This is a genomic window from Rhodospira trueperi, assembly GCF_900101965.1.
Lineage (GTDB): Bacteria > Pseudomonadota > Alphaproteobacteria > Rhodospirillales > Rhodospirillaceae > Rhodospira > Rhodospira trueperi.
This window is the reverse complement of the sequence record NZ_FNAP01000005.1, coordinates 113,175-169,027: the sequence shown is the minus strand read 5'-3', so window position 1 is coordinate 169,027 and position 55,853 is coordinate 113,175. Positions and strand designations below refer to the sequence as shown.

Annotated in this window: 56 protein-coding genes (2 of these 56 cut by a window edge); 22 read left to right on the top strand and 34 right to left on the bottom strand. The window is 68.7% G+C overall.

Annotation, left to right across the window (positions count from 1 at the left end):
- Window positions 1-277, top strand: partial view of an ROK family protein gene (locus tag BLS85_RS08515; protein ID WP_092785202.1) — the 3' portion only. The gene continues 686 nt to the left of window position 1, outside the view; the window shows 277 of its 963 coding nt (coding positions 687-963); its start codon lies off the left edge, out of view; it ends in the stop codon at window positions 275-277.
- Here BLS85_RS08515 and BLS85_RS08510 read toward each other — a convergent pair.
- From BLS85_RS08510 to BLS85_RS08495, 4 genes are read right to left on the bottom strand one after another with little or no spacing between them, the layout of a single operon-like run.
- Window positions 262-1,890, bottom strand: coding sequence for an Hpt domain-containing protein (locus BLS85_RS08510; protein WP_092785198.1), 1,629 nt, complete (start codon window positions 1,888-1,890; stop codon window positions 262-264). The two genes, BLS85_RS08515 and BLS85_RS08510, sit on opposite strands and share 16 nt — an antisense overlap.
- Window positions 1,887-2,312, bottom strand: coding sequence for a response regulator (locus tag BLS85_RS08505; RefSeq protein ID WP_092785195.1), 426 nt, complete (start codon window positions 2,310-2,312; stop codon window positions 1,887-1,889). The genes BLS85_RS08510 and BLS85_RS08505 overlap by 4 nt, the downstream gene beginning before the upstream one ends.
- A 57-nt stretch (window positions 2,313-2,369) precedes the next feature.
- Window positions 2,370-4,514, bottom strand: a complete 2,145-nt coding sequence (locus BLS85_RS08500; protein ID WP_092785192.1) for a glycosyltransferase family 4 protein — start codon at window positions 4,512-4,514, stop codon at window positions 2,370-2,372.
- Complete coding sequence (locus BLS85_RS08495) at window positions 4,511-5,587, bottom strand: glycosyltransferase family 2 protein (RefSeq protein ID WP_176793521.1); 1,077 nt, start codon at window positions 5,585-5,587, stop codon at window positions 4,511-4,513. The genes BLS85_RS08500 and BLS85_RS08495 overlap by 4 nt, the downstream gene beginning before the upstream one ends.
- Window positions 5,588-5,822: 235 nt before the next feature.
- Here BLS85_RS08495 and BLS85_RS08490 point away from each other — a divergent pair, with 235 nt between their 5' ends.
- Both BLS85_RS08490 and BLS85_RS08485 read left to right on the top strand, forming a co-directional pair.
- Window positions 5,823-7,031: a bacteriohemerythrin gene (locus tag BLS85_RS08490; RefSeq protein ID WP_092785189.1), complete on the top strand. Its 1,209-nt coding sequence runs from the start codon at window positions 5,823-5,825 to the stop codon at window positions 7,029-7,031.
- Between the two features lie 58 nt (window positions 7,032-7,089).
- Entirely contained in the window at window positions 7,090-7,875 is a 786-nt protein-coding gene (locus tag BLS85_RS08485; protein WP_092785186.1) for a response regulator, read from the top strand.
- A 27-nt stretch (window positions 7,876-7,902) separates the two neighbouring features.
- Here the strand turns inward: BLS85_RS08485 and BLS85_RS08480 are convergent, their stop codons facing one another.
- The 10 genes from BLS85_RS08480 to rplU form a co-directional block, all read right to left on the bottom strand.
- Window positions 7,903-8,151 (bottom strand): hypothetical protein, encoded by a 249-nt coding sequence (locus BLS85_RS08480; RefSeq protein ID WP_092785184.1) that lies wholly within the window; start codon window positions 8,149-8,151, stop codon window positions 7,903-7,905.
- A gap of 94 nt (window positions 8,152-8,245) precedes the next feature.
- Window positions 8,246-9,004, bottom strand: coding sequence for a competence/damage-inducible protein A (locus tag BLS85_RS08475; RefSeq protein ID WP_092785181.1), 759 nt, complete (start codon window positions 9,002-9,004; stop codon window positions 8,246-8,248).
- 364 nt (window positions 9,005-9,368) lie between these two features.
- A complete protein-coding gene (grpE, locus tag BLS85_RS08470; RefSeq protein WP_092785178.1) occupies window positions 9,369-10,067 on the bottom strand; it encodes a nucleotide exchange factor GrpE in 699 nt (232 codons plus the stop codon).
- Window positions 10,068-10,108: 41 nt separating this feature from the next.
- Entirely contained in the window at window positions 10,109-11,161 is a 1,053-nt protein-coding gene (gene hrcA, locus BLS85_RS08465) for a heat-inducible transcriptional repressor HrcA (protein ID WP_092785175.1), read from the bottom strand.
- A 118-nt stretch (window positions 11,162-11,279) separates the two neighbouring features.
- Window positions 11,280-11,855 (bottom strand): GNAT family N-acetyltransferase, encoded by a 576-nt coding sequence (locus BLS85_RS08460; RefSeq protein WP_092785173.1) that lies wholly within the window; start codon window positions 11,853-11,855, stop codon window positions 11,280-11,282.
- 16 nt (window positions 11,856-11,871) lie between these two features.
- Window positions 11,872-13,149: a glutamate-5-semialdehyde dehydrogenase gene (locus tag BLS85_RS08455; protein ID WP_092785170.1), complete on the bottom strand. Its 1,278-nt coding sequence runs from the start codon at window positions 13,147-13,149 to the stop codon at window positions 11,872-11,874.
- Between the two features lie 102 nt (window positions 13,150-13,251).
- On the bottom strand, window positions 13,252-14,439 hold the full coding sequence (gene proB, locus BLS85_RS08450) for a glutamate 5-kinase (RefSeq protein ID WP_092785168.1): 1,188 nt from the start codon (window positions 14,437-14,439) through the stop codon (window positions 13,252-13,254).
- Window positions 14,436-15,491, bottom strand: a complete 1,056-nt coding sequence (gene obgE / locus BLS85_RS08445) for a GTPase ObgE (protein ID WP_092785165.1) — start codon at window positions 15,489-15,491, stop codon at window positions 14,436-14,438. Before obgE ends, proB begins: the two co-directional genes overlap by 4 nt.
- Before the next feature lie 120 nt (window positions 15,492-15,611).
- Window positions 15,612-15,890: a 50S ribosomal protein L27 gene (rpmA, locus tag BLS85_RS08440; RefSeq protein WP_092785163.1), complete on the bottom strand. Its 279-nt coding sequence runs from the start codon at window positions 15,888-15,890 to the stop codon at window positions 15,612-15,614.
- A gap of 47 nt (window positions 15,891-15,937) precedes the next feature.
- Window positions 15,938-16,237 carry a 50S ribosomal protein L21 gene (gene rplU, locus BLS85_RS08435; protein ID WP_092785160.1) on the bottom strand — a complete coding sequence of 100 codons (300 nt, stop codon included), beginning with the start codon at window positions 16,235-16,237 and terminating at the stop codon, window positions 15,938-15,940.
- A 453-nt stretch (window positions 16,238-16,690) separates the two neighbouring features.
- Here rplU and BLS85_RS19705 point away from each other — a divergent pair, with 453 nt between their 5' ends.
- The 3 genes from BLS85_RS19705 (at window position 16,691) to katG (ending at window position 19,700) form a co-directional block, all read left to right on the top strand.
- The gene (locus BLS85_RS19705) at window positions 16,691-16,975 is read left to right on the top strand and encodes an ABC transporter permease subunit (RefSeq protein ID WP_342729371.1); all 285 of its coding nucleotides are present in this window, start codon (window positions 16,691-16,693) and stop codon (window positions 16,973-16,975) included.
- Window positions 16,976-17,042: 67 nt separating this feature from the next.
- Window positions 17,043-17,231: an ABC transporter permease family protein gene (locus BLS85_RS19700; RefSeq protein WP_342729369.1), complete on the top strand. Its 189-nt coding sequence runs from the start codon at window positions 17,043-17,045 to the stop codon at window positions 17,229-17,231.
- Between the two features lie 294 nt (window positions 17,232-17,525).
- Window positions 17,526-19,700: a catalase/peroxidase HPI gene (gene katG / locus BLS85_RS08425; protein WP_092785157.1), complete on the top strand. Its 2,175-nt coding sequence runs from the start codon at window positions 17,526-17,528 to the stop codon at window positions 19,698-19,700.
- Between the two features lie 166 nt (window positions 19,701-19,866).
- On the opposite strand, the gene BLS85_RS08420 is transcribed toward katG, so the two are convergent.
- From BLS85_RS08420 to BLS85_RS08395, 6 genes are all read right to left on the bottom strand, one after another.
- Complete coding sequence (locus BLS85_RS08420; RefSeq protein WP_092785426.1) at window positions 19,867-21,099, bottom strand: CaiB/BaiF CoA transferase family protein; 1,233 nt, start codon at window positions 21,097-21,099, stop codon at window positions 19,867-19,869.
- A gap of 56 nt (window positions 21,100-21,155) precedes the next feature.
- The gene (locus BLS85_RS08415; RefSeq protein ID WP_092785155.1) at window positions 21,156-21,962 is read right to left on the bottom strand and encodes an alpha/beta fold hydrolase; all 807 of its coding nucleotides are present in this window, start codon (window positions 21,960-21,962) and stop codon (window positions 21,156-21,158) included.
- On the bottom strand, window positions 21,959-22,303 hold the full coding sequence (locus BLS85_RS08410; protein ID WP_092785152.1) for an AzlD domain-containing protein: 345 nt from the start codon (window positions 22,301-22,303) through the stop codon (window positions 21,959-21,961). The genes BLS85_RS08415 and BLS85_RS08410 overlap by 4 nt, the downstream gene beginning before the upstream one ends.
- Entirely contained in the window at window positions 22,300-22,974 is a 675-nt protein-coding gene (locus tag BLS85_RS08405; RefSeq protein ID WP_092785424.1) for an AzlC family ABC transporter permease, read from the bottom strand. Before BLS85_RS08405 ends, BLS85_RS08410 begins: the two co-directional genes overlap by 4 nt.
- Window positions 22,975-23,268: 294 nt before the next feature.
- Window positions 23,269-23,580, bottom strand: coding sequence for a hypothetical protein (locus BLS85_RS08400; protein ID WP_092785149.1), 312 nt, complete (start codon window positions 23,578-23,580; stop codon window positions 23,269-23,271).
- 306 nt (window positions 23,581-23,886) lie between these two features.
- Window positions 23,887-24,570: a LolA family protein gene (locus BLS85_RS08395; RefSeq protein WP_245699145.1), complete on the bottom strand. Its 684-nt coding sequence runs from the start codon at window positions 24,568-24,570 to the stop codon at window positions 23,887-23,889.
- Between the two features lie 266 nt (window positions 24,571-24,836).
- On the opposite strand from BLS85_RS08395, the gene BLS85_RS08390 reads away from it, so the two are divergent.
- Both BLS85_RS08390 and BLS85_RS08385 read left to right on the top strand, forming a co-directional pair.
- Window positions 24,837-26,291 (top strand): hypothetical protein, encoded by a 1,455-nt coding sequence (locus tag BLS85_RS08390; protein WP_092785146.1) that lies wholly within the window; start codon window positions 24,837-24,839, stop codon window positions 26,289-26,291.
- Window positions 26,292-26,311: 20 nt separating this feature from the next.
- Window positions 26,312-26,869, top strand: a complete 558-nt coding sequence (locus tag BLS85_RS08385) for a L,D-transpeptidase family protein (RefSeq protein ID WP_425438474.1) — start codon at window positions 26,312-26,314, stop codon at window positions 26,867-26,869.
- Here the strand turns inward: BLS85_RS08385 and BLS85_RS08380 are convergent.
- A complete protein-coding gene (locus BLS85_RS08380) occupies window positions 26,861-27,403 on the bottom strand; it encodes a glycine cleavage system transcriptional repressor (RefSeq protein ID WP_092785143.1) in 543 nt (180 codons plus the stop codon). The genes BLS85_RS08385 and BLS85_RS08380 overlap by 9 nt on opposite strands.
- Window positions 27,404-27,674: 271 nt before the next feature.
- On the opposite strand from BLS85_RS08380, the gene BLS85_RS08375 reads away from it, so the two are divergent.
- Window positions 27,675-28,115, top strand: a complete 441-nt coding sequence (locus tag BLS85_RS08375; protein ID WP_143027136.1) for a hypothetical protein — start codon at window positions 27,675-27,677, stop codon at window positions 28,113-28,115.
- A gap of 44 nt (window positions 28,116-28,159) precedes the next feature.
- Window positions 28,160-28,534 carry a flagellar basal body rod C-terminal domain-containing protein gene (locus BLS85_RS08370; protein WP_092785137.1) on the top strand — a complete coding sequence of 125 codons (375 nt, stop codon included), beginning with the start codon at window positions 28,160-28,162 and terminating at the stop codon, window positions 28,532-28,534.
- 57 nt (window positions 28,535-28,591) lie between these two features.
- On the opposite strand, the gene BLS85_RS08365 is transcribed toward BLS85_RS08370, so the two are convergent.
- From BLS85_RS08365 to BLS85_RS08355, 3 genes are all read right to left on the bottom strand, one after another.
- Window positions 28,592-29,047, bottom strand: a complete 456-nt coding sequence (locus BLS85_RS08365; RefSeq protein ID WP_245699144.1) for a helix-turn-helix domain-containing protein — start codon at window positions 29,045-29,047, stop codon at window positions 28,592-28,594.
- A gap of 103 nt (window positions 29,048-29,150) precedes the next feature.
- Window positions 29,151-29,882, bottom strand: a complete 732-nt coding sequence (gene radC / locus BLS85_RS08360; RefSeq protein ID WP_425438473.1) for a RadC family protein — start codon at window positions 29,880-29,882, stop codon at window positions 29,151-29,153.
- A 161-nt stretch (window positions 29,883-30,043) separates the two neighbouring features.
- The gene (locus tag BLS85_RS08355) at window positions 30,044-30,688 is read right to left on the bottom strand and encodes a septation protein A (protein WP_092785129.1); all 645 of its coding nucleotides are present in this window, start codon (window positions 30,686-30,688) and stop codon (window positions 30,044-30,046) included.
- A gap of 151 nt (window positions 30,689-30,839) precedes the next feature.
- Here BLS85_RS08355 and BLS85_RS08350 point away from each other — a divergent pair, with 151 nt between their 5' ends.
- Together BLS85_RS08350 and BLS85_RS08345 are read left to right on the top strand one after the other, a co-directional pair.
- Entirely contained in the window at window positions 30,840-31,115 is a 276-nt protein-coding gene (locus BLS85_RS08350; protein ID WP_176793536.1) for an acylphosphatase, read from the top strand.
- Window positions 31,112-31,771, top strand: coding sequence for a LysE family transporter (locus BLS85_RS08345; RefSeq protein WP_092785123.1), 660 nt, complete (start codon window positions 31,112-31,114; stop codon window positions 31,769-31,771). The genes BLS85_RS08350 and BLS85_RS08345 overlap by 4 nt, the downstream gene beginning before the upstream one ends.
- Before the next feature lie 174 nt (window positions 31,772-31,945).
- Here BLS85_RS08345 and BLS85_RS08340 read toward each other — a convergent pair whose 3' ends face one another.
- Complete coding sequence (locus BLS85_RS08340) at window positions 31,946-32,476, bottom strand: REP-associated tyrosine transposase (RefSeq protein ID WP_092785120.1); 531 nt, start codon at window positions 32,474-32,476, stop codon at window positions 31,946-31,948.
- 183 nt (window positions 32,477-32,659) lie between these two features.
- Complete coding sequence (addA, locus tag BLS85_RS08335) at window positions 32,660-36,202, bottom strand: double-strand break repair helicase AddA (protein WP_092785118.1); 3,543 nt, start codon at window positions 36,200-36,202, stop codon at window positions 32,660-32,662.
- 569 nt (window positions 36,203-36,771) lie between these two features.
- Between addA and BLS85_RS08330 the strand changes: the two genes are divergently transcribed.
- The 5 genes from BLS85_RS08330 to rpmG all read left to right on the top strand — a co-directional run bounded on the left by BLS85_RS08330 (window position 36,772) and on the right by rpmG (window position 43,266).
- Entirely contained in the window at window positions 36,772-37,875 is a 1,104-nt protein-coding gene (locus tag BLS85_RS08330; RefSeq protein ID WP_092785115.1) for a hypothetical protein, read from the top strand.
- Between the two features lie 300 nt (window positions 37,876-38,175).
- The gene (locus BLS85_RS08325; protein ID WP_092785113.1) at window positions 38,176-38,814 is read left to right on the top strand and encodes an MBL fold metallo-hydrolase; all 639 of its coding nucleotides are present in this window, start codon (window positions 38,176-38,178) and stop codon (window positions 38,812-38,814) included.
- A 95-nt stretch (window positions 38,815-38,909) separates the two neighbouring features.
- Window positions 38,910-41,171 carry a ribonuclease R gene (rnr, locus tag BLS85_RS08320; protein WP_245699143.1) on the top strand — a complete coding sequence of 754 codons (2,262 nt, stop codon included), beginning with the start codon at window positions 38,910-38,912 and terminating at the stop codon, window positions 41,169-41,171.
- Window positions 41,172-41,400: 229 nt separating this feature from the next.
- Window positions 41,401-43,008, top strand: a complete 1,608-nt coding sequence (locus BLS85_RS08315) for a S41 family peptidase (RefSeq protein WP_245699142.1) — start codon at window positions 41,401-41,403, stop codon at window positions 43,006-43,008.
- Between the two features lie 90 nt (window positions 43,009-43,098).
- Window positions 43,099-43,266, top strand: coding sequence for a 50S ribosomal protein L33 (rpmG, locus tag BLS85_RS08310; RefSeq protein ID WP_092785107.1), 168 nt, complete (start codon window positions 43,099-43,101; stop codon window positions 43,264-43,266).
- A gap of 204 nt (window positions 43,267-43,470) precedes the next feature.
- Here the strand turns inward: rpmG and BLS85_RS08305 are convergent, their stop codons facing one another.
- The 5 genes from BLS85_RS08305 to BLS85_RS08285 all read right to left on the bottom strand — a co-directional run bounded on the left by BLS85_RS08305 (window position 43,471) and on the right by BLS85_RS08285 (window position 46,859).
- The gene (locus BLS85_RS08305; RefSeq protein WP_092785104.1) at window positions 43,471-43,836 is read right to left on the bottom strand and encodes a response regulator; all 366 of its coding nucleotides are present in this window, start codon (window positions 43,834-43,836) and stop codon (window positions 43,471-43,473) included.
- A 105-nt stretch (window positions 43,837-43,941) separates the two neighbouring features.
- Window positions 43,942-44,367, bottom strand: a complete 426-nt coding sequence (locus BLS85_RS08300) for a DUF423 domain-containing protein (RefSeq protein ID WP_092785102.1) — start codon at window positions 44,365-44,367, stop codon at window positions 43,942-43,944.
- A 5-nt stretch (window positions 44,368-44,372) separates the two neighbouring features.
- Entirely contained in the window at window positions 44,373-44,861 is a 489-nt protein-coding gene (locus tag BLS85_RS08295) for a GNAT family N-acetyltransferase (protein WP_092785099.1), read from the bottom strand.
- Window positions 44,858-46,132, bottom strand: a complete 1,275-nt coding sequence (locus BLS85_RS08290) for a UbiH/UbiF/VisC/COQ6 family ubiquinone biosynthesis hydroxylase (protein ID WP_092785096.1) — start codon at window positions 46,130-46,132, stop codon at window positions 44,858-44,860. Before BLS85_RS08290 ends, BLS85_RS08295 begins: the two co-directional genes overlap by 4 nt.
- Window positions 46,133-46,175: 43 nt before the next feature.
- A complete protein-coding gene (locus BLS85_RS08285) occupies window positions 46,176-46,859 on the bottom strand; it encodes a hypothetical protein (RefSeq protein WP_092785093.1) in 684 nt (227 codons plus the stop codon).
- A 312-nt stretch (window positions 46,860-47,171) separates the two neighbouring features.
- On the opposite strand from BLS85_RS08285, the gene BLS85_RS08280 reads away from it, so the two are divergent.
- Both BLS85_RS08280 and hrpB read left to right on the top strand, forming a co-directional pair.
- A complete protein-coding gene (locus BLS85_RS08280; RefSeq protein ID WP_092785090.1) occupies window positions 47,172-49,568 on the top strand; it encodes an FtsK/SpoIIIE family DNA translocase in 2,397 nt (798 codons plus the stop codon).
- A gap of 401 nt (window positions 49,569-49,969) precedes the next feature.
- Window positions 49,970-52,474, top strand: a complete 2,505-nt coding sequence (gene hrpB, locus BLS85_RS08275; RefSeq protein WP_092785087.1) for an ATP-dependent helicase HrpB — start codon at window positions 49,970-49,972, stop codon at window positions 52,472-52,474.
- Window positions 52,475-52,484: 10 nt separating this feature from the next.
- Here the strand turns inward: hrpB and BLS85_RS19085 are convergent, their stop codons facing one another.
- Window positions 52,485-52,643, bottom strand: coding sequence for a hypothetical protein (locus tag BLS85_RS19085; protein ID WP_176793519.1), 159 nt, complete (start codon window positions 52,641-52,643; stop codon window positions 52,485-52,487).
- A 210-nt stretch (window positions 52,644-52,853) separates the two neighbouring features.
- On the opposite strand from BLS85_RS19085, the gene BLS85_RS08270 reads away from it, so the two are divergent.
- Both BLS85_RS08270 and BLS85_RS08265 read left to right on the top strand, forming a co-directional pair.
- Window positions 52,854-53,099 (top strand): type II toxin-antitoxin system Phd/YefM family antitoxin, encoded by a 246-nt coding sequence (locus BLS85_RS08270; protein ID WP_092785084.1) that lies wholly within the window; start codon window positions 52,854-52,856, stop codon window positions 53,097-53,099.
- Window positions 53,096-53,482, top strand: coding sequence for a type II toxin-antitoxin system VapC family toxin (locus BLS85_RS08265; RefSeq protein WP_092785081.1), 387 nt, complete (start codon window positions 53,096-53,098; stop codon window positions 53,480-53,482). Before BLS85_RS08270 ends, BLS85_RS08265 begins: the two co-directional genes overlap by 4 nt.
- Window positions 53,483-53,485: 3 nt before the next feature.
- Here BLS85_RS08265 and rfbD read toward each other — a convergent pair whose 3' ends face one another.
- Both rfbD and rfbB read right to left on the bottom strand, forming a co-directional pair.
- Window positions 53,486-54,373, bottom strand: a complete 888-nt coding sequence (gene rfbD / locus BLS85_RS08260) for a dTDP-4-dehydrorhamnose reductase (RefSeq protein WP_092785078.1) — start codon at window positions 54,371-54,373, stop codon at window positions 53,486-53,488.
- Entirely contained in the window at window positions 54,370-55,419 is a 1,050-nt protein-coding gene (gene rfbB / locus BLS85_RS08255) for a dTDP-glucose 4,6-dehydratase (protein ID WP_092785075.1), read from the bottom strand. Before rfbB ends, rfbD begins: the two co-directional genes overlap by 4 nt.
- A 143-nt stretch (window positions 55,420-55,562) precedes the next feature.
- Between rfbB and rfbC the strand changes: the two genes are divergently transcribed.
- Window positions 55,563-55,853, top strand: partial view of a dTDP-4-dehydrorhamnose 3,5-epimerase gene (gene rfbC, locus BLS85_RS08250; protein WP_092785072.1) — the 5' portion only. The gene runs 279 nt beyond the window's last position; 291 of the gene's 570 nt are visible here — the first part of the coding sequence; it begins with the start codon at window positions 55,563-55,565; its stop codon lies beyond the right edge, outside the window.

Below are 55,853 nucleotides of genomic sequence, written 5' to 3'. Positions count from 1 at the left end.
AGCCGCCTGGGCGAGCCTGGAGCGCCATGCGGACCGGCTGGCCCGGGCCACGGCCACGGTGCTGAACATCCTTGATCCCGAGATCGTCGTCCTGGGCGGCGGCCTGTCCAACATCGACGCGCTGTACGACCTCGTCCCGAAGGCATGGCCGCGCTGGGTGTTCTCCGACACGGTCACGACCCGTCTACGCCCACCGCGTCACGGCGATTCCAGCGGCGTGCGCGGCGCGGCATGGCTCTGGCCCGATCAAGAGAAGCCCGATCAGCCGCGCGCGTAAAGCCGCGCCCGTTGCAGCAGCGTGGCCACCGACTCGCCTGACGCCGCGACGGCCACGCCGACATCAAGGCGGCATCCGCCCTCCAGTCTCGCCAGACCGTCGGACACCACCGACAGACGCGACAGTGCCTTGTCTTCGGACAGGTAGGGCAGGATCACGGCCAACCCGTTGTCCGGCCCACGCCCGAAAACGTCCGACGAACGCAGTGTCTCGCGCAGCAACCGCACCAGGGTGGCGTCCGCCGCCTTCCCACGGGCGGACGACTCGGGCGCCACCCAGGCCACGACCAGCGGCGATTGAAGCCGTTCCGCCCGATCAAGCCAGCGCCGCAACACGCGCTCAAGTGCCTTACGCACCAGAACCGGCCCCTGTCCCTCACGCTGGCAGCGCCGACGCCGCCCCCGTGCCCGAACCGCCTGGCCAAGAACCGTCGCCGCCAGCAGGTCCGGATCGAACGGGGCCGCCGCCACCACGTCGCCCCCCCGTGCGAGAACGCTGGCCACCGGATCCAGATCGACCGTCGGCACCACCAGAACCAGTCCGGGAATGTCGTAGACGGGGTCCTGCCGCATCGCCATGGCCAGATCGACGATGTTGACGCCCCCCGCACCGTCCTCCCTGGCCACCATGATGACGGCGTCGACCCCACCCTCCTCCGCGTTTCCGGTGGCAGCCCGCAACAGTCCGTCTGGACCGGCGGCCACCTCGGCCACGGCGCCGCCCCCTTCCAGCACATGGGCCAGCATCCCCGCCACCGCCGGTTCCGGGTCGAGGATCAGGACCCTCGGCATGTCGTCGCGCGCCGCCTCGCGAACCGCCGCGTGATGATCCAGAAGGGCTTCGGCCACCACCGGCTTGGCCATGACGCCGGCGCACCCGGCGCCGACGGCCCCGGCCCTGACCTGGGCCGACGGCTGCGCCTCAGTCCAATACCACGGCACACCGGCCCATGGTCCCTCCGCCGAGACCAACCGCCCGATCACGGGCGCATCGTCCGGCACGGTTTCAAGATCCACCAAAACCATTCCGGGCGCGGGGCCATCGCCCGCCATCGCGGCATCCTCCACCGCGCGCGCATCGGGCACCGCGTCCACCCGCCAGCCATAGCCGCGCAGACGCTCGGCCATCGCCGACCACGGGCTCCCGCCGATGGCGCCGACAAGAACCAGATGGCGGCGCGACTCCCCCGCGAGGTCGCCCGGCCCCCGGTCTCCGGACGCCGAGCCGGACAGAAGGCTGGACTGCTCCCTGGTCAGCCCCGCCGCACTGGCCGTCAACCGCCGCGCCATCAGGTCGATCTGTGCCAGAACGGCCGGAGACGGGGCCGCGTTCGCCGCCAGCACGCCCTCAAGCAGCAGTTCCAGCGCCGACGCCTGACGTCCGACCGCCGCGAACCCGAAGGACCCCGCCGCCCCAGCCAGCCGGTGAACGGTGCGAGAGGCGCGCCGCACCGCCGCCAGTCGCGCCCCGGGGTCACCGCCGTCGTCCTCCAGCGCCCGCCTCTCGGCCTCCAAGTCCCGGCGGTACTCGTCCACACCATTGACGAACTGCGCGAGGCTCTCCAGCAGCAGTTCCTGCCCCCGCGCGCGACCGGTCCCGGGGGATTGGGTCATGAAAGGCTCTCCTTGCGCCAGTGTCTCCACACGTCCCGAACCCGATCCGCCAGAGACAGCGGATCGAACGGCTTGCCCAGAACGCCGATAATCCCGGGATCGGTTCGACGCACCTTTTCTCCCAGATCGGGACGGCCGGTCAGCAGGATCGTCGCCGGCGCGTCGCCGGTCAAAGCGTCCCGATAGGCCCGCGACAGCGCAGGCCCCTCAAGGTCCGAAAGTTGCATGTCCAGCACTAAGAGCTGTGGATCGAACGCGGGCCCCAGACGAAGCGCCTCGACCGCGCAACCGCACGACAGAACCTCAAAACCACCGAGATCGCGCAGCGCAACCTCGGCAAGCCCCCGCACGGCCGGGTCGTCCTCCACCACCAGGACCCGCCTCAGACCGTTTCCGTCGCTGTCCCGTCCGGTTCCGACCATCCGTCACGCCCATCCGCTGTGCAACCGGCCTTGAACCACCCCCGTTCGTCCCCCGATTCAACTATCCACGCGCGGGCGCCGGACGCAACCGAAGAGGCGGCGCCGCGCCCCGCGCGCCATGGTCACGACCAAACGCGGCCCGGCCATCAGCGCCCAGGACGTGGACACAAGCATGCCGTACAGGACCGCGCTGGCATCGCCAGACGCAGTCAGAAGCGGCGGCTCGGGCGGTTCCGGCGCCAAGCCATGGCGCGCCCGGGTGATGTTCCGTAACGGCCGCGTCCAGCGCCATGGCCACGACCGCCACAACACCCGCGCGCGACGCCGGTCACGCCGCGCGACCCGGCGGGCGGCCGCGCCAACGCCCATCCCCCCATCCGAGTCGCAACGGGCCGACAGCCCGCTGGCGAACAGGGCGATCAACTCGGCCCGATCCGCCCGCGCCAAGCCCGCCCAGAGACGGGGCGCCAACGCCCGGGCCGTTCCCGGATCACGCCAGGGCGGCGCCCGCTCCACCGCGACCAGGGGAACGGCGCGACAGACCAATCCAGCCGCCTCGCAGTGTGCCACCAAACCCCACAGCCCGCTCGCCGGGTCCCAGTCCCGGGCCGCCACCGCCCGCGCCCGGGGACCAAGAACCAGTCCGGGGCCGGCGACCACGTTGACCACACAGGCGCTCGCCGGCGCACCGTCCAGACACAACCGCGCGCGACCGCCGCCGCCGTTCCCGCCCTCGCGCCAGCCGGGCGCCAGGACATCCGCCCCAGTGCGGGCCATGACGGCGGCCAGATCCGACAGCGCGTCGGATCGCAGTTCGTCGGCGTCGGTCAGCAGGCACACCGCGCCCTCCTCAGGGTCGGACGCCTCAAGCAGATGCTTCCACACCGGGCACGGCCGCCCATCAGGCGCCGTCAGACGCACAATGGTCGCCCCCTCCGCCCGGGAACCGATGCTTGTGCTTGGCGGGTCCGCCGGCCGCGCCAGCAGGTCCCGGTGCCACCCCCGCCACCGCGCCGCCGCCGTATCGGGATCGAACGCTGGGCGCGCCGCCGCGAACGGCCGGCCCAGGACAGCGCCAAGCCGATCCGCCAGCGCCATGGCCTCATGAGGAACCAGGACCCGCGCCCGATCCCCTTCCGCGATCAACGCCGGGATCCCGCCCGTGTCGCTGGCCAGCACCGGCACCCGTAAGGCCAAGCATTCGTGCAGCGTCAAGGGACAGTTCTCCATCGGCGCCAGCACCAGGGCCAGCCGCCCCGCCCCGCGCAGGTATTCGAGCGCGCCCGCCCGATCCAACGTATCCAGCACCGCCACCGACCACGGCCACTCCCGCGCCCGACGCGCGATGACCCGCCCGGCGGGCTCCCCCTCCACGGTGCCCGCGCGGCCGAGAAACGTAACCCGGCGGGGTCCCGCGCCACCCCGCGCCGCCAGCAGATCGAGCGCGTCGAGGAACACCGCCACACCCTTGCGATCCTCCAGGCGACCGAACAGCACGAGATCCTCAATGGGTCCATCACCATCGAACGGCCGCGACGGCCCGGGACCCGGCATGAGCTGCGGCATAATCCGGACGGGCGGCAGCGCCACGCCCCGCCCGGCCAGCCAGTCCGGCATGAACCGGCCCGGCGCCCACACCGCGTCCATGACCGACAACGCGACCCTTTCCAGGTCCATCTGGACCAGTCGTTCCAGTTCGGCGAACCCCGCCGCGTTGCCGGCCATGGTCCAGTCCGAGGCCCCGTGCAGCCCCAGGACCAGCCGCGTCCGCCGAAGCGCCACTCCCAGCGCCCGGGCCTGCCCGCACAGGGCGGCCTCACCGCCCCAGTCGTTGAAATGCACCAGATCGAAAGCCCGCCCGTCCAGCCAGCGCAGAACATGCCAGCGCCGCGCCAGCGTGCCCCGCGCCCAGACGCCGGCCATCGGCGGCGTGACAGCATCGGCGCCGACCGGCGGCAGCGGCTCCAGAGTCACGCCCCGGTTCCGGTAGTGCCGCGCCCAACCGTCGAAGTCACCGTCCATGACCCGCCGTCCATTGAGACACAGAACGGTGACGTCGTGGCCCTCGCCCACCAGCAGGTCGGCCAGCGCGGTCATGACGGTGCCGATGCCGCCTGTGCGCGTCACGCCCAGGATTTCGGTGGTCACCAGGCAGACCCGCGCGCGGTCCGCTTGTCGCGGGATCTCGCCGGATCGGGTCACACCGGCAGGCCCCCCGCCCGCAGTCGCCCCACAACGCGGGTCCGCGCCCGGTCATGGTCCATGGTCCGCGACATCGAATCCGGCGAGAGCCGCTTCCACACCAGCGGGCGCGGGATGACACCCTGTCGCACGCCGGCAAGCCACGCCCGGACGAGGAAATCCCAGTCCTCCGCACCGACGGTCGGATCGGGGTCGAAGCCGCCCAACGCCCGGAACGCGGCACGCCGGACCAGCATGTTGGCGTCGCCCAGGTTGTTGCCCCGCGCCAGCAGGCCAGGTACCGGACCCAGGGGCCGATACCACCCGTCGGCCCCGGAACCGCCGCTCGGCGGCGCCTCCCCCGCGAACAGGGCCGCCCAGCATGTCCAGATGTCGGCGCTCTCGGTCGCGGCGGCGCGCGCGAAATCCTCCACCGCGCCGGGCGGCGCGATGTTGTCGTCATCCATGAACAGGACCCAGTCCATGTCCAGAGCGTCCACGCCGACGCCCCGGGCCGCCCCAAGGCTGGACTCGGCGCGCCACAGCACCCGCATCGGGAAGGCGTCCTCACGCGCGGCGAGCGCATCCAGCGCCGCCCGGGCGCGCGGGCAAGAACTGGCCGCGTCCACCACCACGACCTGATCCGGCGGGCGGGTCTGCGCCCGCAGCGAGTCCAACGCCGCCCCCAGCCAGCGCGGCCGGTCATGGTGGACCAGGACCACACCCACGCTCACCCGCCGCGCGTCGGCGCACCGTCGGCGGTGCCGGGCGGCGTGGGACAGGCTCTCCAGCCAAGCGGTCAGGTCCCGCGCGGTCCGGACGTCCGCCAGCAGCGCCCCGGGCCGCCCGATCCAATCCGCCTCCGCCCGCGCAAGGGCATCCAAATCCGCAAGGATGTGCGCATCGTCCCGGCCGTCCCGCGCCACGGGGTCCGCTTCGGGACACACCAGCCAGCGCGGGGGATCCGGATCGAGAGCCGCCGCCCGAATCCGCGCGGCGATCCCCAGCCACCACGGCGGCCCCACGGCCAGGAGGGCATCGACCGGCGCGAGACGGTGCAATCGCTCGGCCACCAAGCGCGCGGTTTCAGCCACCCCGCCTTCAGGCTCGCCCTGAAGCTCCTGGAAAGACAGGTCAAGGACGACGCCCCCTGCATTAACCAACCTATTCGTCAACGCCGTCCGTCCACCCCCCGCCGTCAAAACCGCTAGGATCGGCGGGACCGCCGAATGATCGCCCGCGTCAGCGCATGGGCGCTTTGTCCCCCCGAATTCTCCATGATAGTATTTGGCCCTCGTGATCAGGGTCTCGGCAGGAGGTCGCGCGGGCATGGGCGGACAAGACCACAATGAAAGCGAAATCGCCAATGGCGTCATCGCGGCGGCACAGGAAGCCGTGTCCAGTCTGGATGGACACCAGAGCCAACGGCGGGCTCACCTCCACAAGCTAAACGAGTTGTTCACGGTCGTCGAGCAGCGCTACACGGCCATGCTGCAGGACCTGCACCAGAAAGATCAGCGGATCGAATCCCTGGAACGGACCAATGAGCAGTTGGTCGCCACACTGCGGACACTGACCGACCACATTCAGGACAGTGTCCAGGCCATGGAATCCGGCGATGTGGACCTGGCGACCGCGATCAGCCGGTCGGAGGCCCTGGTCTCCACTGCCTTCGGAACCGGCGGCAACGCCAATCCGACTCAGCCGCCCGACACCCCGCCCGTGCCGGAACCAGACCCGGCAACGGACGTCCTGGAGGACCACGACGGCGAGATCGAGGACCTCGAGGTTCTGGAGCCGGTCGAATCGGATACCGAGAGCGGCCTCAGCGATGTTGACGACCTTGTGTTCGAGGAAGCCCTGCCGGAGACCACCCTCCCGGTCTTGGAGGAAACCGTCGCGCTGGACCCCGGCCCCAAGGGCGACCCCGATGGCCAAGAAGACGCGGACCTTGACGTCATCGGCGTGGAGGTGAAGGCTGAGGCGGCGGAGAAGGCCGGCGGGACCGAGAATGACACGCCGCTTCTGACATGGACCGAGCGATGGTCGGTCGGTGTTCCGGAGATGGACAAGGACCATCGGATCCTGATCAGTCTGATCAACCAGTTGACCCACGCCTTCAGCGCCCCCGAAAGCAACTGGGTGGTCGGCAGCGTCCTCAACAGTCTTTGGGATTATACGACCTATCACTTCAATCGTGAGGAAGCGCTGCTGCGGGCCGCCAACTTCCCGGGCGCGTCCGAACACGCAGGTCGTCATGTCTCGCTGAAAACACAGGTCCGGGAGTGGCTGGATTCCTACCAGAACGATCCGGACTCGGTGGATCCCCACGAGCTTCAGGTATCATTGCGCGGATGGTTGATGAATCATGTCCTTGGCGAGGACATGCGCTACCGTCCCTATGTCGAGCACAACACCGACGCCCAGGCCATCGCCGCGTCCATAACCGTGGACCCGGAGCTTCTGGACAGTCTGCGCGACGTGGCGGGTCTCGACGACTTGGCCGGCCTCGACGATGCGGCCGAGCCGCCGACCTGACGTGAGCACCCGCGCCAGCCCCTTGCCAGCCCACACTCACCGGACACGGACCAAGGCCATGGGAAAAAGCGCGGAAGCAAGCGGTGCGGCGGCCGTGCTGGCCGAAATGCGTCAGGAGTTCCTGGAGGAAGTCGGCGATGCCGCCCGCGACCTGATGATGGCCGTCGAAGCCTCCCGCCACGACGAGGCAGGCCTGCCCGAGACCATCCGAACGGGCCACCGCCTGGGGCTTTCGCTACGCGGCCAAGGCGACACGCTGGGACTCAGTCCCTTGACGGCGCTCGGACTGCGTCTGGGGGATTATCTCTCCGAAACCCGCAACGTTTCGCCCGAACTCATCCTCGGCGATTTGGAACGGTTCCTTGAGGTCGTGCTGGACGTCACCGAAGGCCGGATCGCCCCCGACGCCGAACAAGCCCCCCTGGTCCGCCGGCTGCCGGCCAAGCGCGGTTTCGCCATCGGCGACATCAAGGCGCGCGATGTCGAGATCATGCTGGTCATGGAACCGGGCGCGCAGACTCACTTCGTCGAGCGGGAGTTGCAGCAGTGCGGCTACCGCACGGTCCAGATCAGCGCGACGTTCGAGGCCCTGCCCCTGATCGTGCGCACCAAGCCGGACATGGTCATCATCTCCGCCGTCATGCCCGGCCTGAGCGGCATCGACCTGACCATCGGCCTGACGGCAATGCCCGAAACGCGCAATGTGCCGGTCGCGCTCATCACCAGTCTGGACCCGGAGTGCGAACAACTCGCCCTGATCCCCAAGCAGGTACCGATCATCCACAAGGGCCCCGCGTTCGGCGACGACCTTTTCTCGGCCCTGGACACCCTGTTTCTGATCTGACGCCTTGAGGATCGGCGCGTTCTCGGATCAATAGCGATCCTCGCCCAGGGTCATGACGCCAACACCGATGGCCACGCCCCCGAAGGTGACGAACAGCCCGGCGAACAGCATCAGAAGGTTCAGGGGCCAGTGATCCGAATTTAGCACCAATGTGCCCAACCCGCCGATATCGGTCCAAAGCAGGCCGACGCCGAAGGTGACGGCGCCGGTCAGGCCGTACACGACATGACGCGCCATGAAGGCGATGGCGTTGCGTTCGTGCCGGGTGAGGGGCATGGCGTGCGTCTCCGCTAAGTCGGTTCGCCTGTTCCGCGTCAGGCTGCGCCCGCCGACCGTCTCCGCGCATTGATCTGGATCCGAGCGGAACGCGTCACCCGCCGCCCTCCTGAATCGTCGCGTCCAGGCCCAGGCCGTCGATCAGGGCGCACAGGTCGGTGACCACCGCCTCCAGCACCGCCTTGTCGGTGCCGCGCGCCACCAGCGTGGTGCCGATCTGGCCGCCGCGCGCCCAGGGATAGCTGCCCAGGTCCACGTCCGGCCAGCGGTCCTGGATGGCGGACAGGGCCTCGGCCACCTCGCTTTCGCGCACCGTGGCGGTCACCGCGCGCGACAGGATGGGCGGCCCACCGGTCAGGCCCGGCGCCAGGCTTTCGAACATGGCCCGCATGATGGAGGGCACGCCGGCCAGCACGAACACGCTCCCGACCCGGAACCCCGGCGCACCGCTGGCCGGGTTCTCGATCAGCGCGGCGCCCTCCGGCATGGATGCCATGCGCAAGCGGACCTCGGTGATGTCATCGCCATAGGCGTCACGCATGACGCGCTCCGCCTCCGGATGACGCAATACCGGCAGGCCGAAGGCGGCGCCGATGCTGGCGGCCGTGATGTCATCGTGGGTGGGACCGATACCACCGGTCGTGAAGACATAGGTCTCGCGGGCACGGAGCGTGTTGACGGCCTTGATGATGGCCGCCTCTTCGTCCGGCACGACGCGAACCTCGCGCAACGGAATGCCCATGGCCGAGAGCCGTCCAGCGATGTACTTGACGTTGGCGTCCTGAGTGCGCCCCGACAGGATCTCGTTGCCGATGACGATCAGAGCGGCGGTGGGCGGCGTGTCGGCAGTCATGGCGTCGTACGATGTCCGATTGATCCGTTCCGATCAGGAGCAGGCCGCTGAGCACACGGAAACACAGGGGTCGCTTTTCCACCGCCGATTCCCGCCTGGGCCCGGGTCTGGAGGGCGATCCACACCCGGGAGTTTACAGGCCCGGCCCGCGCCGTCCAGCCAGCAGGAGATCTGACCGCAAAACGGGCGTGCTCTGGCTTTTCCCCGTTTCCGGAGCCAGTTGGGGCGGCGCCGTGTCCCGTCCCAACGGGTATCGCGGACGCTGGCGGAAACGCGTATTTCCGATAGCCCTAACCAGCCGCCCTACAACGGGTCCCTGTTTCTTTCTCATCCGCACCGAAAACCGACGGCGCGCCCGCCGGGCTTAGACGCTCGTGTCCAAACCCTGACCGCCGGCGCCACCCTCCGCTTGGGATGCATCCGCCACCGGGGCCTGCCGCTTCGGCCCGCCCTTGGAGACCACCACCATGGCCGGGCGCAGCAGGCGGTCGTGGATAACATAGCCGTCCTGGAAGACCTGCACCACCGTGCCGGCCGGCACGTCCTGATTCTCCATTTCCTGCATGGCCTGATGCAGGTTGGGATCGAACGGCTGGTTCATCGCCTCGATGCGCTTCACCCCATACTGGCCCAGGGCGTTCAGCAGTTCCTTGGCCGTCATCTCCACGCCGACGGCGAGGTTCTTCAGGTGCGGGTCGGCCTCGCGCGCTTCCTGGGGGGCCGCGGCCAGCGCGCGGTCCATGTTGTCGGCCACCGGCAGGATGGCCTTGGCCAGATTGGAGACCGCGTACTTGGAATTGTCCTGGATGCGCTTGTCGGCCATGCGTTTGGTGTTCTGCGCCTCGGCCAGGGCGCCCAGGTACTCGCGGTTCAGGCGCGCCACCTCGGCCTCCAGTTCGGCGATGCGCGCCCCCGGATCATCCTCGACGGCCGGCGCGTCGGCGCCGTCCGAAGATTGGGCGTCCTCGGCGCCAGTGGTGGTGTCCTCGACGGTTTCCTCGGCCTCCGGCGTGGCGTCCGGCGCCTCGTCCCGGGGCTGATCCTTCGCATGGGTCTGAGTCATCGCGGGTCCATATCCGTTTCAGAAGGTCGAAAACACGAGGCTCAACCGATCAGGCGGCCGATCACCTTCGCGGTGTAGTCCACCAGCGGCACGATGCGCCGGTAATTCAGGCGCGTGGGGCCGACGACGCCGATGGCGCCAACGATCTCTTCGCGGCTGTTCTGATAGGGCGCCACGATCAGCGAGCACCCGGCCAGCGTGAACAGGTCGTTCTCCGCCCCAATAAAGATTTGCACCCCTTCGGCGTCAATCACCAGATCGAGCATGCGAAGGACCTGTTCCTTGGTCTCCAGCACGTCGAACAGGGCGCGGATCCGTTCCAGGTCCTGCACCGCGCTGACGTCGTTGAGCAGGTTGCCCTGCCCGCGCACGATCAGGGCAGCGCCCGGCTTGTCGTCCGACCACGTGGCCAGACCGGCGGCCACCACCTTGCGCGACAGGTCATCGAGCAGGCTGCGATCCGTCTCCAGGTCGGCCAGGATGGCCTCTCGCGACTCGTCCAGGGTACGCTCCGCCAACCGCGCATTGAGATAGTTGGTGGCCTCCACCAGGGCCGACGGCGGCAGACCGCGGGGCACCTCCAACACCCGGTTCTCGACCGTGCCGTTGGCAGCCACCATCACCACCAGCGCCCGCCCCGGCCCCAGGTGGACCAGTTCGATATGCTTCAGCGGCGCGTCCGTCTTCGGCGCGATCACCAGCCCGGCGCACTGGGACAGGCCGGACAGCAGGGTCGTCGCCTCCTCCAGCATGCCCTCCAGACTGCGCCCGGCGGCCTGGCACATGGTCTCGATCCGGGTGCGCTCCGTGGTATCCAGCGCGCCCACCTCCAGCAGGCCGTTGACGAACATGCGCAGGCCCAGTTCTGTCGGCAACCGCCCCGCCGACGCATGCGGCGCATACAGCAGGCCGCCCTGTTCCAGGTCGGCCATGACGTTGCGGATGGTGGCCGGCGAGACGCCGACCGACATCTTGCGCGACAGCGTGCGCGAGCCCACCGGCTCGCCGGTCTCCACAAACGTGTCAACCAGCCGCTGGAAGACCTCGCGCGAGCGCGCGTCCAGATCCGTCAGGGGCGAAACCGGGGTGACCATCGGGCGGTGCCATCCACATGTCGATCTCCCGGGCCGAGCGGCCCAGGGTGAGCCGAAATCTAGGGAGCGGTCCACACCCCGTCAACGGTGCCCAGCGCGATCGCGCGCTGGACGGGACTCACGGTACCCAGCGCATGAGGCTGCGCAGGTCGGTGCGCGTCTCGACCACCAAGAACCCAGCGCGCTCCAGGGCGGAGGCAATGCCCACGTATCCCTCGCCCCACATCAGGGGTCGACGCGGGGTGATGGGCGCGGCCTCGACGGCCGCCGCACCATGGCGGGCGGCGAAGGCGCAGGCCTCGCGGGCCAGCACCGTCATCAGTCCCCGGCGGCGCGCGTCCTTGCGCAGGTAGAAGCAGGACAGAGCCCAGACGCTGTTCAGATCGGCGTCCGGCGGGCTGGGCTTCGCCGAGCGCGCGCGGTTGAAGCGCGGCACCTCGGCGCGCGGCGTCACCTGCACCCAGCCCACGGCCTCCGCGCCGCGATAAGCGAGCAGGCCCGGTGGCGGCCCGGCCGCGACACGGTCGCGGAACGCCGCGCGGCGCGTCTCGCCGCTGCCGGCATCCCAGCCTTTCGGCGTCACCCGCCAGTACATGCACCAGCAGTCCCGGGCCTCGCCCCCCGTGGCGAACAGCGCCTCCAGGTCGGGGAAGCGGTCGGGCGTGAGGGGATGAACGGTGGCTGTGTCGGGCATCTTGCCCTCGCCATTCTTACGGCCGCGTCTGGCCGGACCCGCGCACCTGATACTTGAAGCTGGTGAGCTGCTCGACGCCCACCGGGCCGCGCGCGTGCAGCTTGCCGGTGGCGATGCCGATCTCGGCGCCCATGCCGAACTCGCCGCCGTCGGCGAACTGGGTGGAGGCGTTGACCATGACGATGGCGCTGTCCACGGCGTTCAGGAACGTCTCGGCGGCGGCCGGATCCTCGGTGAGGATGGCGTCGGTGTGGTCGGAGCCGTGCGCGGCGATGTGGGCGATGGCCTCGTCGAGCCCCTCCACCACTTTCATGGAGACGATGGCGTCCAGGTATTCCGTGTCCCAGTCAGCGTCCGTCGCCGGCTGCACCCGCGCATCCAACGCCTGGGTTTCGGCACAGCCGCGCACCGCGCAGCCAACCGCCGTCAGGTCCTCCACCAACGCGGGGACCATGGCGGCGGCGACGGCGCGGTCCACCAGCACCGTTTCGGTGGCGCCACAGATGCCGGTGCGGCGCATCTTGGCGTTGACCGTGATCGCCCGCGCCTTGCCCGGGTCGGCGGCGGCATGGATGTAGGTGTGGCAGATGCCCTCCAGGTGCTTGAACAGAGGCACCCGGCTTTCGGCGGTGACGCGCTCGATCAGCGATTTGCCGCCGCGCGGGACGATGACGTCGATGAAGTCCGACAGCCGCAGCATCGCCCCCACGGCGGCGCGGTCGGTGGTGGGGATCATCTGGCAGGCGTCGGCGGGCAAGCCGGCCTCGGCCAGACCGGCGTGAACGGCGGCCAGGATGGCGTGGGACGAGTGAAACGACTCCGAGCCGCCGCGCAGGATCACCGCGTTGCCGGCCTTCAGGCACAAGGCGGCGGCGTCGGCGGTGACGTTCGGCCGGCTCTCGTAGATCACGCCGATCACCCCCAGCGGCACGCGCACGCGGGCGATGCGCAGGCCGTTCGGGCGGTCCCAATCCGCCAGTACCGTGCCGACCGGATCGGGCAGCGCGGCGACGTCCTCCAGCCCCTTGGCCATGGCCTTGATGCGGGCATCGTTGAGCAACAGCCGGTCGAGCATCGCCTTCGACAACCCCTTGGCCTCACCGGCCGCCATGTCCTGGGCGTTCGCGGCCTTGATGGCCTCGGCCTGGGCGCGAAGGGCGGCGGCGGCGGCGGTCAGCGCACGGTTCTTGGCCTCGGTCGGCGCCGTGCCCAGCACCCGCCCGGCGGCGCGGGCGCGCCGGCCGATGTCGTGCATCAGGGCGTCGATGTCGGTGGTCTGATCGAGCGCGTCCATGGTCAAGCCTTCTCTATGCGTAGGTTGGGGTGAGCGGAGTGAACCCCAACACCCCTCGGCTGTGCTGCCGTTGGGGTTCGGCCCTCTGGGCCTCACCCCAACCTACGACGATGATCCGTTCTCCCCCGCCACCGTCAGCGCCATGTCGTCGCGGTGCACCAGTTCGTCGGGTCCCCGGTAGCCGAGCACCCGTTCAATATCGCCGCTGTGCTGGCCAAGCAACAACCGCGCCTCCTCGGCGGGATAGTTGCACAGCCCGACGCCCAGCGACCGGCCGTCGGCATCGACGATGCGCACCGGCGCGCCTTTCTGAAACGCGCCGTCCACCCGCGTCACCCCGGCCGGCAGCAGGCTCTTGCCGCGCAACAACGCGCGCGCCGCGCCCGCGTCCAGGACCACGGTGCCCTCCGGCTTCAGCGCCCCGGCGATCCAGCGCTTGCGCGCCGCGCGCGGCTCCTGCGCCGGCAGGAACCAGGTGCCCGGCCCGCCGGCCTCCAGCGCCGCCAGCGGCCCCAACCCCTTGCCCGGCGCGATCACCATGGCGCAGCCGGCATCCATGGCCACGCGGGCGGCGATCAGCTTGGTGACCATGCCGCCGCTGCCCATGGACGAGCCGGCCGCCCCGGCCATGGCCTCGATCTCCGGCGTCAGCTCGCGCACCTCGTCCAGGCGCCGCGCGGTGGGATCGACGCGCGGGTTGGCGGTGTACAGGCCGTCGATGTCCGACAGCAGCACCAGCGCGTCGGCCGAGACCATGGCCGCCACCCGCGCCGCCAAGCGGTCGTTGTCGCCGAAGCGCATCTCCTGGGTGGTGACGGTGTCGTTCTCGTTCACCACCGGGACCACACCCAGCGCCAGCAACTGTTCGAGCGTCTTGCGGGCGTTGATGTACCGGCGCCGGTTCTCGCTGTCGTCCAGGGTCAGCAGGATCTGCGCCACGGTGATGTCGTGGTGGGCCAGCGCCTCCTGCCACGCGTGGGCCAGCCGGATCTGGCCGGTGGCGGCGGCGGCCTGTTTTTCCTCCAGGCGTAGGGCGCGGCCCGGCTGGGGCAGGCCGAGAATACGCCGCCCCACGGCGATGGCCCCGGAGGAGACGACGATCACCTCCTGCCCGCGCCGACGCAGCAACGCCACCTCGTCGGTCAGCGCGTCCAGCCAGGTGCGGTGCGTCTTCCCCGTGCGGTCGTCCACCAGGAGGGACGAGCCGATCTTGACCACCAGCCGCCGCGCCGCGCGGATGCGCCCGGCGGCCGGCACACGCGCCAGGGGTTGCCCGGTCTCGGCGGTCATGGGGTCCAGGCCTCCTCCGCCGCGTCATCGGGCTCGGGGTCGTGCGTCTCCGCCCGCGCCGCGCGGACGGCCGGCATCAGCGCGCGCAGCACCTCCGTCAGGCCGCGCCCGGAGGTGCTGGAGATCACCGCCACCTCGCGCCCGCAGGCGTCCTCAAGGCGGCTTTTCTGGTCGGCGATCAGGTCTTCGGTCAGCGCGTCGGCCTTGGTCAGGGCGACCACCTCGGGCTTGCCGGCCAGCCCGGCGCCGTATTCGTCCAGTTCGGCGCGCACGATGCGGTAGGCCTCCGCGACATCGACGCCGTCGGTCTCGGTGCCGTCCACCAGATGCAGCAGCACCGGGCAGCGCTCGACATGCCCCAGGAAGCGCGTGCCCAGGCCGGCGCCGTCGTGGGCACCCTCGATCAGCCCGGGGATGTCGGCCAGAACGACTTCGTGATCGTCCACCGTGGCCACGCCCAGGTTCGGATGCAGGGTGGTGAACGGGTAGTCGGCGATGCGCGGCCGCGCCCGGGTGACGGCCGCCAGCAGGGTGGACTTGCCGGCGTTGGGCAGGCCCACCAGACCGATGTCGGCGATCAGCTTCAGCCGCAGCCAGACCCAGCGCTCCTCGCCCGGCCAGCCGGGGCCGGACTTGCGCGGCGCCTGATTGGTCGAGGACTTGTAGCGCGCGTTGCCGAAGCCGCCGTCGCCGCCCCGACACAGGGTCACGCGCTGACCCGGCGCGGTCATGTCGGCCAGCAGGGTTTCGTGGTCGTCGGCCAGGATCTCGGTGCCGACGGGCACCTGGATGGTGATGGACTGCCCGCCCCGCCCGGTGCGGTTCGCCCCCATGCCGTGGATACCGCGTTCGGCCTTGAAGTGCTGGCGGTAGCGGAAGTCGATCAGCGTGTTCAGGTTCGGCACGGCCTCGACGATGATGTCGCCGCCGCGCCCGCCGTCGCCGCCGTCAGGGCCGCCGAACTCGATGTACTTCTCGCGCCGGAACGAAACGCAGCCGGGGCCGCCGTCGCCGCTTTTGAGAAAGATCTTGGCCTGATCGAGGAATTTCATGACCGCGTGCCCCGCAAGCCGGGCTGTCCAATAAACGCAAAAAAGGGGAACGGCCGGGCCATTCCCCTTCATCGACGGCGGCCCACCCAGAGGGGTGGGCGGGCGCGCGTGCCGGGCGCCCTACTCCGCCGCCTCGGCGACCGGCTGGGCCGGTTCGACGCAGACGTAGGTGCGGCGCTTGAAGCCCTTGCGGAACGCCACATTGCCGTCCTTCAGGGCGAACAGGGTATGGTCCTTGCCCATGCCGACGTTGTCGCCCGGATGCCACTTGGTGCCGCGCTGGCGGATAATGATGTTGCCGGCGAGCACGACCTCGCCGCCGTACTTCTTGACGCCGAGACGGCGTCCCGCTGAGTCGCGGCCGTTCCGGGACGAGCCGCCTGCCTTCTTGTGAGCCATGATGCTCTCCGTTTCTCGCTTGCCTTGTCGGCCCGCTGCCCGGATCCCTATCCGGAGATGGCGGTGATCCGCACCCGGGTCAGGGTCTGGCGATGGCCCTTCTTGCGGCGGTGGTTCTGGCGCCGCTGCTTCTTGAACACGATCACCTTCCTGTCCTTGAAGGTGCTCTCCACAGTGGCGGAGACGCTGGCGCCGGACACGGTGGGCGTGCCGACCTTGTCGCCGACCATCAGCACTTCATCGAAGGTGATGCTGGCGCCGTCCTCGGCCTCCAGCTTCTCGATGTTGATCACATCGTTTTCGGCGACCTTGTACTGTTTGCCGCCGGTCTTGATCACTGCGAACATGGTCTCACTCGCACGGACAGGAAGGGGATGAGAAGACAAAACCTGACCGGGCGGCACCATCACGGCGCCGCCTCGGGAGCGCGGTACTCTACGCATGCCGGGACGCGTGTCAAGAGGGGATTCCCCAACAGGTCCCAGGATGGCCCTTCACCGGCCACGCGGCGGTTGAAGAATGTCTGACAGGAACCCTTGGCGCGACCCAAACCGCGCCGGGTTCGCCGCCAGCACGACACGGCGGGTCACGGATCGCAACCGAACCCGTCCCCGGAAATCTCGCGCGCATCCGCCGCGTGCCCGGCGCCACCGTTGTCACACGGCCCCGCCTGTTCATTCGAGCACTCGCGCTGCAACACAACAGTCACCGGATTTTCATTTGATGACTCATCTGGCGCGTGATCAGGTGACCGGCGGTGTTCGCGCGTTCATGGCAACGCCGACGGGAGAGGCACCCCCATGGAATTGAGCCAGCGTCAGGCCGACATCGCCTTTGCGCTGGTGCTGGTGCAGTTGATGATCGCACCGGAAATCCTGATCGTGGAAAACGACGCCACGCTGGCCCACCTGGGCCTTGTCGGTACCATTCTGGGCATCGGCCTGCCCTACATGGCCAGCGCGTTCGGCATTTTCCTGTTGCGACAGGCCTTCAAGTCCACGCAGAAGGAACTGGAGGAGGCCGCCCGGCTGGAGGGCTGCAGCACAGTTGGGGTGTTGTGGCGGGTCCATGTGCCGCTCGCCTGACCAACGTACCTCGCCTATGGGCTGGTGTCGGTCAGTCACCACTGGAACACTTTGCCTGTGGCCGCTGGTGGTCACGCACTCGGTCGAGACGCGGCCCCTGACCGTCGGCCTGGGGGTGTTCGGGGCGCCGGAAACAGGCGTCGACTGGTCGGTGGTCTCGGCGGCGACGCTGCTCTCCGTGGCCCCGTCGATGCTGGCCTTCCTGCTGTTCCAACGCCAGTTCGTGCAGTCGTTCATACGCGCGGGTGTCCGTTGACGGCTCGTCGATCGCGGTCTTCATCCAGGTGAGATCGGCGCCGAGGCCCGGTAGGCCGAACCCATCACGCCCGCTCCCGAACCCACGGCACGATCGCCTCTCGATGGTTTTCATCATTCAGCGCCGCTTGACACTCCGGCCACATCGAAAGGGTGACAGACTCGGTCGGTGGCATCCGAAATACATCGATATGTTCGATTATTAATGTTAGTATGATTGATTGGACATGCGTATTGAAATCACCTCTGCTGGAACACGGATCAAATCCGGGCTTTGACACTCAGGGAGGAACTCATGGACGGAGAGAAAACGGGGAACACCGGCGGGTGTCCCGTCATGCACGGCGCGAACACGGCCAGCGGCGCCTCGAACATGGACTGGTGGCCCAATGCGCTGAACCTCGACATCCTTCACCAACATGATACGAAGCCAAACCCGATGGGCGCGGACTTCCGCTATCGCGACGAGGTGAAGACGCTGGACTTCGAAGCGCTGAAGAAGGACATGCGCGCCCTGATGACTGACAGCCAAGAGTGGTGGCCAGCCGATTGGGGACACTACGGCGGTCTCATGATCCGCATGGCGTGGCACGCCGCCGGGTCCTATCGCACCGCCGACGGGCGCGGCGGCGGTGGCACCGGCAACCAGCGCTTCGCCCCACTGAACTCCTGGCCCGACAACGTCAGCCTGGACAAGGCGCGGCGCCTGCTGTGGCCCCTCAAGAAGAAATACGGCAACAAGGTCAGCTGGGCCGACCTCATCATTCTGGCCGGCAACATCGCCTACGAGTCGATGGGGCTGAAGACCTTCGGATTCGGCTTCGGCCGCGCGGACATCTGGCACCCGGAGAAGGACACCTACTGGGGCGCCGAGAAGGAATGGCTGGCCCCGAGCGACGGCCGCTACGGCAGCGTCGACCAGCCGGAGACCATGGAAAACCCGCTGGCCGCCGTGCAAATGGGCCTGATCTACGTCAATCCGGAGGGCGTGAACGGTACCCCGGACCCGCTGAAGACCGCCGCCCAGGTGCGCGAGACCTTCGCCCGCATGGCGATGAACGACGAGGAAACCGTGGCCCTGACCGCCGGCGGCCACACCGTCGGCAAGTGCCACGGCAACGGCGACGCCTCCGCGCTCGGTCCCGACCCCGAATCCGCCGACCTGGAGGAGCAGGGCCTCGGCTGGCGCAATCCGACCGGCAAGGGCTGCGGCCGCGACACCATCACCAGCGGCCTTGAGGGCGCCTGGACCACCCATCCGACGCAGTGGGACAACGGCTATTTCAAGCTGCTGCTCAATCACGAGTGGGAGCTGAAGAAGAGCCCGGCCGGGGCGTTCCAGTGGGAGCCCGTCGACATCAAGGAGGAAGACAAGCCGGTCGATGTCGAGGATCCCTCCATCCGGCACAACCCGATCATGACCGACGCCGACATGGCGATGAAGATGGACCCGGTCTACCGGGAGATCTCCGAGCGCTTCGCCAAGGATCAGGCCTACTTCTCCGACGTGTTCGCCCGCGCCTGGTTCAAGCTGACGCACCGCGACATGGGACCGAAGGACCGCTACATCGGCCCCGACGTGCCGGCGGAGGACCTGATCTGGCAGGATCCGGTGCCCAAGGGTCCCACCGGCTATGACGTGAACGCGGTCAAGGCGCGCATCGCGGCCAGCGGCCTGTCGGTCGGCGACATGGTCGCCACCGCCTGGGACAGCGCCCGCACCTTCCGTGGCTCCGACATCCGGGGCGGCGCCAACGGGGCGCGCATCCGCCTCGCTCCACAGAAGGACTGGGAAGGCAACGAGCCCGCGCGTCTCGCCAAGGTGCTGGGGGTTCTGGAACCCATCGCCGCCGAGACCGGGGCGAGCGTGGCCGATGTCATCGTGCTGGCGGGCAACGTCGGCGTCGAGCAGGCGGCCAAGGCGGCCGGCTTCAACGTCACCGTGCCGTTCGCGCCGGGTCGCGGCGACGCCACCGACGCCATGACCGACGCCGACTCCTTCGCCCCGCTGGAGCCCATCCACGACGCCTACCGCAACTGGCTGAAGGCGGACTACGCGCCCAAGGCCGAGGAGTTGATGCTCGACCGAACCCAGCTCATGGGTCTGACGGCGCCGGAGATGACGGTCCTGGTCGGCGGCATGCGGATGATCGGCACCAACCACGGCGGCACCAAGCACGGGGTCTTCACCGACCGTGAGGGCGCGCTGACCACCGACTTCTTCGTCACCCTGACCGACATGGCCAACACGTGGGTCCCGGTCGGCAAGAACACCTACGAAATCCGGGACCGCAAGACCGATCAGGTTAAGTGGACGGCGACCCGCGTCGATCTGGTGTTCGGGTCCAATTCCGTCCTGCGGGCGTATGCCGAGGTCTATGCCCAGGACGACAACAGCGGGAAGTTCGTCAACGACTTCGTGGCGGCCTGGACCAAGGTCATGAACGCCGACCGCTTTGATCTGAACTGACCCTGATCCCCGAACCTCGTTCGGTCACCGGCTGACAGCGTCTGTCGTCGCGTGACCGAACGGGGCAGAGGGGAGACACCAAGTCCTCCGAACAGGACGACCGCGCGGACATCAACGGCCGGAGATTCCGGCCGTTGATGTTTCTTCATCACCGCGCCGGGCGGGATCACGCAATCGCGCCGGCCGCCCGCAACGCCGCCTGTTCCTCGCGCGACACCCCAAGCTCATCGAGCACCGAGGCGGTATCCCCGCCCACGCTGGGTGGCGGACGGCGGTAGGTCGCGGGGGTCTCCGAGAACCGCAGCGGATTGGCGATCAGGGTCAACGGATCGTCGCTATCCGGGCGGGCCATGTCGACCGTCATGCCGCGCGACTGAACGTGTGGGTCGGCGAACACATCCGGGATGCTGTTGACCGGTCCGCTGGGCACGCCGACCGCCTCCAGCTCCGCCAGCCAGTCGTCGCGCGACCGGGTGGCGATCAGCGGCCGCAGAATGGCGGTCAGAGCCTCGCGGTGGGCGATCCGATCCGCGTTGGTGACGAAGCGCGGGTCGTCGGCCATCTCCGGCCGGCCCGCCACCTCGCAGAAACGCCGAAACTGGCGGTCGTTGCCCACGGCCAGGATCAGGTGCCCGTCGGCGGCGGGAAAGGTGTCGTAGGGCACGATGTTGGGGTGCGCGTTACCGTGCCGCTTCGGGGCCTCTCCCGAGACCAGCCAGTTCTGCGCCTGATAGGTCAGCCACGCGATCTGGGAGTCGAGCAGGTTGGCGTCGATATGCTGGCCCCGGCCGGTTTCCGCGCGGCGGTGCAGCGCCGCCAGGATCGCCACGGCGGCATACATCCCGGTCAACTGGTCGGCGTTGGCGTTGCCCACCTTGACCGGGTCACCGTCCGGCGGGCCGGTCAGGCTCATCATGCCGCCCATGCCCTGGGCCAGATAATCGTAACCGGCGCGCGCGGCATAGGGGCCGCTCTGCCCGAAGCCGGTGATCGAGCAGTAGATCAGGCGTGGACACTCGCCCTTGAGATCCTCGTACGCGAGTCCGTACTTGGCCAGCCCGCCGACCTTGAAGTTCTCCACCAGGATGTCCGACCGCCGCGCCAGTCGCCGCACGATGGCCTGTCCCTCCGGCTTGGCGATGTCCAGCGCCAGCGAGCGCTTGTTGCGGTTGATGGAGACGTAGTAGGCGCTTTCCCGGGTCGAGCGGCCGTCACGGTCTGTCAGGAACGGCGGCCCCCAGGCGCGGGTATCATCGCCGCTGCCGGGGCGTTCCACCTTGACGATGTCGGCGCCGAGGTCGCCCAGAAGCTGGGTGCAGAACGGCCCCGCCAGCACGCGGCTGAGGTCAAGAACACGAACACCGGCCAGGGGGCCGGCAGGCTGCGAGGCTTCTGTCATGGTCCGCACGGGGCTCCCGTCCTTGGGTCACGGCACGCATCCGGAGGCCGACGCGATCAGGACGCCGCCGCCGGGGTTGTCCATTCCTGGATGGCCGGGACCATGGCGTCAAGAACCGCCGCGCGCCCCTGGTGATGCAGAACGTGTCCACACCCCGGCACGAACACGGGCCGTGCCGGCCCGCCGCTCCCGCGACAGATGGCCTCGACCTGTGCCAGCGTGCCGTACTCGTCCTTGTCGCCTTGCAGCACCAGCAGCGGACAGCGGATCGCCGACAGCCGGTCGGTCATGTCCCACGCCGCGAACGCGGGCTCCAGCCATGTGGTGTTCCAGCCCCAGAACACGCCGTCGGTGTTGACGCCGTGCCAACGCTTCAGCTTCTCCCGCAAGTCGCCATGCCGGTAGGCGTCGCGGGCGGCGCGGATACTGGCCAGGGTGATCTCCTCGACGAAGACATGGGCGGCCTCGGTCACCACACCCAGCAGCCCCGACGGCCGCAGCGCCGCGTGAAGGAGCGCGATGGAGCCGCCGTCGGAATGGCCGACATGCACCATACGCTCGATCCCCGCCGCCTCCAGCACGCGCGGCAACACATGCTCCGCCTCATGCTCCAGGTATTGCACCGGACGCGGCCAGTGGTTCAACGAGTCGGCGTCGCCGTGCCCCTGACGTTCGTACACAAAACCCGGGAGGCCCGTTGCCCGGCACAGGGCTTCCGGAAAATCCTTCCACAGCCGGATGCTGCCCAGGCCTTCGTGCAGGAACACCAGCACGGGGGCATCGGCGGCGGCGCCGTCGGGACGCAGCCGGCACGCCGGCAACCGGACGCCGTCGACAAGAACACCCAAGTCTTCCGCGATCATCCCAACCCCATGAAGATCCACAACGCCACCATGCCGACAACCAGGGTGAGAACGACCCGCCGGGTCAGGGCCACCGCCGCCGCGACCAGACCGGCGGCCGGACGGGTCCAGTCCCACTCCGGCGTGAACAGCGCGTCCGCCTGCAACACCGCCGGCACAACCAGCGCCGCCAGAACCGCCGGCGGCACATAGCGCAGCCCGCGCGAGAACCAGCGCGGCAGGCTCCAGACGCCAGCGAGTTGGATGAACGACAGGCGCAGCATCCAGGTGCCCAGGCCACAGGCGATGATCAGGCCCCACAGGACGGGCGACGAGAAGGGCTGTTCGAGAAGGTCGCTCATGACACGGTCTCCGCCGGTGCTCCGCCCCGCCGGTCGCGGCGCTGCTCTGCCAGCACACCCCAGACGATGCCCGACACGGCCCCCACCATCAGGCCCAGATTGTACGGCAGACCGGCCAGCATCACCGCGACCCCGCCCCCGACCAGCGCCGCCTCGGCGCTCGGGCGGTCGCGGATCGCGGGCACCAGCAGAACCAGAAAGACCAGCGGCACGGTGAACTCCAGACCCCAGTCCGCCGGCAACCGCGCCCCCAGCAACAGCCCCACCAGGGTGAAGATCTGCCAGACGGCCCACAGCGGCAACGCGGTGCCGAGATAGAACCAGCCCTTGTGTACGCCGTTGCCGGATTCGTTGAAACGCGTGATGGAGATGGCGAAGGCTTGGTCGGTCAGAACATAGCCCATCAGCAGACGCCGCCAAACCGGCTCGGCGCGAAAGTGCGGCGCCAAAGACGCCGAATACATCACCATGCGAAGGTTGATCACCAACACCGTCGCCAGAATCACCGGCGCCACGGCGCCCGAGGCGATCAGCGAAACGAACGCCATCTGCGCGGCGCCAGCGAACACGATGGTGGACAGGCCCAGAGCCTCCGCCATCGACAGGCCGGCTTCCCGGGCCGCGTAGGCGGACACCAGGGCAAAGGGAATAATGGCGGGAATCATCGGCATGATGCTTCGCGCGCCGGCCAGGAAACTGCCTCTCGGGCCCGGCCGGGTATCCGACGCGAGGCTTTCGGGGCACGGCGAGGACAACGGCGGACTCGCGGACATCACGGTTCTCCTCGGTGACGAGCCGGTCATGTGGCGCGTGGAGCACGCCGATCCGGCCCGTTCCATACGCCAGCGTCTGGACAGCGGGCCACCTTGCCGAACCGATGCGGACCTCACAAGACCGCTTTTCTCATGGCGGGGATAAGCCGGGCTTGGGCAGGAGGTGAGGGCCGGAGGGCTGCGGCCCCGCGATCAGGGTTGATAGCCCCGCGCCTCCATGCAGGCATCGTAGTAGGCGCGGTAGGCACGGCGGGCCTCGGCCTGGTCCACCTGGGCCATCGGATCAACCCCGAAGCCCCCGCCCGGGGCGGCCCGATCCGGTTGATGGACCCGGCGCATGGCGTGCTCGTCGGCCGCGCGCTTGCAAGCACGGCTATCGGACTCCGATTGTGCGGGGGTGGTTCCGGCCCGGGTCCAGTGATCCTCCCGGCTGTCGGCGCATCCCGCCAACAGCCCTGACACCAGACCGACGATCACAAGACCCCGCTGCGAAACCATCCTCATGGGGTATCTCCAGAAAACGGCGGCGGTCCAGAACGGAAAAGGCGCCCGGCCAATGGGGGGAGAGGCCGGGCGCCAGAGGCTCCGTCATGGGAGCGCGAGGGCCGGCCGGGGGGGAATGCCGGTATCCTCGCCTGGACGGCGCGGTCAAGACCCCGCCGTCGCATGAGTCTTACATAGAACGGGCCGGCGACTTTTAAACCTCAACCGATGCATGACCCGCATGCATCTTGTTCATACCGCCCATTCGCCGCCGGAACGCTCGGATCGGGACCCCGCGCTGGGGCGATCTGCCCGCACGACATGGGGTCAATCCGTCTGACTGAACCCCGGCGGTCGCGCGTAGAAAAACAGGTCGTCGTCCAGATCGACGCCGAACCGGGCCGCAAGCAGGGTCACGACCACCTCGACGTTCTGGGCATCGCGCACCTTCCACTGGCGCAGTTCCATGGGGTTCAACGCGAAGCGCAGGGTCAGGGTCCCCTGCCCGGGATCGTCGGTCTCGACCATGTCAATGTCGAGCAGTCCGTTCGCTTCCCGCATGCCGATGACCGTGATCGCCGGATCCGTGAACTCGACGGACTCCCGCAGCAGAATACCGAGGGGCGTATCGCCCAACCCGATATAGCTGACCTGATCGAGTTCCCCGTCCTCGTAAATCAGGCTGGAGCCATTGGCCACGACCAGCACGTCGGCCGGAGGATCATACTCGATCCGCAGCCGCCCCGGACGCTTCATGTAGACGGTCCCCTCCGCGTAGTTGCCTGTTGACGAGGTCTGCGCGAACCGGGACCGCATGGTGCCCACACTGTTGAGATAGGCGGCGGCCTGCTTCAACTGCACCGCTTCCTGGGTTGTCATCAGATACGGTTGCGGCGCCTGGGCCCACGCCGAAACGATCCCCGGCCCGGTCAGGCCAACGGGGCTGAAGGTCATGACCATCAGGGCCACGGCGATGGCCGGAACCCGGACACGGTGACGGTGTCGGACCATTGAATCTCCTCGCGATGATACGAACCGGACGGCGGCAACGACACCCCGCCCGATACCGTCCGATAACTACACGCCGAATGTGGCGCGATCATGGGCCGCCCGGAGCGCTTCCGGAACGGACAGACCCGGCAAGTATTGCCGGGGTGAACGCCTCGACAGCGCGTTCCTGCCCGCCGATGAGCCACGCAACAAACCGCGCCATGTTGCGGCTCGGGCCTCCCGGCGTGGCACGTTCCTTGCTGCCCGCCGGTCAGGAGGACGCGCCCATGACCCCCGATGCCGTCACCGCCGACACCCAGACATACCCCTACCGTGTAGCACCCCGCCCCGTCTACGAGGGCCAGCCCTACTATACATTTGACGAGGTGGTCGAGCAGTTCAGCTTCTGGGACGTGCTCGACATCTTCAATCCGCTTCAGCATATCCCTTTGGTGAACATGGTTTACCGGGAACTGACGGGGGACGAAATCGGCTCCTTCGCCCGCGTGGCCGGCGGCGCTCTGTTCGGGGGCGGCATGGGCGCGGTCGCGGGCATCGCCAGCGCCGTGGTCTACGAAACCACGGGCAAGGATCCCGGCGAATTGGTTCTGGCGGCCTTTACCGAAGACACCGCGCCGACGAGTGACCCCGCCACGCCCGCTGCGGCGGAAACCCTGGCCGGCACCACCCCGCTCGGCGGCAACCTGCTGGGAAATGGCGCCTCGACGCTCGCCATTGCCAGCAACGCGCCCCAAACCATGATCCCCGGCCAAGCCGCGATGGCGATGGAGCCGCCGACCACCGCGCCCCTCGGGGCCATGCTTCTGGCGTCGGAGTCCGGTCGGCTGGCCGCCGAACAGGCGGCCGCGCAGGGGCTGCGGGAGGGGATCATCACCCTGGACAGCGCCCAGTCGGCGGCGCTCTCGGCCTATGCCGCGCATGCCGGCGGCGGGCCACGCCCCGAAGGCCCGGCCCGGCCCGGGCCCGGCGTCTCCCCCCTTGCCATGCCCGACGGCGCGCCGCGCGGTATGGTCAGCGCCCCCCTTCCCACCAGTCCCGATCAGCAGAGCCAGCACAACATGAGCCACGATTCCCAGACCCCCGCCGGACAGGACCGCAACGCGCCGACGATGGAGCAGCCCCAATCCTCGAACCGATCCGGCGCAACAACCCCTCCGGACGCCGGCCCGGCCATGGCCATGCCCGCCGACATCCAACGCGGTCGCGAGGCTCTGCGCGAACGGCTGGCCGCCGCCCGACCGACCGCATCCGTGCCGACCGGCCGTCCCACCGGCATGACCCTGGCCGACTACCGGGCTAACCCGAACCGCCGGGGCGAGGATGGGAGCCGGTCACCCCGCCGGGCGAGCGCGCCTCAATCCAACCCGGCCATCAACAGCGCCAACGCGGCCCGCCTGGAAAGCCTGCTACCTCAACCGGCCGCCATGGCCGGTCTCCAGGCACGCGGACAACATGTGGCGGCGGCTGCCGCCGAACGCGCCCGACGGATCGCCGACGGGAGCGCCCCCCCCCTGACGGCCGGCGGCACTTCGGTCTCCGAGACACCGGGTTTCCGCGCCCTGCCGGTCGACGGATCCACCGAACAGGCGCCGGCAATCGGCGACAGCGACCCGTCTTCTCCGGTGGTTTCCCAGCCCTGGTTCTCGCAGAGGGTTTTCGACGCCATGCGTCGGTATGACGCGGAACGGCAAGCCGATGCGAACGGTGCGCCACTGACCTAAGGCCGACGGGACCATCCGCCGTGACCGCCCCGCCCCCATCCGTCCCGCCCGCCCTGGCGGCAACCGCCGACGGCTGGCTCCGACGCGGGGCGCGGTGCCTGCCCTGCGCGCTGGGCCGCTTCGGCACCACCACGCTGAAACAGGAAGGCGACGGCGCCACACCGCTCGGCGCATGGCCGCTCAGGCGGGTATTCTGGCGCCCGGATCGGCTGACGGCGCCGCCGGGTCTCGGTCGTTCGGGGTTACCCCTGACGGCGCTGACGCCGGACATGGGATGGTGCGACGATCCCGGCCACGCCGACTATAACCGCCTCGTCACCCTGCCCCATCCCGCCGGGCACGAAATGCTGTGGCGAACGGACCATCTGTACGACATCGTGGTGGTGCTGGGGCACAACGACAGCCCGCCCGAGCCGGGACGGGGCAGCGCCATCTTCCTGCATTGCGCCCGCCCCGATCCGTCGGCGCGCCACGGACTGCGACCCACGGCCGGATGTGTCGCCTTGCGACAGTCAGACCTTCTGGCGGTGCTGGCCGACCTGCCGGAACGGCCGACGCTGGAGGTTCGGCTACGGTGACGGGTGTTGCGCCAGCACAGGTTCGACGCGATAGGTCATCCCCATGGACTGGGCCGTATTGGACACGGTCGCCAGACAGGCGGACTCGCGGCCCGACGGGATGGCGACAGCGAACCGGATGATGTACTGACTGCTGTCCTGCGGCATGGCCTGAGCGTTCATGGTGGCGATGTTGGCGTCAAAATCGCCGAACACCTCGGCCAGACGCGTCACAAGACCGGGCCTGTCGCCGCCCGTCACGTACACATGATGGGTGATGTTGGGGCCGCCCTCGGGATTCACCCAGGCGTCATAGGGCATGACGGAAACATCCGCCTCGACCGCCTCCGGGCAGTCCCGCATCGCGGCGCCCACCTGCTCGGCGGTAATGTCGTCCGCCACCGAGACCACGGCCGAGAATTCCGCCCGCTGCCCCAGGACCGCGAACCGAGTGTCGCCCAGATTGGCGCCCAGATCGAACAGCGCGGCCGTCAGGCCCGAAACCAAGCCGGTGCGGTCGGGACAGAACACCTGAACGTGAAGGGTGTGTGGCATTTCGGATCTCCCACAAAACCGGTTTTCTCGGGCGGTGCGCGGCCATCCTACAGAGACATCCGCTCTCCGCAAGGGACCTGACGAACGCGACCGGCGGGCCGTTCTGTGACCGGCGTCACTGACTATGCCTTAAGGCATTGTTAACGTCGTGCAATTGACGGTCGAATAGAATCGGCCCATATTCGGTATGTATGGAAACGTAGGCCTTGTCGCCCCTTGTCGCCAATCAGACTCGGCTGAGCGGGGCGGTAAGGTACGACGGGAGGCCACGGTGACCCCCACAACGCCGACCATCGGGACAGCACCCTCCTCACCCTCGGCAACGCGGGCGGCGGTGGCGCGTGCCGGAACGGGCGGCAAGGCGGAGGAAGAAGACCAGACCGGGTTCGTCGCCGCGATTCCAGACGCATCCGCCGCCCAGGCCCGCTCGAACGGCGACCGGCCGCCGATGGAGGACTTCCCGGCGGACAGACGACGCGGCCGTGATGCCCGTCCGGACCTCTCGACCCCGACATCCAGGACCGTCAGGTCACCGGCGCCGGACCAGTTCACCGCACCCAACACCCGCCACGGCAATGGTGAGGTGCGGGGCAGAACGCCCATCCGCAGTGTCATCATTCATGGGGCGGAGGTCTACGAGAGATCCATCCGCGCCATCACGCGATCCCTGCCAAGCGACCTGATAGGTCAGAATCTCGACCTCAGCCTTTAACGGCGTGACGGCCAAACGCTCTGAGACGAAAGGACACACACGGCATGATCGGCGCCCTGTCCATCGGCGTTTCCGCCTTGAGACTGTCCGAAACGCGCGTGGCCGTGGCGGCGGATAACATCGTCAACGCCAGCAACCGCGTCCCCCATGACCCGGCATCCGGATACACGGGGTACACCCCGCGTCAAGTGGTGCCGATCTCGGAGGGAACAGGAGGCGTGCGCCCCACCGTTCAGCCGGTGGATCCGGCCTACGTCACGGTTCCCGCCCCGCAGGGCGGTGACGAGGCGATACCCAACGTGTTCCTGGCCGGAGAGATCGTCGAGTTGAACAGCGCCAGCCGCGCCTATGAAAGCGCCGCCGCCATCATCCGCACCGCGGACGAGATGCAGGATACTCTGCTCGACATCGTCGAGTAACAGCCCAGGCCCGCGAGGGTCCCGACAGGGTTTCGGAACCGAGCGGACAGGTCCGGCTCAGTCCGGCCCGTAGCGGACGTAGTCCGTCCAGGTCCGTTCGATCTGCTCAAGGGCCTTGGCACCACCGCGCAACACATCGGGCGTCACGCCGTTGCGCCCCATACGATCAACCAGGACGCCCTGAAGCTCCTTGACGACGCGCCGCACCTCGAAGCCCCGATCCGTCAGTTGCAGCCGCGTGGCCCGCCGGTCGTGCGGACTGCGCTCCTGCGTCAGATACCCCATCTCCGTCAATTTCTTGATGTTGTAGGAGACGTTTGATCCGTGATAGTAGCCGCGATCCCGTAGATCGCGGATCACGACATCGTCCTCGCCGATGTTGAACAATAGAAGCGCCTGCACCGCGTTGATGTCCTCGTTCCCGACGCGACGTAGTTCGGTCCGCAGGACATCCAGAAAATGGCGGTGCAGTCGTTCGATCAACTGGACGACGGTAGCATATTCCTCAAGCACGCGCGCCCCACTCCATATATGGTCTGTTCCTGCCCCTGAACGCCTAAATTGTTGATCCAAATAAACCAACAATTCAAGCAAAATCTGGCGCTTCCTCCGAATATCATAGCAATCCCTGTGCCTTGAACGAGACATGACCGTCCCGACCGACGATGACGTGATCGTGCAGCGAAACCCCGACCGCATGGGCGGCGTTCCGGATCTGCAGGGTCATCTGAATGTCCGCCTTGCTCGGGGTGGGATCGCCCGACGGATGGTTATGCACCAGAATAATGGCGCTGGCATGCAGGTCCAGCGCCCTGCGAACCACCTCGCGCGGATAGACGGGGGTATGGTTGATCGTCCCCTTCTGTTGCGGCTCGTCCGCGATCAGACGGTTTCTGGTGTCCAGGAACAGCAGGCGGAACTGCTCGACCGCTCCATACGCCATGGCCGCCCGGCAGTAATCGAGCAGTTGGTCCCACGAGGACAGCACGGGCTGGTTCCGCACCCGGTCGCGCAACAGCCGCACCGCCGTCGCCTGGGCCGTTTTCAGCGCGGCCACGCCAGTTTCCCCCAGACCCTTAACGCAGCGGAGCTTCTCGGGCTCGGCGCTGACCACCTCGGCGAAACCGCCGAACCGGGCCAGCAGCGCCTTGGCCAGCGGCTTCACATCGCCGCGCGGCTGCGCCAGACAGAGCAGCAGTTCCAGAAGCTCGTAATCCGGCATGGCTTCCGGGTCGGCCAGAAACCGCTCCCGCAGCCGGGCTCTGTGGCCGGTGTAGTGCGGCTTGCCGACGCCCGATGTCCCGTCGCCACCCGGGGCGTCCGCTTCCGGCCGGTCGCCCAGGGGCAAGCCGGGATCATCGGACGGGGAACGACGTCGCGTCGGAGACATGGCCCGTGATTTCAACTGTTCACGTGGGGTCGGACACGGTCAACGGCCCCCGTTCCGCATCCCCAACCCGATCTTCACTGTGGCACATCCACCCGCGCCCGTACAGCCAAGGCGCGAGATCACATCGTTCCCGATCCGTCGCCCGTTGCCCCCGCCTCCGCCACCTGATGGCGCATCAGCAGGGGAATCTGCGCCACGCTGAACAGCAGGGTCAGAGGCAGGATGCCGAACACCTTGAACGCCACCCAGGTATCGCTGGAAAAGCCGCGCCAGACGACCTCGTTGAGCACCGCCAACGCGATGAAGAACAGACCCCAGCGCAGCGTCAGCACGGTCCAGCCGCGTTCGGTCAGGTGGAACGCCCCGTCGAAGATCAGCTTCAGGAAATGCCGCCCGCTGACCAGACCGGCGAACAGAATGGCGGAAAACAGCAGGTTGACGATGGTCGGCTTGATCTTAATGAACAGGTCGTCCTCAAGCAGCACGGTCAGTCCGCCGAAGACCAGCACGAACACGCCCCCCACCAGCGGCATGACCGGGATCCGACCCATCAGCACCCGCGAGGCGACCAGCGAGACCGCCGTCGCTCCGACGAAGACGGCGGTGCCGGTGATGAGGCCGAACCAAGCGTTGGTCAGAAAGAACACCAGCAGGGGGCCAGCCTCCAGCAACAGCTTCAGCCACTGGCGCGGATTGCCCTCGCACGCCGCGCCCTCGGATGCGGCAGTGGACAGGGGCTTGTCTTCGGTGGCATCGGCGGACATGGTGGGCAGGACTCCTGGACGCGGCGAAACAACAGCGCGGAACGCACCCGCCATGTATGCGTTTTGCATGGGCGCGTCCAGGGAGGACAGGGAAGACCGGCGAAAATCTGAAGTGCTGAACTGGTGAAGAGGCATGACCGCAGACCGCGACATCACCACCGTGCGTGTCCGCATCAAGGGCCGGGTCCAGGGTGTCTGGTACCGGGGCTGGACCGTCGAGACGGCCCGCGCCCTCGGTCTGGACGGCTGGGTCCGCAACCGGTCGGACGGCTCGGTCGAAGCCGTGTTCCAGGGACCGCCCGCCGCCGTCGACCGCATGATCGAAGCCTGCCATGACGGCCCCACAGCGGCGCGGGTCTCCGCCGTCACGGCCGAGGGAACGCCGCCCGTGGCCGATCCCGGTTTTCATCAAAAAGGTACACTATGACCGGAGCAGCGGAGCCCATTGCCATCGACTGGGCCGCGTGGGCCATGGTGGCCGGGATCAACATCCTGGCGATCCTCAGCCCCGGGCCGGATTTCGCCATCACCCTGCGCAACACCCTGGCCCGGGGCATCCGGGCGGGCGTTTTGACGGCGGCCGGCATCGCCACCGGCCTGTCGGTGCATGTGATCTATACATTGGCCGGGCTGTCGGTACTGATCGCGCAATCCGTGGTGTTGTTCTCGATCATCAAGCTGATGGGGGCGGCGTATCTGATCTGGATCGGCATCCAGGCATTGCGTGCCCGGCCCCACGCGGAGCCCTCGGGCGATGAACCGGCCCGGCCGCCGGCCGCACGCGGCCACACCGCCTTCATCGCGGGCTTCCTGACCAATGTCCTCAACCCCAAGGTGGCGCTGTACTTCCTCGCCCTGTTCACTCAGGTGATCGACCCAGACACCTCATTGCCCGAAAAGGGACTGTACGGCCTGACCATGATGGCCGAGACCTTCCTGGTCTTCTCCACGGTCGCGGTCCTGGTCGGCCAGCCGCCGATGCGCCGCGCCTACCAGCGGTCGGCACACTGGATCGAACGCGCGCTGGGCACCGTGTTCATCGGCCTGGGCGTTCGTCTGGCGTTCGTCCGGGGTGTGGAGTGATGCCGCCCAACACCCGGTCCATCGAGACCGGGTCGAGCATCACCACCCCCGGGCCGGCGGTCCAGTCGTAGGTTGGGGTGAGCGAAGCGAACCCCAACACGCTGTGGTTTCGTTGGGGTGATTTCGTTGGGGTTCGGCCCGTTGGGCCTCACCCCAACCTACGTTGCCACGACATCATTGTGGTTCTCCGAACCGCCCATCCGGTGGATCGGCACACCCCCAGTCTTCCGGTAACAGGCCGTCAGCAACATATCGATGAAAGGTCGAATGCGGCCAGTCACTGGCGCGCGCTACATGCCCGTGTTTTACGGGGTTGAAATGGATGTAGTCTATGTGGGTGAGAAGATCATCTTCGTCCCGAATCATGTGCTCCCAGAAACGGCGTTGCCAAAGGCCACGTTCCCCTTTTCGTTTTCGGCTTTGCCCGATGTGCTCAATTGGGGTGATGTTTCGTGAAAAACCTGCCTTGATCAAACTCCATAGCATTGAATAACTGGCATCGTTCTCCGGTAGTCGCAAAATGGCATGAATATGATCGGGCAGCACGACAAATGCCACAATCTCGAAAGGATGGTTTCGGCGAACATGATGAACGGAACCCCGAAGGACGTCGATACGGTCTACAAGGAGGCGGGAGGCACGATCTTCAAGGTTCACGGTGAAGAACCAAGTCGCCCCCGCAACCAAGGCGCGTCGATACCGCATTGAGACTCTCTTCTCTGTTCAGGCCATGACAACAACAATATCATGATTAATCGCGTTTAGAGACGAACACATGCAGTCGTAGGTTGGGGTGAGCGAAGCGAACCCCAACGCGCTGTGGTTTCGTTGGGGTGGTTTCGTTGGGGTGGTTTCGTTGGGGTTCGGCCCGTTGGGCCTCACCCCAACCTACGAAAAAACTGGCGTTCGTCCGGGGTGTGGAGTGATGCCGCCCAACACCCGGTCCATCGAGACCGGGTCGAGCATCACCACCCCCGGGCCGGCGGTCCAAACCAGGGCGCACAGAACCTCCCGATCCGGGTCAATCCGCCGGAGCACCGCCCGGTAAAGCGCCATCTGGCGCACATAGGCATCCGGAATCGCGGCCGCATCGGCCGGCACCGGGCGACTGGTCTTGAAATCGACCACCACGAAGCGGTCATCCGCGACCAGGAGGCGGTCCACCTGCCCCGACACCACGGTCTCGCCGATCACGCCGGCGAGCGGCACCTCGGCCCGGGAGCCGGGACCGAACACGGCAGCCAGATCCGGGTGATCCAGCACCGCCAGAACCTCTTCGGCCAACGCGTCCACCGTCCCTGCGTCAAGGCCGTGGACCGGCCGCGCCAGCCAGGACCGCGCGACCTCCGCACGACGGTCGGCCGGCAGAGCCGGCAGATCCTGAAGCAGCCGGTGGACGAGGATCCCGCGCTGGAAACGGGCCCGCTTCTCCCGGGCCACCGGCGAGACCGGCGGCGGGTCGGACGGCGCCCGGGACGGCGCCAACGGGCGTGAGGGCCTGGGCTCGGTCGGCGCGTTCCGCAAAAGCCACGCCGGCGGCTCCGGAACCGACGGGCCGGCCTCCGCCGCACCCTCCTCACGCCGGGGCGGACGGGTCTGATCCGAGCGGTGGCGCAGCACCAGGGCCTCGTCCTCGTCCATGCCGCAGGCGATCAGGTCGGCGTCCTCCTCCGCCACGGCGAACCCCTGAAGGCCCCGCGCGACCATCTCGTGCCAGCATCCCCCGGACGCCGCGCGGCGAGTGTTCCAGCCGCACACGATCAGCCGGTCCTCAGCGCGGGTCATGGCCACATACAGCAGGCGGCGGTATTCCCGCTCCAGCCCGGCGCGGCGCGCGTCCTCCAGCGCCTGGGTGACCGGCTCACGGTCGGCGGCGCGCGGCGGCCACAGCAGCAGGGCGTCGTCGCCGTCGCCGTCGAAATAGACGTGAGTGTCGCCGGTCGGCGGCATCCCGCGCGTGTCGGGCAGGATGACCACCGGTGCCTGAAGCCCCTTGGAGCCGTGGACGGTCATCACCCGAACCGCCTGCCCGCCGTGTTCCAGGTCGCGCTTGATCTCGGTCCCGGCGACGGACAGCGCCCGCAGGAACCCGCCCAGCGACGGCGGACGGTCGCGGTCGTGCGCCAGCGCCAGGGCCATGAACTCGTCGATGGGATCATCGGCCTCCGGCCCCAGCCGCGCCAGCAGGCGCCGCCGCCCGTCGCGGGTCTCCAGCACATGGGCGAACAGCTCGTGTGGCGGAATCAGGTCGGCCCGCGCCATCAGGCGGGAGAGATAATCCCAGGCGGCGCCGAACGCATCATCGGCGCCGGCGCGCGCCTCAAGCCGGTGCCACAGCCGTTCGCCCGGCGCACGGCCGTGGGCCAGTTCGAAAAGCTGCTCCTCCGTCAGGCCGATCAGCGGCCCCTTCAGGACCGCAGCCAACGTCAAATCATCCTCGGGCAACAGCAGCACCTGCCCCAGCGCCATCAGATCCATCACCGCCAACTGGTCCGTCAGCACCATGCGGTCGGCGCCGGCCACCGGCACCCCCAGCCCCTTCAGCGCTCGCGACAGATCGTTGACGAAGGCGGTGCGGCGGCGCACCAGAACCATGATATCGTCGGCCCGGATCGGCCGGTCCCGTCCCTCCAGCCGTTCGCCGCCATCGATCATGCCGTGGATGCGCCGGGCCAGCACACCGGCCAGCCGCGTCGGCGCGCTTTCCACCCGCAGGCGCTCGACCGGCGGCTTCCAGGGCTCGGGCTCGGGAACTTCGGGCGGGTCGATGGGCGGCCACACCTCAACACTACCGGCCTGCCCGACGCGGGACGGAATGTGAGTGATGTCCTCGTCACCCGCCGCCACGCCGTCGCGAGCGTCGGCCTGAACGAAGACCCGGTTGACCGCCTCCAGCACCGCCGCGGTGGAACGGAAGGAGACGTGCAGGCCGACGTCCTCGAAGCGCGCGCCGGTGGCCCGGACACGGTCGGCGACGCGGCCGCGCATGGCCTCGAACCCCGCCGGATCAGCGCCCTGAAAGCTGTAGATGGACTGCTTGCGGTCGCCCACGGCGAACACGGTGCGACGCGGCGGCACGGTATCGCCGCGCGGTCCCTCGCGCCCCATCCCGGCGTGAAACTCCTCGGTCAGCATGCGAGCGACCGCCCACTGATCCGGGCTGGTGTCCTGGGCCTCGTCGATGAGCAGGTGGTCGATGCCGCCGTCCAGCTTGAACAGCACCCAGGCGGCGCCGTCCGAGCGTTCCAGCAGGGCGCGGGTGTGGTGGATCAGGTCGTCGAAGTCGAGCAGGGCGCGGGCGTCTTTCAGCTCCGACAGGGCCCGAAGATAGGCGTCCGCGACGGTCAGCAGGGCGCGCGTGGCCTCGGCGACGGCGGCGGCACGGCGGCGCTCCGACAGGCGAATTAGACGCGTCTGCTCGGCGCCCAGGGCGTCCAGCGCGTCCGGGCACCCCTCCCGCACGGCTTTGGTGGCGGAGAGCTTCTCGACCGGACGCGGCGCGCCCTTGCTGTCGAAGAACACCTTCTCGTAATCCGGCATCAGGCCCGGTCGCTGATCCGGCGGCGCAGCGAGAAATGCCGCCAGTGCCTCGGCCCGGCCCTGGTCGGTCTTGGCGCCACCGGCCAGCGCCTCGACCGCCGTCCGCAGACCGGCGCCGTCGAACGCTGTATCCATGCAGGCGGCCCGGGTCAGCCCCTCCGGCGTCTCGCCCTCGGCCACACCCAGGCGGGCATATGTGGCGGCGCGGGCGCCGGCGAGCCCACCGCGCGCCGCGAACATGCGGCGCAGACGCGCCCCCGCGCCCTTCATTGCCGCCATCAGCTTGGGAAAGCGGTCCTCGGACACGCGCGCGCTCACCGCCTCCAGGCCCGCCGCCAGCGGATCGTCCGTCGGATCGCCCAGCCGCGCCGCCTCCAGGACCGTGCGCAGCGCGGTCTCGGCGGCCTCGGCGGCCTGCCGCTCGTCCATCACGCGAAAACCGGGGGAGAGGCCGGCCTCCAGCGGGAAGCGGCGCAGCACCGACTGACAGAAAGCATGGATGGTCTGGATGCGCAGGCCGCCCGGCGTATCGAGCACGCGGGCGAACAGGCGCCGCGCGCCGGCCATCCGTTCGGCATCGGGGCGGGCTCCCGACAGGTCCGCCAGCGCCTTCGCCAAAGACGGGTCGTCGGTCACCGCCCAGTCGGCCAGTCGTCGAGCGAGGCGGTTGGCCATCTCCGCCGCCGCCGCCTTGGTGAAGGTCAGGCACAGGATGCGCTCAGGCGCCGTCCCCTCCAGCAGCAGGTTGAGCACCCGGTCGGTCAGCACCTTCGTCTTTCCCGAGCCCGCACTGGCCGCCACCCAGGCCGAGACGGCCGGGTCGGCGGCGCGGCGCTGCTCCCGCCCGGCCAGGGCCACGGGATCGAGCGGTGCCGGATTGGGCACGGTCATCGGCCGGTCTCCACGCCCGCGATCACACCACCGGAACAGGCGGAACCGACGACTCCCATGACTGGCCGACCTCCACGGACGATGCGGGCTCTCAGCAAGGCGTTCCGGACAACGCCCGGACAGAGCACACCCATAAGCGGGAAACTACTGGAAACACGCCGACAAAACCACCCACGGCCGTCAACGTGCAGTCGCGAAAAGCGACTTGTTCCGGTTCGGCACTTTACGTACACTCCGCGCGCCATGTACAAAGTCTCTTGACTGGCGCTGTGTCGAGGCGATGGTGCGGGGCGTGAGCCCGGTTTGGGGTCCCGCGCGGAAGCCTGGGCCGGTGGGTTGTTATGAGTCGGTTGCATACCCCTGGTCATCTGGCGGACAATTGGGAGACCGGTGATCGACCTCGCGATCCGATGCGATGTCGACGGCGCGACATGACCCGCTTCTGTCAGAGAGGCCGGGAGTTGTGCGTCGCATCGCGGCTCTCGGACCGGAACGACATCGGGCCAGCGGGAATCCGGTTGATGACGGCCGGCAACTGACAATGATATGAACGCGAAAAGGTCTCGCTCATGCCCCTTCGGAAGCCTCGACTGGTCCTTGTGGCGGCGGTGCTGGCCCTGGCCGGATGTGACTCCGTCGGCTCCCCGTTTCCCTCCCTGAGCGGGCCTTCTTCCTACTCCGGCAATCAGCCGCCCGAACTGGGGTCGACCTATTTCGAGCCGTCAGGCGTGTCGCCCGGCGAGCCCACCGGCACGTTCGTCGGCCAGAAGGTCGTCGGGTTCCGACAGGAACTGGGCGCGTTGCAAACCGCGATCCGCACCCAGAACGAACAGCTTCAGAACATCCGCAACAAGACCATCCAGGACTCCCAGGCCTACCACGAGAACGTCGCCGGCATGAACGCGCGCCTGCAGGTGGGCACCACACCGGGCAACCCCGTGCTGATGAACCGCTGGGAGCAGGCGCAAGCGCAGTTGAACACGATCAACGACGACATCATTCTGATGAACCAGTTGTCGGCGCAGATCACGACCAACTCGGCGATGGCCAATTACCTGCTGGATTCGGTGCGGGCCGCCTTCTCGCTGTCGGGCGCGGTGGACGAGGATCATCGCCAGCTTCGCGTTCTGGAGGACGAGACCCAGCAAACCGTCGTGCTGATCGAGCGCCTGCTGAAGGAACTGTCGCAGGACGTCGCCCGCCAGCAACAGTACGTCAGCAACGAAAAGCAGAACCTCAACACTCTCGCCCTGGCCATCAAGAACGGGCAGTTGTACGGCACCAGCTTCGCCAACCGCCCCATCCTGGGCAATGCCAACGCCGGCAACATGGCCGCCTATGGCCTGCCGGGACCCGGCGGATTCCAGGCCGGCGGCCAGCCGTTGGTCATGATCCGTTTTGATCGGGGCTCGGTGGACTACGAGACGGCGCTGTACGAAGCGGTCAACAACGCCCTGGCGCGCTACCCCAATGCCAGCTTCCAGGTCGTTGCCGTGGGACCGGCCATCAACGCGGTCGGACAGGCGTCGCCCAACACCGCGCAGGCCCGCCTCTACGCCGAGCGGGTTGTCCGGTCGCTCCAGGGCATGGGCGTCGACCCCAACCGCATCGGCCTGTCGGCCACCTCCAGCCCGGCCGCCCAGTACCCCGAGGTTCACGTCCTGCTGCAATAGGGCAGGAATTCTCAGGATAGAGGGACCGGTTGCGGTCGGTGCCGACCTATTCTCCTCTCCCCGTCGGGGGGAGGCTGGGAGGGGGGGCGCGTTTGTGATTGCGCTGGCCTCGCCTTCCGCATCAACCCCACCCCAGCCCTCCCCTGTCCAGGGGAGGGAGTCCGGTTCGCGCCTGGGGGACTTGTCAGACATCCATCAAAGGTCGGGTGGCCGGCGGCAGGTCAGGCACCGAGCCCGGCTGGCGACGCACTCTCGGCTCGGTGTGCCGGGCTGACCGCTCAAACTCGGAGGCTCCGCGCCATGGCGCTGTCCGTCGTTGTCATTCCCGTGACCGCGTTCCAGCAAAACTGTTCCCTGATCTGGGACGACGCCACCATGACCGGCGCCCTGATCGACCCCGGCGGCGACATCGACCGCGTGCTGGCGGTCGCCGCCGAAAAGGGCGTGACCGTCGAGAAAGTCCTCCTGACCCACGGCCACCTCGACCACATCGCCGGCGCTGGCGACGTGGCCCAACGCCTTGGCGTGCCCATCGAGGGACCGCACCGCGACGAGGCGTTCTGGATCGACCAACTCACCGAGCAGACCCGCATGTTCGGCTGGCCGGAGACCCCGGCCCCTGTCGAGCCCGCCCGCTGGCTGGAGGCCGGCGACACGGTCACCGTCGGCGGCCTGACGCTGGACGTCTACCTCTGCCCCGGCCACACCCCCGGGCATGTGGTGTTCGTCGAACCCCAGGCCCGCGTTGCCTTCGTCGGCGACGTGCTGTTCGCCGGCTCTGTGGGCCGCACGGACTTCCCGAAGTCCGATCCCGACGCGCTGATCCGCTCCATCAAGGAAACCCTGCTGCCTCTGGGCGACGACGTTACCTTCGTGCCCGGCCACGGCCCGGCCTCCACGTTCGGCCAGGAGCGGGTCGCCAATCCGTTCCTGCGGTGAGGCGCCGGCGCCGGCCGCCTTGACCCGCCTCCGGCCGCTCCCCATGGTGTGATCGTGGCGCAATGCCGCGCCCTCACCCGCTTTGGGATATGCCCGTGCCCCCCACCAACCCCCCTAAACAGACGCCCTTTCCCACCCGGGCTCAGCTGCTGGACTACATCCGCGACAACCCCGAGCACGTGGGCAAGCGGGAGATTTCGCGCGCCTTCCAGCTTGACGCCGAGCAGCGACCGCAATTGCGCCAGATGCTCAAGCAGCTTGAGGATGAGGGCCACATCCAGCGTGGACGCAAGCGCCGCTTCGCGCCGCCGGGCACGCTGCCCGAGGTGACGGTGCTGACCGTCCACGCCACCGATTCGGACGGCGAGTTGCTGGCCCGCCCGGACACCTGGGACACGGAAGAACTGGGGCCGCCCCCGCGCGTGCTGGTGCTGCCGATGAAAGGCCGTCAGGCCGCCGCCATCGGCGTCGGCGACCGCGTGCTGGCCCGCCTGACCCGCGAGGGCGAGACGAGATACACCGCCAAGCCGATCAAACGCCTGTCCTCCGCTCCGGCCCGCCTGCTGGGGGTGCTGGCCGAGGGACCGGACGGCTGGCGCCTGCGCCCCACCAACCGGCGCGACCGCAACGAATACATCGTGCGATCCGGGGATCGTGGCGGCGCCGAGGCCGGCGAACTGGTCGAGGCCGAGGTCGTCCCCGGCCGCACCTACGGCCTGCGCATGGCGAAGGTCCTGGACCGCCTGGGCGACACCGCCAATCCGCGCGCGGTCAGCCTGATCTGCATCCACAGCCACGGCATTCCCACTGAATGGCCGCCGGAGGCCGAGGATCAGGCCCGGGCCGCCGGCCCCGTTCCGCCCGAGGGCCGCGAGGACATCCGGTCGGTGCCCCTGGTCACCATCGACGGCGAGGACGCGCGGGACTTCGACGACGCGGTGTGGGCCGAGGCCGACCCGGACCCCGCCAACTCCGGCGGCTGGCATGCCCTGGTGGCCATCGCCGACGTGGCCTGGTACGTGCGCCCGGGCGATGCGCTCGACGACGAGGCGGTGCGGCGCGGCAACTCGGTGTACTTCCCGGATCGGGTGGTGCCGATGCTGCCGGAGGCGCTGTCCAACGGCTGGTGCTCGCTGCGCCCCAACGAGGACCGGGGCTGTCTGGCGGTGGAGATGTGGTTCGACGCCGTCGGTGAGAAGCTGCGGCATCGGTTCCTGCGCGGGGTCATGCGCTCGGCGGCGCGACTGACGTATACGCAGGTGCAGATGGCCATGGACGGCGGGGCGGACGAGGCCACCGCGCCCCTGGTCGAGCCGCTCCTGACCCCACTCTACGGCGTGTTCCGGGCGCTCGACGGCGCGCGACGCACGCGCGGCAGCCTGGACCTCGACCTGCCGGAACGGCGCGTGATCGTCGCCGAGGACGGTACGGTGGCCGGCATCCAGCCGCGTCCCCGCTACGACAGCCACCGGCTGATCGAGGAACTGATGGTCGCGGCGAATGTGTGCGCCGCCGAGGAACTGGAGAAAGTCCGCCAACCCTGCATGTACCGGGTCCACGACGAGCCCTCCCAGGAAAAGCTGACGGCGTTGCGCGACTTCCTGCGCACGCTGGACATCAAGCTGGCCCCCGGGCAGGTCCTGACCCCGCACCTGTTCAACCGGGTGCTGGAGCACGCCCGCGACACCGAACACGAGCACCTGGTCAACGAGGTGGTGCTGCGCGCCCAGGCCCAGGCGGAATACACCCCCGACAACATCGGCCATTTCGGGTTGGGGCTGCGGCGCTATGCCCATTTCACCTCGCCCATCCGACGCTACGCCGATTTGATGGTGCATCGGGCACTGATCCGAGGTCTGTCGCTGGGCGACGGCGGGCTGGAGGACGACCAGATCGACGAATTCGCCCAGATCGGCGGCCACATCTCCTCGACCGAGCGCCGCGCCGCCGCCGCCGAGCGCGACGCCGTCAACCGGTTCACCGTCGCCTTCCTCGCCGGCAAGGTGGGGGCGACGTTCTCGGGGCGAGTCAATGGCGTGACCCGCGCGGGCCTGTTCGTCACCCTGGACGAAACCAGCGCCGACGGGCTGATCCCCATCAGCACGCTGCCGGCCGATTTCTACTGGCACAACGAGGAGGCCCGCTGCTTGGAAGGGCGCGACTTCGGCCGCGTCTACCGCCTGGGCCAGCCGGTTACCGTGCGCCTGCGCGAGGCCGACCCCATCGCCGGCGGGCTGCTGTTCGAACTGCTGGAGGACGAAGACAGCGCTCCGTCCGGCCCCGGCCGCAGCCGGCGCGGCGGTCGTCCGCCGGGCGTTCGGCGCGGTCCCGGTCGGCGCTCGGGCGGACGGCGGTAGGGCGGAGAGACGGAGCCCGAGGGACGCCCCACCCGTGACTGTTCGGTAACGGTGTGACCCGAACACATCATCCGCGCCCGGGCCTGTAGTGATTTCCTAACGCTTTTCCCGTACAGTCCGCATCAGGGACGCAATGGCGCGCGCGATGGTGTCGCGGCTCAAGGGGCGCGTCTTGATTCCCATGCCTCCGCTTCTTCTTTCCATCATTGAGAGAAAAGCCCTGTCGCTAATGATGCGTATCGTTCGCCCATGGTCCTGGCTGTTTGCGCTGCTGGTCGGCTTGTCGCTGGCCGCCTGTGCCCCCATGCCGGGGTCGGGGCCGTCGCCCTACGACCCGGCGACCGAGAGCGGCCGTATCCCGTCGCAACCGTTCACGCGACAGAACGCCCAGAACATGCTCACCCAAAGCTATGTCGCGGTCTCCAGCCGTTACATTGAGCCGGTGGATATGGCCGATTTCGTCCTCGCCGGACTGCGCGGCCTGTCCCGGATCGACCCGGATCTGACGTTCCGGCGCCTTGGCGGCAGTTTCACGGTGGCGCGGACCGGGCGACCCGTCGCCGGTTTTCCGATGCCGAGCAGCGGACACGGCAGCGACTGGGCCCGCCTGAGCATTGATGTCATCCAGGCCGCACGCGCCGTCTCGCCGACGTTGACCGAGGCCGATTCGGAGGCCGTCTACGACGCCCTGTTCGACGCCGCCCTGGCCAGCCTGGATCCCTTTTCACGCTATGCCGGCGCCGAGGAGGCTCGGCTCAATCGCGGTTCCCGCAACGGGTTCGGCGGCATCGGAATCGTCTTCGAGATCACCGACGCCGGCGCCATTCTGGTGCGGGAGGTCATCGCCGACGGCCCCGCCGATGACGCCGGCCTGCGGGTCGGAGACCGGATCGTCGCCGTCGACGGCGAGCCTTTTCCCGCCCAGCCGACCAACCGGGATGTCCGCGAGCGGTTGCGCGGTCCGGTCGGCGCCCCTGTCCGCCTGACCATCCGGCGGGACGCCCTGGTCCAAGTGACCCTGGACCGGGGCCTGATTGTGTTGCCGACGGTGGAGTGGAGCCGGGAGGACGGCATCGGCATTCTGCGCGTGAGCAGCTTCAACCAAGCCACGGCGGAGGCCGTCGCCGTTGCCGTCACGGCGGCCCGGACCCGGGGTGACCTGCGGGGTCTGATCCTGGACATGCGCGGCAATCCCGGCGGTCTGCTGGATCAGGCCGTGGCGACCGCCGACCTGTTCCTGAACGACGGCACCATCGTTTCGACGCGCGGACGCCACCCAGAGGCGCGCCAGTTCTACAGCGCCGCCGACGGCGACATCGCCGACGGCCTGCCCATCGTCGTCCTGATGGACGGCGACTCCGCGTCGGCCGCCGAGATTGTCGCCGCCGCCCTCCAGGACGACGCCCGCGCCGTGGTCATCGGCACCACGAGCTACGGCAAGGGTACCGTGCAAACGGTGGTGCAACTGCCAAACCGGGGTGAGCTTACGCTGACCTGGTCGCGCTTCTACAGCCCGTCCGGGTATGTCCTGCATGGCTTGGGCGTGCCACCGGTGGCCTGCACCAGCGGGCGCGGCGGCCGCACCGAACCCGCCGAGGTCGAGCGCGTGCTCAACGACCTGCGCCAACAGGCGGCGCCCATCGCTCGGCGTCTCGCCTCGTGGCGCCACACCGCCTTCGAGGACAAGGACCGACGCCAGCGCCTGCGGGCGCTGTGCCCGGCCGAACACCACGAGCCGAATGGTCTTGATGAGATCGTGGCCCGGCACCTGCTGCGCGACCCGACCCTGTACGGGCGGGCCATCGGCCTGATCGGCGCCGACGCCGCACGGCTCTGATACCGGCCGCGTGGGATCTTGACACTGCGGCCGATCCGCGTATTGTGCGCCGCCTGTCCCGAACATGACTGACACAACGGAATTCGATTCATGGCGAAGCCGGCAACCATCCAGGTCAAGCTCGAAAGCACGGCGGGAACGGGCTACTTCTACGTGGCCAAGAAGAACCCGCGCAAGACCACCGAAAAGCTTGAGTTCCGCAAGTACGATCCGAAGGCGCGCAAGCACGTCGCCTTCAAGGAAACCAAGCTGAAGTAGGACGGTGGCCGCCCCCCCGGGCGGTCGCGCGGCGCACGCGCCGTCAGACATCAGCCGACACACGAAAAAGGCCACCGACGGTCGCTGTCGGTGGCCTTTTCGGCGTGGCTCTGCGCCCGGGCCATGGAAGGCACATGCGCAACGTCGCCGGGGTTCTTCCAGACGCCCCGGCCGGCCGAGTCGAACCGACCGACCGCGACCGGATCAGTTCAGGAACTTGGCGACCGTCTGGAGGAAGTTGGCCACCGAAATCGGCTTGGCGATATAGCCTTCGCATCCGCCTTCGCGGATCTTTTCCTCGTCACCCTTCATGGCAAAGGCCGTGACCGCGACCACCGGAATGGCCTTCAGGTCATCGTCTTCCTTCAGCATCTTGGTGATTTCCAGACCGGAAATCTCGGGCAACTGAATATCCATAAGGATCAGATCGGGCCTATGGTCCCGGGCCATGCCCATGACCTCGCGACCATCGCTGGTTTGCAGGGTCGTGTAACCATGCGCCTGCAAAAGATCGTTGAACAGTTTCATGTTCAACTCGTTGTCTTCAACGATCAGGATTGTTTTTGACATGCCTGCCTGCCTACCTTGCTTAGCCGCCCCGGAAGCTCCCTGCTCCGCCGTTCATCGCTTGTAACCGGACTCAGGCCAAAATCCAACAGGTTGGTGGGAGTTGGCTCAGCATTTTCCTTTCAACGTTGCGTTCAGGCGCCAACCGGCCACCGCCAGCAGCCCCCACCCGGCCATGAAGGACACGCCGCCGAAGGGAGCCACCGGCCCCAGGGGCCAATCGGCCAGGGCGATGCCGTACAGCGCGCCGCAAAACAGCACGATGCCGGCCGCGAACAGCCAACCGGCGCGGTCGGCCCAGACCGAGCCCGCCGATCCCGCCCCCGCAAGCCCGGAGAGCACGCCGCTCAGCACCAGCGCCAGGGCATGAACACCCTGATAGTGCGCCGCGGTGCGGACCAGCTCCACGGCGCGCGGGTCACCCCGTGCCTCCAGTCCATGCGCCCCAAAGGCGCCGAGCGCCACGGACAGCAGCCCCATCACGGCACCGGTCACGATCCATCGGCGCGGCGCGTTCGATCCCGATCGCGGCATGTCGCTCATCCCTCGATCAACGGCCACTCGTAGACCACCCAGTCCGTCTTCTGGCCCACCCGGTCATAGAGCGAACGCGCCGTGGCATTGTCGGCCTGTGTGCGCCAATAAAGCTTGCGCCACCCTGCCTGTCGGCCAATGGCCGCGCAGGCACTCATCAGGGCGGACCCGGCGCCGCGTCGGCGAGCCGCCTCGGCCACGAACAGATCCTCCAGGTATCCGACCGGCTCGACGGACCAGGTGCCGGGATGCTCGACCAGAATGGCGAAGCCAACCAGACCCCAGCCCTCAGGTCCCTGGCTGTCGGCGACCAGGCAACGCAGGGCCGGCACCGCCGGATCGAGACAGCGCCGCCACGTTTCGGCGGTAACGGCCTCGGGGATGTCGGCCTCGTAGAACCGACAATAGCCGCGCCACAGCACCCGCCACCCGTCCTCGTCCTGAGATCTGGCGAAGCGCACGGTCAACGTCTGGGCAGAGGACGGACCCGTCATATCGCCCGGCCCCGCATCAGGCGCGGGACGCCCCCCAGAACCCCCGTGGTGCCCATGGCGGTCTGCATGAAGAAGCGCTTCAGCGGCCCCATACGGTCCACCACCGCCAGCCCGGCGGTGCGGGCCAGCCGCAACGGCGCGATGTCGTTCGAGAACAGCCGCACGATGCCGTCCGTGACCCCCAGCATGAGCAGGTTGTCCGCCTGCCGCAGCCGCGCGTAGCGACGCAGGATATCGGGCGTGCCCGGGTCCAGACCCAGGCGATGAGCGCCCACCAGGGTTTCCACCAGAACCGCCACATCACGAAGGCCGTAGTTCATGCCCTGCCCGGCCACGGGATGCATGCCATGGGCGGCGTCCCCGACCAGCGCGAGGCGGGTGTCGGTGTAGCGCTCGGCGAACTGCAGCGACAGCGGATAGGAAAAGCGCGGTCCCACGAACCGCACATCGCCGAAATGATCGCCGAAGCGGGTCATGAACTCGGCCTTGAAGCGGTCATCGGGCAGAGCCATCAGATCGGGGATCCAGTCGCGCCGCTCGCTCCAGACGATGGACGAGCGGTTGCCGGTCAACGGCAGCGAGGCGAAGGGACCGGCCGGCAGGAAATGCTCAATGGCCACGCCCTCGTGTGGCAGCTCGTGTTCCACGGTCAGCACGATGGCGCCGTGGTCATAGTCCCATCCCGTGGTGCGGATGCCGGCGGCGGCACGCGTGGGCGAGGTTCGCCCATCCGCCGCCACGGCCAGCCGGGCCCGAATGCCGCGACCGTCGGCCAGCCGCGCGGAGACCCCGTACCCATTGCGCGTCAGGTCCGTCACCGTGACCGGCGCCAGCAGGTTGGCATGCTCCAGTTCTCCCAGACGCGCCTGGATGGCGCGGCGGGTCACCTGATTCTCGACCATGTAGCCCATGGGCTCATCACCGGCCTCGTGGCGGTGGTAGTGCATGAACAGCGGCGCGTTGGAATCGGCGATGCGGATATCCTCAATGGGCTGGCAGTCCCCGCCCACATGGCGCCAGACACCCAGCCCCTCCAGCACCTTCTGACAGCCCAGCGCCACAGCGGAGGCGCGCCCGTCATAGGCGTTGTTCATCCAGCCGGCCGGATCGTCGCGCTCGGCCACCAGTACGGACATGCCGTGCTGGGCCAGCCCGCAGGCCAGCGAGCCCCCGACCAATCCGCCACCGATCACCAGCACATCAGCCGTCAATGTCTCCCCCGCCGGGGCTCCAGACGCGTCCGTGATCGCCGTCCCACCTGTCGTCGCCATGCCGTCTCCTGCTTTTTGCCCGCCGTATCCCGGAAGGACCGGTTCACTGCGCCGCCACCGGGGGCGGACAGGCCGCGTTGGCCACTTCGGCGACCCATTCCAGCATGACCCGCCCCACGGCCTCCCGTGTGTTGGGAATGCGGATACCCTGCGGCTCGAAGCCCCGGATCGGCTCCTCCGTCAAACTGACATAGTATACGTAGTTCAGATCTTCGGAGATCCCATGGGAGAATTCCAGACGCGGGTATGGATTGCCGTCCGCGTAGGTCAGGGCGCCGAATGTCAGGGCGAAGCCCCGGGTCTCCGGGGCCAGGACCAAGGGACCGATCCGCGCGTGGCGACCGTTGAAACACACCGCGCGCCGATCCAGTTCCCGGGTCAGGGTCTCGGGTTCGACCCCGTGCTCATAGAAATCGGCAAACAGGCCGTTGATGACGCTAGCCCGCCCGACCACGATGCCCGAACTGTCGCCGGCTTCCAGATTGCGCGCCAGAGCCTGTCCACTCGCCTGGTCCGATGTGGCCTTGTCCAACGCCTCCACGCGGGTGATCGGCAGTTCGCCGGAAGCACGACCGCTCTCCTCCTCGGTCCCGCTGAAATCCACGAACAGGGCGATCGCGACGCCAACAGCCACCATGACCGCCAGAGCCCCGAGACAGCCCACGGCCGCCATCCCGCTGTCCTCGTCATCCGCCAGCACCGGCGCAACCGGCTTTTTGCGTGGCATGTTTCCCTCTCGATACAGGCAAACCGGGATTATCCCAAGGGATGTTGGCGCACGTTGCCGCCCCCGCCGCGCGCCAGCCCGATCCATGCCTGAGTCCCGACCCGGAGTGTCGCGCAACGCTCGCGGACGGGCAAGGGCGCAGGACACGGCGGAGAGACACCCATTTCCCACAAATCCAAGCTTGCCCCGCCCCGCCAACCCCGCTATCCTTCATGTATGAACATAGAGAACTACCGCAGTCCGTTGTAAATGTTTAATTATGACAGATCGCTGCGCGGTCGGGGCACGGGGTGAAATGAAAAGGACTCAGCGATGAGCCGCAGCGCCGCGAGTGTCCAGCGGACACCGTTCCTGCCGCCGGCCGCGGCCCTGGGCCTGATCCGCCTGTCCCGGCGGATGCTGGGATTTGCCCTGCTGACGGTCACGGCCGCCGGCGTGGCGGCCCTGCTGAGCTATCATCCCTCCGACGCCTCCTGGAACGTCGCCAGTCCGGCGCCACCGCTCAATCTGATGGGTATCCCCGGAGCGCTGCTGGCGGATCTGTTGTTCCAATCCTTCGGCCATGCCGCCCTGATCCCTTGCCTCGGTGGCGGTGTGTTGGCATTGCGCCTCCTCACCGGGGACCCCATCCGATGGGGCGTGGCGCCGCCGCTGGCTCTGCTGGCGGCCATGCCGCTGGCGGCGATGGCGCTGGCGATGGCGCTGCCGTCGGGCACCGTTCCCTCCTGGGCCGGCGCCGGCGGCGCGGTGGGATCGGCCGCGAACGCCTGGAGCCTGCATCTGATGATTCACCTCGCCCCTCGCGGGGGGTGGGACTGGGTTCCCGCGGTCTTCGCCACCGTGGCCGGCCTGTGGCTAGTGATCATCGCCCTGGGCCTGCGCTGGCACCATATCATCGCCACCCGCGACGGGCTCGCCACCGCCGTTCGCTGGATCCGTGTCGGCACGGTTGCCGTGACGACATTCGGATCGGCGGTCGCGCGCGTCGGAACCACGCTGACGCGGGCCGCCCGCCGCGAGCGCACCGAACGCCACGAACCGACGCTGACGCCCGCTGAGGCCGACCCGGAACCAAGGCCCCAGCCGAATCGTCCCCGCCGCGCCGTGGTCGAGCCGCCGCCACGCCAGACCGCCGCCCGCGCCGCGCGGGAGACGCTACGCGCCCGCCAGGGCTCGCTGTTCGGCGATCACGACGCCGATTCCGACGGGCCGATCCTGCCGTCGCTCGACCTTCTGACACCGCCGCGCGCCACCGAGGCCCAGCGCCGGGTCAACGAGGAGGCCCTTGCCAACAACGCCCGCCTTCTGGAGGGCGTGCTCGGCGACTTCGGCATCAAGGGCGAGATCGTGAAGGTGCGGCCCGGCCCGGTGGTGACGCTATACGAACTCGAACCCGCGCCCGGCATCAAGACCGCGCGCATCATCGGGCTGGCCGACGACATCGCGCGGGCCATGAGCGCGGTTTCAGTGCGCATCGCGGTCATTCCCGGCAAGAGCGTGATCGGTATCGAACTGCCCAACGCCCGCCGTCAGGGTGTGAACCTGCGCGAGATGCTGGCCAACGAGGGGTTCGCCGGCGGCGACCTGACCCTAACGCTCGCCCTGGGGCGGGACATCGGTGGCGGGCCGATGTTCGTCGATCTGGCGCGCATGCCGCACCTGCTGATCGCGGGCACCACCGGGTCCGGCAAGTCAGTGGCGGTCAACGCCATGATCCTGTCGTTGCTCTACCGTCTGCCGCCCGAACGCTGCCGCCTGATTCTGATCGACCCCAAGATGCTGGAACTGTCGGCCTATGACGACATTCCGCACCTGCTGACCCCCGTGGTCACCGATCCCCGCAAGGCCGTCGTGGCGTTGAAGTGGGCGGTCACGGAAATGGAAAACCGCTACCGCGCCATGAGCCAGATGGGCGTACGCAACATCCACGGCTTCAACCGCAAGGTCGAGAAGGCGCTGGCCGACGGAGGCAAGGTCACTCGGACGATCCAGACGGGCTTCGACCCGGAGACCGGCGAACCGATCTACGAACAGCAGGAAATGGACCTGCAACCGCTGCCGCACATCGTGATCGTGGTTGATGAGATGGCCGACCTGATGTTGGTGGCCGGCAAGGAGGTGGAGGGCGCGATTCAGCGCCTCGCCCAGATGGCTCGCGCCGCCGGCCTGCACCTCATCATGGCCACGCAGCGACCGTCCGTGGACGTCATCACCGGCACCATCAAGGCGAACTTCCCCACCCGGGTCAGCTTCCAGGTCACCAGCAAGATCGACAGCCGCACCATTCTGGGCGAGCAGGGGGCCGAGCAACTCCTGGGACAGGGCGACATGCTCTACATGGCCGCCGGTGGACGCATCACCCGTCTGCACGGTCCCTTCGTCTCCGACGAGGAGGTGGAGCGGGTCTGCGACGCGCTGCGCGGCTTCGGAACCCCGGCCTATGTCGAGGCCGTGACCGTGGACGATGAAGCGAACAACGGCGACGCGGAGGAGGCGGGCCTGTCCGATCCCTCCGACCCGCTGTTCGACCGCGCCGTGGAACTGGTGGCGCGAGAGCGCAAGGCCTCGACCAGCTTCGTCCAGCGCCATTTGCAGATTGGCTACAACCGCGCCGCGCGCATCATCGACGTGATGGAGAAGGAAGGCATGGTCAGCCGCGCCAATCACGTCGGCAAACGCGAGGTTCTTCTTCCGGAGGCCGCCGAGTAGGCCGCCGCCCCCGTTTGTCCCGCCGGCCAACACCCCGTCGGCCGGTCGGGACGCACTTGACCGCCGGTCCTGGATGCCTCCGGGGACCGGCGGTTTTTTTTGATTCAAGGGACGGCCCGCGCGGCTCCCGAGATCGCCTCATACCGTCCGACGAATGAAGTCAGTTCATTTGTCGGACGGCCGGCGCGACCGCGCCGGCGCGGCGAAGCCGCGGAGCCGCGCGCCCCGAAGGGGCGCTGCGGCGAAAAAAGTCAAAGACTCGGCATCACCGGCGCCCCGAAGCGATCAGCCGGACGAGTCAATCCAATCGTCGCACGGTATCAAACAAAAAAAAGGCCTTGGCGGCAGGGCATCCGGCGGGACATGACGGGGCGTCGCGCCCCTCACCCCCGCACGAGATCATGACCCACCCCACCCGATCCGCCCCATTGCCCGTCGATGACGTGGTGTGCGACCTGCAGGCCGCACTGACGGCCGGATCGTCGGCTGTGCTGCTGGCCCCGCCCGGTGCCGGCAAGACAACGCGGGTGCCGCTCGCGCTCCTGGCCGCGCCGTGGCTGGCCGGACAGAGCATTGTGATGCTGGAGCCACGCCGGGTGGCCGCCCGCGCCGCCGCGCGCATCATGGCCACCGCGCTGGGCGAGGCCGTGGGCGAAACGGTCGGGTACCGGGTCCGGCTGGATCGCGCCATCGGTCCCGACACGCGCATCGAAGTGGTGACCGAGGGTATCCTGACCCGGCGGCTTCAAGACGATCCGGCGCTGGAGGGTGTCGGCTGCGTCATCCTGGACGAGTTCCACGAGCGCTCCCTGAATGGAGACTTGGGCTTGGCCCTGTGCCTGGAGACCCAGGGGGCGTTGCGGCCGGACCTGCGCCTTCTGGTCATGTCGGCGACCCTGGACGCGGCCCCTGTGGCCGCCCTGATGGACAACGCCCCGGTGATCGAGAGCGCCGGGCGCCAATACCCGGTCACGATCCACCACCACCCGGCGCCGCAGCCGGGACTGGATGGCCTCACGGCGGCGGTGCGGGACCGGGTGCGCACGGTGCTGGCCGAGGAGGGCGGCGACGTGCTCGTTTTCCTGCCCGGGATGCGCGAGATCACCCGCGCGGCGGCGGCCCTGGGCGATCCGCCGGGCGTGGCGGTCCTGCCGTTGCACGGCAGCCTGCCGGGCAGGGACCAGGACGCCGCGCTGCGCCCACGGGCCGACGGTGGACGCAAGGTGGTGTTGTCCACCAATCTGGCCGAAACGAGTCTGACCATCGAGGGAGTGCGGGCGGTCGTGGACTCGGGCCTCGCCCGCGTACCCCGCTTCGATCCAGGCAGCGGCCTGACCCGGCTGGAGACCGCCCGCATCTCCCAGGCGTCGGCCGATCAGCGCGCCGGCCGCGCAGGGCGGCTGGGGCCGGGCGTCTGCCACCGCCTGTGGCCGAAAGCAGCCCACGGCGCCCTGGTGCCGTTCACGCCGCCCGAGATCACCGAGGCCGATCTGGCGCCCCTGGTGCTGGAACTCGCGGTGTGGGGGGTGGTTGATCCGGCGGCTCTGCGCTGGCTGGATGTGCCGCCCGCCGGGCCATGGGCGGCGGGCCGGGCGCTGCTGCGCGATCTGGGGGCGCTGGACGCGGAGGGCCGGGCCACCCCGCACGGGCGCGCTCTGGCCCGGCTACCGCTGCATCCCCGGCTGGCGCACATGGTGGTCGAGGGCCGTGACCGGGGCCTGGGCGGGCTGGCGGCAGAGATCGGGGCGCTGCTATCGGAGCGCGACGCCGCGCCTGCCGGCCTGGGCGGCGTGGACCTGCGGTCCCGGCTTGAGCGGTCGCGCGGTCCCGGCCCCCGGGAGGCAGCCCGCCAGATCCGCCGGCTGGCCGGGGTGAAAGGAAACGACCGTGCCGCGTCCGACACCGACCCGGGGGCACTGCTGGCGCTGGCCTACCCCGACCGCATCGGTCGCAATCGGGGCGGGGGCGGCCGCTTCGTGCTGTCCAGCGGGCGTGGCGTGGTGATCGACGAGGCCGATCCGTTGGCCGGGGCCAACTGGTTGGCGGTCGCCGATATCGCCGACCGCGTCGGCGCCGAGGGGCGGGTGCGGTTGGCCGCGCCGCTCGACGACGCGGACGTGACCGCCGGGCGCGTGGCCCCCCTGGAGACGCGCGACAACATCGCCTGGGCACCGCGCGACCAGGCGGTGCTGGCGCGACGCCGGATCATGCTGGGCGCTTTGGTCTTGAAAGATACGCCGTTGCCCGATCCCGACCCGGCGGCGGTGACGACGGCGCTGCTGGACGGCGTCCGCACGCTCGGCCTGGAGTCACTGCCCTGGACCCAGGCGATCCGGCGCTGGCGGGCCCGGGTGATGTTCCTGCGCCATGCCGACGCACCCGGGAACGGCGGGGGCGCCGGTTGGCCCGACCTGTCCGACGCGGCGTTGCTGGACTCTCTGGAGGACTGGTTGGCGCCGTTCGCGATCGGCATGACCCGGCGCGCCCACCTCGACCGCGTGGATCTGATGGGGGCCCTGTCGAGCCTGCTGCCGTGGGACAAGGCGCGGGAGTTGGACGCGCGCGCGCCGTCCCATCTGACGGTGCCCACGGGGTCCCGGCTGGCGTTGGACTACGACGACCCGGAAGGACCGGCGCTGGCGGTGCGGGTGCAGGAACTGTTCGGGTTGGACACGCACCCCACCCTGGCCGGCGGGCGCGTGCCGGTGGTGCTGCGCCTGCTGTCGCCGGCACGGCGGCCGGTGCAAATCACGCGCGACCTGCCGGGCTTCTGGCGCGGCGCCTGGGCGGAGGTGCGCAAGGAAATGAAGGGCCGCTATCCCAAGCACCCGTGGCCGGAGGACCCGCTGTCCGCCGCGCCCACCACCCGGACCACGCGGGCGAGCAAGGGCGGGGCCGCCGGATGAAGCGCGGCGCTCACCCGCCGCTGGTGATAAGGCCGGCCTCCATGTCGGCGCGCGGCGTCTCGATGATCGGCCCCGCGCTCTCGCTGCGGCTGACCTGCGGGCAGGCGTGCAGCCCGATCATGGCGAACACACAGACGATGATGATGAACTTCGGGTTGATGGGCGGCATGCGGGGCTCCCGTGGCCGGAGGGGCGGGCAATATCTCTCCTTAAAAGGGTAGGAACGCGCCCTCGCGGGATCAACGGCCTGCGTCGGCCTCGATTGCGGCGACCGCACGTCCCCACCGGGAAGCGGGCGCGGTTGCCTTGCCGCACGCGCCGGACTAAGTTCATCGAACTAGGGTCAACGAGATCGCCGAATCGTTCCCGGGAGCCCCCCATGCGCACCGTCAACATCCACGAGGCCAAAACGCATCTGTCCCGCTTGGTCGAGCAGGCGGCGGGCGGAGAGTCGTTCATCATCGCCAAAGCGGGCAAACCGATGGTGAAGGTCATGGCCCTGGACGCTCCAGACCCGAGCAAGGCCCGCCGGATCGGCTTCCTGGCCGGGCGCATCCAGGTGCCCGACGATTTCGATCAACTGGGGGCGGATAGCATCGCCGCCCTGTTCGGCGACGAGGCATGAAGCGGCTTCTCGACACCCACATCCTGTTGTGGGCTGCGGCGGACTCCGAGCGTCTGCCAGCCGAGGCCCGCGCGCTGATCGACGACCCGGCGGAGACGCCCGTCTACAGCGTCGCCAGCCTCTGGGAAGTTGTGATCAAGCAAGCGCTTGGGCGGCCAGACTTCGATGTCGATGCCCGGGCGCTGCGACACGGCCTGTTGGAGAATGGTTATGAGGAAATGGCGATTGTCGGCGCCCATGTCTTGGCCGTGGCCGACCTCCCGCCGCTCCACAAGGACCCCTTCGACCGTCTGCTGGTGGCTCAAGCGATGACTGAGGGGATTGAACTGCTGACGGCCGATCCTCAGGTCGCCGCGTATCCGGGACCGATTCGGCGGGTTTGACCCCTACCCCACCCCCAACTCCCGCAGCACCTCGGTGAGGGTGTCGGGCCAGGGGCGCGGGGAGATGCCGAACGTTGCTTCCAGCTTCGCCGTGGACAGCACCGAGTTCGCCGGCCGCCGCGCCGGGGTGGGGAACTCGGCCGTCGTGATGGGGTGCACTGGCGGGCGCCGGCCGGTGTTCACGGCCTGGGCGGCGACGATGGCCTCGGCGAAGCCGTGCCACGTGATCGGCCCGGCCCCGGCGAAGTGGTAGGTGCCGAAGGCGTCGTCCCGCCCCTCCAGCACGATCTGGCGGGCGATCTCGACCAGGGCGCGAGCGATGTCGTGCGCCGCCGTCGGACAGCCGTGCTGGTCGGCGACCACACGCAACTCCGGCTTCTCGGCCGCCAACCGCAGCATGGTCTTGACGAAGTTCTTGCCGTGGGCGCTGAACACCCAGGCCGTACGCAGGATCACATGGCGCGCGCACTCGGCCCGCACGGCGACTTCCCCGGCCAGCTTGGAGCGGCCGTAGGCGCCCAGCGGGGCGACCGGGGCGTCCTCGGAGAAGGGGCCATCCTTGGCGCCGTCGAACACATAGTCGGTGGAAACATGGATCAGCGGAATGCCGGCGTCGGTACAGGCCATGGCCAGCGCACGCGGCCCGTCACCGTTGACGCGGGTAGCGACGTCCTCTTCCTCCTCGGCCTTGTCCACCGCCGTATAGGCCGCCGGGTTGATGACCAGGGCGTAGCCGCCGGTGCGGACCACCTCGACGCAGTGTTCCGGATCGGCGAGGTCCAGGGTCTCGCGCCCCACCGCCTCCGGCGACAGCCCGGCCGGCCACGCGGCGCGCGCCAGTTCGGTGCCGACCTGTCCGGTGCGGCCGGTGATCAGAACCCGCGCCGTCATTTCTTGGTCCCCAGGCGCTGGCCGGTGTAGACGCCCTGACGCAGCGGCCGCCACCAGTCCTCGTTGGCCAGATACCAGTCGATGGTCTGCCGGATGCCGCCGGCGAAGTCGTGCTGCGGCGCCCAGCCCAGCGCGTGCTTGATCTTGGTGGCATCGATGGCATAGCGGAAGTCGTGCCCCGGACGGTCGGTCACGGAGACAATCAAGTCGCGCCGGGGCCGATCCACCGGACGCAGGGCGTCGAGCGTGTCGCAGATGGTCTCGACCACCTCGATGTTGCGCTTCTCGCTGTCGCCGCCGACAGTGTAGCGCTCGCCCACCCGCCCGGTGGTCAAGACCATCCACAGCGCCCGGGCGTGGTCCTCGACGTGCAGCCAGTCGCGCACGTTCTCGCCCGTGCCGTAGACCGGCAGCGGTGTGCCGTCGAGCCCGTTCAGGATCATCAGCGGGATGAGCTTTTCCGGGAACTGGCGCGGGCCGTAGGTGTTGGAGCCGTGCGACGAGACCACCGGCAGCCCGTAAGTATGGTGCCACGCCCGCACCAGATGGTCCGACCCGGCCTTGGAGGCGGAATAGGGGCTGTTGGGGGCATAGGGGGTCTCCTCGGTGAAACTCCCGGTCTCGCCCAGGGTGCCGAAGACCTCGTCGGTGGAAACGTGGTGGAAGCGGAAGGCCGCCTGACGCTTGGGCGCCAACTCCCTCCAATGCGCCCGCACCACCTCCAGCAGCCGGTAGGTGCCGACGATGTTTGTGTCGATGAACGTCGCCGGGCCGCCGATGGAGCGGTCCACATGGCTTTCCGCCGCGAGGTGCATCACCGCGCCCGGGTCGTGCCGTTCGAACACGCGGGCCAGTTCCACGCCATCGCGGATATCCACCTTCTCGAAGGCATAGCGCGCATCGCCGGCGTGATCCGCCAGAGAGGCCGGATTGGCCGCATAGGTCAGCGCATCGACGTTGACCACATGCGCGTCGGTCTCCTCCAGGATATGGCGGACCACGGCCGAGCCGATGAAGCCGCAACCGCCCGTGACAAGAACCTTCACCGTCCGGTCCCCTTTGTTTCCCCGTCGCGTGTGGTGATATTGCGAACCCAGAGCCTTGGTGTCATTCCGTTTCGGGCCTGTGCGGATCGAGCATGGGCTTTGCGCCCAGCTTGGATGCGCGATGACTCAGGGGAGGGCTGTCCATGCAGGTCGAGGCGCTGGCAATCCCGGACGTCAAGATCATCCGACCGAAAAAGGTCGCCGATCATCGCGGTTTTTTCTCCGAGACCTACAGCAGGACGGCCTTGACCGCCGCCGGCATCCACCTGGATTTCGTGCAGGACAATCATTCACTGTCCACGACACCGGGCACGCTGCGCGGCCTGCACGTCCAGATCCCACCCATGGCCCAGGACAAACTGGTGCGGGTGGTCAGGGGCGCGGTGTTCGATGTCGCCGTGGATATCCGCGCGGGCTCGCCCACGTTCGGACAG

Excerpts from the sequence above, each read along its gene's own strand:
- BLS85_RS08510 (WP_092785198.1), bottom strand. The coding sequence starts at position 1,890 with ATGACCCAATCCCCCGGGACCGGTCGCGCGCGGGGGCAGGAACTGCTG.
- BLS85_RS08505 (WP_092785195.1), bottom strand. The coding sequence starts at position 2,312 with ATGGTCGGAACCGGACGGGACAGCGACGGAAACGGTCTGAGGCGGGTC.
- BLS85_RS08490 (WP_092785189.1), top strand. The coding sequence starts at position 5,823 with ATGGGCGGACAAGACCACAATGAAAGCGAAATCGCCAATGGCGTCATC.
- BLS85_RS08485 (WP_092785186.1), top strand. The coding sequence starts at position 7,090 with ATGGGAAAAAGCGCGGAAGCAAGCGGTGCGGCGGCCGTGCTGGCCGAA.
- BLS85_RS08480 (WP_092785184.1), bottom strand. The coding sequence starts at position 8,151 with ATGCCCCTCACCCGGCACGAACGCAACGCCATCGCCTTCATGGCGCGT.
- BLS85_RS08475 (WP_092785181.1), bottom strand. The coding sequence starts at position 9,004 with ATGACTGCCGACACGCCGCCCACCGCCGCTCTGATCGTCATCGGCAAC.
- grpE (WP_092785178.1), bottom strand. The coding sequence starts at position 10,067 with ATGACTCAGACCCATGCGAAGGATCAGCCCCGGGACGAGGCGCCGGAC.
- hrcA (WP_092785175.1), bottom strand. The coding sequence starts at position 11,161 with ATGGTCACCCCGGTTTCGCCCCTGACGGATCTGGACGCGCGCTCGCGC.
- BLS85_RS08460 (WP_092785173.1), bottom strand. The coding sequence starts at position 11,855 with ATGCCCGACACAGCCACCGTTCATCCCCTCACGCCCGACCGCTTCCCC.
- BLS85_RS08455 (WP_092785170.1), bottom strand. The coding sequence starts at position 13,149 with ATGGACGCGCTCGATCAGACCACCGACATCGACGCCCTGATGCACGAC.
- proB (WP_092785168.1), bottom strand. The coding sequence starts at position 14,439 with ATGACCGCCGAGACCGGGCAACCCCTGGCGCGTGTGCCGGCCGCCGGG.
- obgE (WP_092785165.1), bottom strand. The coding sequence starts at position 15,491 with ATGAAATTCCTCGATCAGGCCAAGATCTTTCTCAAAAGCGGCGACGGC.
- rpmA (WP_092785163.1), bottom strand. The coding sequence starts at position 15,890 with ATGGCTCACAAGAAGGCAGGCGGCTCGTCCCGGAACGGCCGCGACTCA.
- rplU (WP_092785160.1), bottom strand. The coding sequence starts at position 16,237 with ATGTTCGCAGTGATCAAGACCGGCGGCAAACAGTACAAGGTCGCCGAA.
- BLS85_RS19705 (WP_342729371.1), top strand. The coding sequence starts at position 16,691 with ATGGAATTGAGCCAGCGTCAGGCCGACATCGCCTTTGCGCTGGTGCTG.
- katG (WP_092785157.1), top strand. The coding sequence starts at position 17,526 with ATGGACGGAGAGAAAACGGGGAACACCGGCGGGTGTCCCGTCATGCAC.
- BLS85_RS08420 (WP_092785426.1), bottom strand. The coding sequence starts at position 21,099 with ATGACAGAAGCCTCGCAGCCTGCCGGCCCCCTGGCCGGTGTTCGTGTT.
- BLS85_RS08415 (WP_092785155.1), bottom strand. The coding sequence starts at position 21,962 with ATGATCGCGGAAGACTTGGGTGTTCTTGTCGACGGCGTCCGGTTGCCG.
- BLS85_RS08410 (WP_092785152.1), bottom strand. The coding sequence starts at position 22,303 with ATGAGCGACCTTCTCGAACAGCCCTTCTCGTCGCCCGTCCTGTGGGGC.
- BLS85_RS08405 (WP_092785424.1), bottom strand. The coding sequence starts at position 22,974 with ATGCCGATGATTCCCGCCATTATTCCCTTTGCCCTGGTGTCCGCCTAC.
- BLS85_RS08400 (WP_092785149.1), bottom strand. The coding sequence starts at position 23,580 with ATGAGGATGGTTTCGCAGCGGGGTCTTGTGATCGTCGGTCTGGTGTCA.
- BLS85_RS08395 (WP_245699145.1), bottom strand. The coding sequence starts at position 24,570 with ATGGTCCGACACCGTCACCGTGTCCGGGTTCCGGCCATCGCCGTGGCC.
- BLS85_RS08390 (WP_092785146.1), top strand. The coding sequence starts at position 24,837 with ATGACCCCCGATGCCGTCACCGCCGACACCCAGACATACCCCTACCGT.
- BLS85_RS08380 (WP_092785143.1), bottom strand. The coding sequence starts at position 27,403 with ATGCCACACACCCTTCACGTTCAGGTGTTCTGTCCCGACCGCACCGGC.
- BLS85_RS08370 (WP_092785137.1), top strand. The coding sequence starts at position 28,160 with ATGATCGGCGCCCTGTCCATCGGCGTTTCCGCCTTGAGACTGTCCGAA.
- BLS85_RS08355 (WP_092785129.1), bottom strand. The coding sequence starts at position 30,688 with ATGTCCGCCGATGCCACCGAAGACAAGCCCCTGTCCACTGCCGCATCC.
- BLS85_RS08345 (WP_092785123.1), top strand. The coding sequence starts at position 31,112 with ATGACCGGAGCAGCGGAGCCCATTGCCATCGACTGGGCCGCGTGGGCC.
- BLS85_RS08340 (WP_092785120.1), bottom strand. The coding sequence starts at position 32,476 with ATGCGGTATCGACGCGCCTTGGTTGCGGGGGCGACTTGGTTCTTCACC.
- addA (WP_092785118.1), bottom strand. The coding sequence starts at position 36,202 with ATGACCGTGCCCAATCCGGCACCGCTCGATCCCGTGGCCCTGGCCGGG.
- BLS85_RS08330 (WP_092785115.1), top strand. The coding sequence starts at position 36,772 with ATGCCCCTTCGGAAGCCTCGACTGGTCCTTGTGGCGGCGGTGCTGGCC.
- BLS85_RS08325 (WP_092785113.1), top strand. The coding sequence starts at position 38,176 with ATGGCGCTGTCCGTCGTTGTCATTCCCGTGACCGCGTTCCAGCAAAAC.
- BLS85_RS08315 (WP_245699142.1), top strand. The coding sequence starts at position 41,401 with ATGATGCGTATCGTTCGCCCATGGTCCTGGCTGTTTGCGCTGCTGGTC.
- rpmG (WP_092785107.1), top strand. The coding sequence starts at position 43,099 with ATGGCGAAGCCGGCAACCATCCAGGTCAAGCTCGAAAGCACGGCGGGA.
- BLS85_RS08305 (WP_092785104.1), bottom strand. The coding sequence starts at position 43,836 with ATGTCAAAAACAATCCTGATCGTTGAAGACAACGAGTTGAACATGAAA.
- BLS85_RS08300 (WP_092785102.1), bottom strand. The coding sequence starts at position 44,367 with ATGCCGCGATCGGGATCGAACGCGCCGCGCCGATGGATCGTGACCGGT.
- BLS85_RS08295 (WP_092785099.1), bottom strand. The coding sequence starts at position 44,861 with ATGACGGGTCCGTCCTCTGCCCAGACGTTGACCGTGCGCTTCGCCAGA.
- BLS85_RS08290 (WP_092785096.1), bottom strand. The coding sequence starts at position 46,132 with ATGGCGACGACAGGTGGGACGGCGATCACGGACGCGTCTGGAGCCCCG.
- BLS85_RS08285 (WP_092785093.1), bottom strand. The coding sequence starts at position 46,859 with ATGCCACGCAAAAAGCCGGTTGCGCCGGTGCTGGCGGATGACGAGGAC.
- BLS85_RS08280 (WP_092785090.1), top strand. The coding sequence starts at position 47,172 with ATGAGCCGCAGCGCCGCGAGTGTCCAGCGGACACCGTTCCTGCCGCCG.
- hrpB (WP_092785087.1), top strand. The coding sequence starts at position 49,970 with ATGACCCACCCCACCCGATCCGCCCCATTGCCCGTCGATGACGTGGTG.
- BLS85_RS19085 (WP_176793519.1), bottom strand. The coding sequence starts at position 52,643 with ATGCCGCCCATCAACCCGAAGTTCATCATCATCGTCTGTGTGTTCGCC.
- BLS85_RS08270 (WP_092785084.1), top strand. The coding sequence starts at position 52,854 with ATGCGCACCGTCAACATCCACGAGGCCAAAACGCATCTGTCCCGCTTG.
- BLS85_RS08265 (WP_092785081.1), top strand. The coding sequence starts at position 53,096 with ATGAAGCGGCTTCTCGACACCCACATCCTGTTGTGGGCTGCGGCGGAC.
- rfbD (WP_092785078.1), bottom strand. The coding sequence starts at position 54,373 with ATGACGGCGCGGGTTCTGATCACCGGCCGCACCGGACAGGTCGGCACC.